The following is a 57,671-nucleotide window of genomic DNA, read 5'->3' as shown; positions in this document are numbered from 1 at the left end:
AGATAATATGGTAAAAAGATTACTTAGTGCGAATAGTTCGGAAATTTTAGGAATGTCAGCTGCTGAATTGAAACAAAGTATAAGTGCCAGTGAGGGCAGAGTCATTTTGTCAGAAAATGTTTCATCAAGAGAAGCTTTTATAGGAGAAATCACGAATGCTGAAATTGCTCGAGCTTTTGGTGCAGATATGATTCTGTTAAATGGAATTGATGTAATGAATCCAGTCGTATCAGGATTACCAAAAAGTTCTGACTCTTTCGTAGATGTGCTGCATCGCTTAGTTGGACGTCCGATAGGTGTGAACCTAGAACCTGTAGACGAGAGTGCTTCAATGGCTGAAGACCGACTTGAAATTGAAGAAGGCAGAAAAGCTAGCTTGAAGACTATTCAAAAAATAGAAGAAATCGGGTTGGATTTTGTTTGTCTAACGGGGAATCCCGGAACTGGGGTAACCAATCAAGCCATTGAACGGACTATCCGCTTAACAAAAGAAAAGTTCTCCGGCTTGATTATTGCTGGGAAAATGCATGGTGCTGGAGTTGCAGAAAAGATTATTGATATGGAAACAGTTCAAGCTTTTATTAAAGCTGGAGCAGATATCATCTTAGTGCCAGCGGTTGGAACAGTTCCTGGTTTTGATGAAACAGAATTGAAAGAAATTGTCCAAGAAGCGCATAAAGGTGGAGCGTTAGTGTTATCCGCCATTGGTACTAGTCAAGAAAGTTCAGATGAAGATACGATCAAACAAATTTCTATCCGAAATAAAATTTGCGGAGTAGATATTCAGCATATTGGAGATGCTGGATATGGCGGATTGGCTCCAGTTGAAAATATTTTCGCAATGAGCAAGGCTCTTAGAGGTATGAGACATACAGCTTCTATGGTTGCTCGTTCAATAAATCGTTGATCAAATTTTTACTATAAGCATAACCATTTTAAAGGAGGAGAGATAGATGAATAAAGTCAACGATTTTTTAGAAAGCAAGTTGTTGCCTGTCGCCGCTAAGTTAGGAGCGAATAAATTTTTAGTTGCGATTCGAGATGGGATCACTTTGGCTATGCCGTTGATCATTATAGGGTCATTATTCATGGTTATAGCGAGTTTCCCTGTTCCAGGTTGGGAAACTTGGCTAGGAGATGTTGGAGTAGCTGGGTATTTATGGAAAGGGACAGACAGCAGTTTTGGTTTGATCGGGTTAGTGGCCAGTTTTGGTATTGCCTATAGTCTAACAAAGCAGTATGAAGTAGATGGCATTGGTTCGGGATTGGTTTCATTAGCCGCTTTTATTACAGTGACACCGTTTTTAGCTTCTGATGCGGGTGCAGGTATGCCGACAGCTTACATGGGAGCTAAAGGGTTATTCATCGCTATCATTCTAGGTTTGGTTAATGGTTATATTTATCAATGGTTTATCAACCACAATATACAAATCAAATTACCAGAAACAGTTCCGCCGGCAGTAGCAAAAAGTTTTAGTGCGATCATCCCTGGAGCTGTGATCATTACGTTCTGGTTGATTGTTTATGGTGTGTTGGACACACTAGATTTACCTAACTTGCATGATATTGCTCAAGTTGTTTTAGGCGGACCGCTGGGGTTATTAGGGAATAATGTATTTGGTACAGTACTGGTTGTTGGGCTGAACAGTTTATTCTGGTTCGTTGGTATCCATGGTGGGAACGTAGTCAATTCTGTTATGCAGCCTTTGTGGATCGCCAACTTAGATGAAAACCGTGCAGCTTATCAAGTTGGAGAAGCGTTGGAACACATCTTTACAGTTTCATTTATGGACAATATGGTCTATCTTGGTGGAGGCGGAGCGACTCTGGGTCTGGTTTTAGTCCTTGGGTACCTTGCTCGTAAGAAAAAAACCAGTCAACAAACAAAGGTGTTGGCGCCAATCACAGTAGTACCTGGTATTTTTAACATTAATGAACCAACAATGTTCGGAGTTCCGATCGTTTTAAATGTCATGCTGTTTGTTCCATTTGTTATTGCACCTATGATCAACGTTGTTGTGGCGTACTTGGCTATGTCTTCGGGATTAGTTCCGTTGACTCGAACAGCTGCTTCATGGACGATGCCGCCGATTATCAGCGGATTCTTAGTAACCGGCAGTATCAGCGGGTCTATTCTGCAAATCGTGCTGATTGTATTGGATGTCCTTCTTTACTTGCCGTTTATTCTGGCAGTCGAGAAGCGATTCAAAGCTCAAGAATTAGGAAAACTACCTTTAGAGGAAGTTTAATCAAACAGCAATCGTAAACTAAGGTGTCGCGCCTTTTAAGGTGTGGTACTTTAGTTTTTTTGTTATATTTTAAGAAGAGAAACAACCATCAATCAAGAGCGTTGTAAAAAAGGAGTGATGATATGGTGGATGGAATAGACGGATTTATTGAAAGATTGGCTGCTGCCAATGTACCATCAAATGTTTACAATCAATATTCCGATGATCATCCAGAAAGTTTTATCCGACGAAGAAATCTAAAAATTTACTTACAGCAAATGGAAAAATTGCGGCCTAAAATAATTTTGGTGGGCGAAGCACCTGGATATAGAGGGAGTCGCCTGACAGGAGTGCCTTTTACCAGCGAACATTTGCTGATGAACAATAAAGAAAGGCTGACGTTGTTTGGTAGAGAGAACGGGTATCAGTTGCCGATCGAAAAAGAAGCATTATTGAAAGAGGCTACAGCTACGATTATTTGGGAGACGATGCTCAAAGAGGAGCTGATTTTTTTATCTTGGAATGCCTTCCCGTTTCATCCACATAAGCCAGAGAAAGAACAAAGTAATCGTATGCCTGCAAAAAATGAATTATTTATTGGGGGCTCTTTTCTTCTTGATTTGATTGAACTGTATGAAATCGAAGAAGTAGTAGCTATGGGGAATAAAGCTTACGAAAGCTTGTCTAAATTAGAGATAACGTGTCACAAGGTAAGACACCCTGCGCAAGGCGGGAAGAAACAATTTGTAGAGGGAATCAGTCAAATAAAGGAAAAGTTAAAGTAAAAAAACACTGCATAGTTAATTGTTCTATTATGACAAAATAAATAATACACTACAAATATCTTGTTTTAAAACACTCTAACAATGAAAAAGACACACTAATAGTGTGTCTTTTTGTGAGCTTAATCGGCATTTTTTGTTGATATATAAAGGTTTTTAAAAATACACTAAAGTTGGCACGATACTTGCTTATATATTAATGACGGATGAAACAAATGATACAGTAGAGTCAAAACTAGCGAAATGATTCCGTTAATCGAATGGACAATGAAAAACTGCTACGCCGTTAAAGTCACTTGTCAGTTACGGGTAAAGGGTAAAAAGATAAGATGTGTTTAGCGGATAGATGAATCAAGTGAAGTGCCTTAACTTGAACATCATGCAAGATTCAATTGAAAGGGGGCGCTTGTCTCAACTATAAAGAGATGAGTCATATCAGTTAAGCTAGTGTTTCATTCAGCAAAAGCATTAAGGAAATGAATAATTTATTTAGGAGGTAAAAATATGGTAGGAATTATACTAGCAAGCCACGGCGAATTTGCTGAAGGCATCTTGCAATCCGGAGCAATGATTTTCGGAGAACAAGAAAATGTTCAAGCTATTACATTAATGCCTAGTGAAGGTCCAGAAGATGTAAGAGCTAAGATGGAAGCTGCGATTGCTTCTTTCGACAATCAAGACGAAGTATTGTTCTTAGTTGATTTGTGGGGAGGTACACCATTTAATCAAGCGAACACATTATTTGAACAACATAAAGATAAATGGGCGATCGTTGCAGGATTGAATTTACCAATGCTGATCGAAGCTTATGGTTCTCGTTTATCTATGACTTCTGCTCATGAAATCGCATCACACATCGTTGAAGCGGGAAGAGACGGAGTGAAGGTGAATCCTGAAAACTTAGCTCCTATAACAGCTACAGTCCCAGTCGCTGAAGATGGACAACCTCAAGCACCGCTTGCACCAAACACAGTGGTTGGAGATGGCAAGATCAAATTTGTTTTAACTCGTGTAGACTCTCGTTTATTACATGGACAAGTTGCAACTGCATGGTCTAAATCAGTAAAACCAAATCGTATCATCGTTGTTTCTGATTCAGTAGCGCATGACGATATGCGTAAAAAATTAATTGAACAAGCTGCTCCTCCTGGAGTTAAAGCTAATGTTATCCCAATTGAAAAATTAGTGGAAATTTCAAAGGATACTCGTTTTGGAAATACAAAAGCATTGCTATTGTTTGAAAACCCTAGCGACGTTATTCGTGCTCTTGATGGAGGCGTTGAAATCAAAGAAGTAAACGTTGGTTCAATGGCCCACTCTGTAGGAAAAGTTGTTGTAAACAAAGTTCTTTCTATGGGACAAGAAGACGTGAAAGCTTTTGAAGAAATGAAATCAAGAGGCATTAAATTTGATGTACGTAAAGTACCTAACGATTCTCGTGCTAATATCGATGACTTGCTGAAAAAAGCAAAAACTGATTTAGCTAAAGCTTAATCAAATAAATAGAAATAAATTAATTAGGAGGGCTATTATGTCTGTTATATCAATTATTTTAGTAATACTTGTTGCTTTTCTAGCCGGTATTGAAGGAATCTTAGATGAATTCCAATTTCATCAACCTCTAGTAGCATGTACTTTGATCGGATTAGTAACAGGAAATTTAACAGCTGGTATCGTTCTTGGCGGTACTCTTCAAATGATCGCACTTGGTTGGGCTAACATTGGAGCAGCTGTAGCACCAGATGCGGCATTAGCATCGGTTGCATCAGCAATTATTTTGGTTTTAGGTGGACAAGGAGTTGCCGGAGTTCCAGCAGCTATCGCTATCGCAGTTCCTCTTGCAGTAGCAGGACTTTTCTTAACAATGGTTGTTCGTACGCTGGCTGTTCCTATTGTACATGCAATGGATAAAGCAGCTGAAGATGGAAACTTTAGACAAATTGAGATTTTACAAGTTGCAGCTATCTGTATGCAAGGTATTCGTATCGCTATTCCTGCAGCAGCACTATTATTCATCCCAGCAGCTACAGTTCAAGGTTTCTTGGAATCAATGCCTGCATGGTTAACTGATGGTATGGCTATCGGTGGTGGAATGGTTGTTGCCGTTGGTTATGCATTAGTTATCAACATGATGGCAAACAAAGAAGTATGGCCATTCTTCGTTCTTGGATTTGTAGTTGCAGCTATATCTGAAATCACTCTTATTGGTCTTGGAGCGATTGGTGTAGCTATTGCTCTTGTGTACTTGAACCTTTCTAAAATGGGAGGATCTTCAAGTAACGGCGGTAACAATACAGGTGACCCGCTTGGTGATATCTTAAACGATTATTAATCCTGAAGGAGGAGAAAACGACATGGAAGAAAAAATTACTTTAACTAAAAAAGATCGCTTAGCTGTGGCATGGCGTTCAACATTTATCCAAGGTTCTTGGAACTATGAACGTATGCAAAACGGCGGTTGGGCATTTTCAATGATTCCAGCCATTAAAAAATTGTACAAATCAAAAGAGGACCGTTCAGCAGCATTGAAACGTCACTTAGAATTCTTTAACACACATCCGTATATCGCTTCACCTATTCTTGGTGTTACTTTAGCTCTTGAAGAAGAACGTGCAAATGGCGTTCCAGTTGATGATGTAGCTATCCAAGGGGTTAAAGTTGGTATGATGGGCCCTCTAGCCGGTGTTGGTGACCCAGTGTTCTGGTTTACTGTGCGTCCGATGTTAGGTGCTTTAGGAGCTTCATTAGCAATTGGCGGAAACATCTTAGGACCAATCTTGTTCTTCGTAGCTTGGAACTTAATTCGTTGGGGATTCATGTGGTATACACAAGAATTCGGTTATAAAGCCGGTTCTAAAATCACAGAAGACCTTTCAGGTGGTTTATTGCAAGACATTACTAAAGGTGCATCTATATTAGGGATGTTTGTTCTGGCAGCATTAGTACAACGGTGGGTATCCATCAACTTCAAACCTGTCGTCTCTGAGGTTCAATTAGACGAGGGAGCTTACATCAAATGGGATGAACTTCCAGCTGGTGGAGAAGGAATGCGTCAAGCCTTTGAACAAGTAAATTCAGGTATGTCGCTATCTCCAACTAAAGTAACTACTTTGCAAAACAACTTGGATCAATTGATTCCAGGACTAGCACCATTATTACTAACATTGTTCTGTATGTGGTTATTGAAGAAAAATGTCAGCCCAATCGTAATTATCCTTGGATTATTCGTAGTGGGTATTGGTGGACATTTAATCGGTCTTTTATAATAAAAAGCAATGACATCAGTCGGTTGAATTCTATAAATGAATAATATATCGCATGAAAAACGGCTGGGATTCTTTATCTCAGCCGTTTTTTTGATAGCCTATTTTAATAAAGAAACGTATAATAGAAGTAATAAAACAATGAAATGGAGCGGTCAGAATGGTTGAATCAATTAATACGAAGGTAGATTTGGTAATCGATGCTACCGCTTTTACAGGACTAACGGATTATGGAAAGATCATGATCGGCGATAATGGATTTGAGTTTTATAACACACGTGATCCCCGCAAGTTTATTCAAATTCCTTGGGAAGAAGTAAATTTAGTGATTGCTTCAGTGATGTTCAAGGGAAGATGGATTCCTCGATATGCAATTGAAACAAAAAAATCAGGAACGTATACATTTTCCTCAAAGAGTCCTAAAAAAGTTCTTCGTGCAATAAAAGAATATGTCGATCCAGAACGTATGGTGCATTCGTTAAGCTTTTTCGAGGTTGTAAAAAATGGTGTGAAAAATTTAGTAAGAAAGAAGTCTTAATTACATTGATAAACTAGCTGAAAGCCATTAAAATGAGGTTTATTTTAATGGCTTTTTTGTTAAGATTTGCTTACAAAAACCATTACCATTAAACTATACATGAGAGAAAAAGAATTAAATAGTCTGCAGCGATGGAGGGACGGTTATGGAAAAAGTTTATAAAAATGGGCAAATGAAAGAAATTACTGAAAATGGAGTGCGGACTTATTATTTTGAAAACGGGATGGTAAAAGCTCATGGTCCTTTTGATGGAAAGATGTATGGTGAATGGTCTTTTTACCGTAAAACCGGCGAGTTGTGGCAAGTGGGCCAATTTGAAGAAGATAGTAAAAATGGTAGTTGGATACGTTATGATAGGAATGGCGAAATCGAAAAAGCTTTAGAGTTCAAAAATGGAAAAGAAATACGCCGGTAATCGGTAAATAGTGAATAAAAAAGGGCGTTTTGTACAGAAAAATGTTTTTTTTAAACCTTTATGTTGGTTTTTTCACAATGAGAGTGTATAATATGAAATGAAGTTATGGAAGTGGACGGATTTTAAAAGAATATTATTTTCATAGCTTTGAAAACGGATAATAAAACTGGAGGTAAGAAATTATTATGGCTACATTTAACAAAAAAAGAGGTTTATTCTTAGGGGTTTGTGCATCATTTATTATTTTTGCAGCAGGTTGTGGAAATAACGAAGAAACAACTGAAAGCGAATCTAGTGCAGCAGAAGAAAGTACAGAAGTTGTTACTACTGCTTCAATCAGCAACAACCCAGCAGATGTGGTAGCTGGTTTGAGCCAAAATGGTACTTGGATTTATGCAATCACTGATGATGTTACAGTTGAAGAAGAAATCGTTGTAGCTGGAACTTTCCATGATGGCGGAGAAGATAGTGGAGATGTTTACCGTAAATTAGCTTTGTATGCACAAGATGATGATCGCAATGTTACTGATGAGTTCACATTGACTGCACCTAAAATGATTGTAGAATCACCAAACTTCAGAATCCAAAATGGTACTTTTGTTGGAGACGTAGAAGTTAAAGCTGAAGGTTTTGAATTAGCTGAAGCTACCATTGAAGGAAACGTAACTTTTGAATCTCAAGAATTATTGGATTCTGCAAAAATGGATGAAGGTACAGTAACTGGAGAAGTAACTGTGGCTGAATAATCTGAAATTTAGAATGAGTATCCTGCCTTTAGCAAGAAAGGCAGGATACTTTTTTATCGAAAATATTTTGAGCCAATTATGAATCATAGTCAAGGAGCGTGGATTGAATGAAATCAAAAGATGTTTTATTACTGTTAACGGATGATTGGGCAGATTGGGAAGCTGCTCAAGCTATAGCAGAAATCAATTCTGTGCCTCAATACACAGTAAAAACCATTGCAGTGGATAAAGAACCAAAAGTTTCTATTGGAGGATTGAGAGCTGAAATTGATTTTTTAATAGCAGAGTACATAGATTTTGGTAATTTGGCCATGGTGATTTTACCTGGAGGATTTTCTTGGCATAAAAATCGTCATAAAGAAATAGCAGCTTTTATACAGCAGGCCACGAAGTCTGATATTCCTATAGCCGCTATTTGTGGAGCAACCGTTTTCCTTGGCAGCCATGGCTTTTTGGATAAAGTAAACCATACGGGCGACAGTAAAGATTTTTTCAAAGAATATACTGAATACCAAGGGGAAGATCGGTTTTTGGAAGCTCAAGCGGTACGTGACGGAAATATAATAACAGCCAATGAAACAGCTGCTCTTGAATTTGCTTATGAAATCTATAAGCTCTTGGAGATCGACACGGCGGAAGCTATCGAAGACTGGTACGATAATTTTAAACATGGTTTCGTTCGGTAGACAAAAGGAAAATATTCAATGTCTTATGCAGTTAAATAGATTATTGTTATAATAATGTTCAATACCAGTTTGAAGGAGATGAAGTGAATGGAAAAGGTTGCTTTAGCAGATGGATTTGAAATACCTATAGTAGGAACAGGAACAAATACTTATGGGAAAGAAAATAATCAATACAATGGGGAATTGAATGGAGATTTCAGTGCACTGGAATCAGCTATTGAAGCTGGATATCGATTGATTGATACAGCTATCTCTTATCGAAATGAATCAGGTGTTGGGAAAACAGTCGTAGAAAGCGGAATACCTCGCGAAAATTTTTACTTAACGACAAAGATCCCTTCTGACGATAGTTATATTGGATCAAAAGAATTAGTTGAACACACGATTTTAAACAGCCTAGAAAACTTACGAACAGATTACATTGATTTGTATTTGATTCACCATCCTATCGAATCTATTGAGAAATTGAAACATACTTGGGAAGTTTTGGAATCATTTGTGGATAAAGGGCAGATCAAATCCATTGGAGTATCGAATTTTACGATAGAAATGCTGGAAATGGTAAAAAGTTTTGCTCGTATCCAGCCTGCTGTCAATCAGATTCAATCCAATCCTCACATATGGAACGATGAAGTGATCGATTACATGAAAAATAATGATATCATTGCGGAAGCATGGGGGCCGTTAAGCAGGGTAACAGGCGAACAAAAAGCTCGTTTGGAACAAATCGGTGAGAACTATGGGAAAAATTGGGGACAAGTTCTACTCCGTTACCAAATCCAACGTGGAGTGGTTGTCATTCCAAAATCGCATAATAAAGAAAGACAACTGTCCAATCTAGATATCTTTGATTTTGACTTAACAGTCGAGGATACGGTGATCATTAAGTCGTTATAACCAAAAACCCTACACTCTTATGAAATGTAGGGTTTTACATATCTTCTTCAGCGATCCAATTCAGTACAGGTTCGTACCGATAAAGAGACAGCTCGATTTTTCCAGACTTAGTAAAAAGAATGCCTTCAGAAGATAACCGGTCTTTTTGAGAAAACAGTTTGTCTGCTAACGGAATTTCTCCTTTAGCATTAATGACTCTATGCCAAGGTAGTTGATGTTTACGGCTCATGGAATGCAAAACCCGCACCACTTGTCTGGCGCCGTGTGGATTGCCGGCAAGTGCAGCAATTTGGCCATATGTCATCACTTTTCCTGAGGGTATAGATTGGATAATAAAAATCACGCGTTCTGTAAATAGTGTCATAAAGAACCTCTTTTCTTGTAAGGTAAAACATTAAACTTATCCCTCAGCTGATAAAAGTGTAAAAAAAGCAGCTTAAAACGTTTATACTACTAGACGCTTCAAGCTGCTGAATAAAATTGATGATCAGAAAAAAGTATTCCTGAGTGTCCCTATTGATTGAATAGAAACTTCAATAGTGTCCCCAGAAGAAATCCAACTTGAGCCAGGAACATGCTCTCTAAAGTCGCTCATCATACCAAAACCACTTGTAACACCTTCAGGAGTACCGGTGAAAATCATATCTCCTGGAACCAAAGTCATATATTGTGAAAGCATACTGACGATATCCGCAGTGCAAAAAAGCATATTTTTTGTATTATTTCTTTGTCGAATATCACCATTTAGAGATAATTGGATATCTAAATGGTCGGGATCGACTTCATCTTTAGTGACCAGATAAGGCCCTACAGGTGCAAAATAATCGAGTGTTTTACCAACCATCTTATTCTGTGCAGCTTCTTGAATGTCACGCGAAGATAAATCATTTCCTATACTATAGCCTAAGATATGTTCAAAAGCTGTTTCTTTAGGAACGTTTTTTGCTTTTTTACCTATAACAATCACCAATTCTGCGCCATAATCATACTTTTCAGCAAATGTAGGTAATGGGATGGTTTGATTATGAGCAGCTAGACTATTTTTGAATTTCCCGCCAAATGAAAGAGCAGTAGGGATATCTCCGTTTTGCTCAGAAGCGTGCATAAGGTAATTATAGTCTATCGTAATGATTTTGTCTGGATCCGTGTTGATTGGCAAAAAATAGATGTTTTCTTCATTGATATAAAAGTCAAATAATGCCTTATCTTGTACTGATTGAAGTAAAGCATTTAATTGATTCAATGCTTTGGGTACATCACTGAGCAATTTCTTCATAGAGTCGGCAGCTGGGAGACCAAGTTCTTTCGAAGCATTTTTTACATCCAGTATGCCTTGTTCTGTTTTGATTCCAATTCTTGAAATACTTTGTTTTTTGAAATGGACGATTCTCATAAAATCACCTTCTTGATATAAGTATAAAGCACTTGTTGACAGATTTCAAAATTGCTTATTTTTTCACAAAATAAAGATGCGCTTTTATTTTTCTACTGATGTAACGATTCTCTATGTAATAAAGTACTGCTCCCAAAGTACATGAAACGATCAAATCCAATAAAAAGTAATACTCCGGCCATTCAAAGTAATGTGCACTGATAAGATAACAAACACTGAAAAATACAGCAACTAAGGTCATTCTCTTAGTGTAAGAGCGTTTTTTGTCAAAAAATACCATACTCCTAAAGATGAAGCAAAAAACAACGAGAAACCAGCAGATAAAGGTAGCTGGGAAACTCCCAGTAATAGAATGAAGATTCATAAAAGAGATTAACAATAAAGTTGCCACCCAACATATTCAAAGGGGTGGTCTTGCGGCTGAACCAGTAGTGTAGAGGTAGTATAAAATTTCTTGAATCATAATAGAGATATAGTACCCTCCAAAACCTCCGCATCCAATCAAATAGAAGAATAAAGATCGTTCGTCAGGTATTACTATAGCTTGCAAAGCATAAACCATTAATACAATAGGTAAAAGACGATAAAATTTTTTCAACAGCATATTTTTAAAGAAGTAAATTTACTTTGAAACTCTCTTAAACAGCGACTAAGCTGCAACTTTTGGATTTTTCGTAAAGTAACGTTATAATAGAATAGAGTTAAGAAATTTTCGTTCATTTAATACATTGAGAGAGATAAAGGCTAAGCTGTATCAAATAATTTTGCAGTGAAAAAAATTAGGAGGATATATATGAATATTGGTATACCAACAGAGATCAAAAATAATGAAAAACGAGTATCATTTTCTCCATCTGGAGTTAAAGCACTCGTGTCAGCAGGGCATAAAGTTTTAGTTGAACAAGGTGCAGGAGAAACAGCTGGTTTCTTAGACGAACAATACATTGAATCAGGTGCAACCATTGTTCCTACTGCTTCGGAAGTATGGTCGGCTGATATGGTCATTAAAGTCAAAGAACCTCTAAAAGAAGAGTTCGATTATTTGCGTGATGGGTTGATTCTGTTCACTTACTTGCACTTGGCAGCAAATAAAGAATTAACAGAAGTATTGGCAGAAAAAGGGGTAACAGCTATCGGGTATGAAACAATGGTAGGTCAAGACGGATCTTTGCCTTTGTTAACACCAATGAGCCAAATTGCCGGTAGAATGTCTATCCAAATTGGAGCACATTATCTGGAAAACAGTAACGGTGGCAAAGGAATCTTACTAGGTGGTACTCCGGGAGTCCGTTCTGGAAAAGTTGTGATCATTGGCGGAGGTGTATCTGGTACTAATGCGGCTAAAATTGCTGTAGGTATGGGAGCAACTGTGGTCGTTTTAGACAATAACCCTACTAGACTGAGCGAGCTAGGTGAATTGTTCGGCAACTCAATCCAAACAGTCATGTCTAATGAGTACAATATTGAAGAAGAGTTGAAAACAGCTGATTTAGTAATTGGTGCTGTATTGATTCCAGGAGCCAAAGCTCCTCAATTGGTCAGTGAAAAAATGGTGAAACAAATGACTCCGGGATCCGTTATTGTAGATATCAGCGTGGACCAAGGTGGTATTATTGAAACTGCAGATAGAGTAACTACTTTGGCAGATCCTGTTTATGAAAAATACGGAGTACTTCACTATGCAGTAGCCAATATTCCGGGAAGTGTAGCTAAAACTGCTACTCAAGCTCTGACAAATGTCACGACTCCTTATGCAGTAGCAATAGCCAACAAAGGTATCGTTGAAGCAGCTAAAGAAAATTCTACGATTTATACTGGAATCAACGTGATGAATAACAGAGTAACGCACAAAGAAGTGGCTGAATCATTAGAAGTTGATTTTGTATCAGCAAGCAGACTATTTTAATTAATCTCCTATATAGAAATCGAAAAGAGGATCAAGATCATTATGTCAAAAAGAAATAAAAAAAGCGAAGTCGTGATTAAAGAAACAAACAGAAATACTGAAGACTTTACAGAATTAGAATTGCTTGTAGGTAATGAAAAAATAGGAACTATCCAACAAGAGAAAGAACAAGCAATTACAACGATCAATAAAAACGGCAACAAAGCAAAAGCTAAAAACATTGATGAAGCTATCAATAATCTAATAATGGATTACAACTTACACTATATGTAAAAAGAGATTTGATAATGTAATGTGTGTGGAGTAATCCTAATACAAGGATGTGGATTTCTATGGATGCAGATACGGTAGAATACCTTCCGTTCAAACAACGGATGATTAAATTGTTCAGTGTTATAAAAGATAACTGGAGCAGAGCTAATGTTTCTTCTCAAGCAGGAGAGCTGGCCTATTTCTCGTTGTTGTCTTTATTCCCCATCTTATTGGTTATTGCTAATGTGATACCGTTGTTTCCAATTGACGTGAATGCAATATTATCGTATTTAGAAACGGCCGTTCCACCAGATATCTTTAATGTCATTGAACCTATACTAAGAGGGTATTTAAGCAGTTCCAGTGGGGGAGTTATTTCCATCGGGTTGGTGACTGCATTATGGTCAGCAAGCAAAGCCTTCAATTCTTTGCAAAATATTTTAAACGAGGTTTATGCGGTAGAACCAAGAAAGAATTTTATTTTGGTTCGTTTAGTTTCGATATTAATTCAATTAGCAATCGTATTTATCGTAGGAGTCATCATATTTGCTTTTGTATTTGGTGGAATCCTCATGGAATTTGTAGAGGGATTGGTGAACATCGATCTAGGGTTTATTAAGCAGATTCTCCAATTGCGTTGGTTGATTCTGTTGATCGTTCTTTTGGCTTTGTTTACTGCAGTATACTTCCTAGTACCAAACCATCATTTAGGAATCAAATACGCTGTTCCAGGCGCTATATTTGCTACTATTGGCTGGCTGATCCTATCGCAAGGGTTCTCAATCTACTTGCAATTTGCTGGAGGAGACGCGGTTGCTAATGCAACATTTGGAATTTTCATTATTTTGATGCTTTGGCTCTACTTGGCCGCTATGATTCTTTTACTAGGTGGTTTAATAAACACGATTTACTTTGAATATAAAAATGGCAAGAGTGTACAAAAAGCTATTGAAAAAGAAGATGAAGAAAATTCCGAAGATGGTAAGAAGAAAAAATTGCCCAAACAACGTAAAAAATTGGTTAAAGTAAAAGAAGTACAAAATCAATAAGAGTAAAGGGAGCAAGGATGAAAATCATTGCTCTCTTTTAAGTTGTACGCTCATATTTCGAAAGAGGTAAATTTAGTAAAAGTGAGTTTTCCATGACTATGTGTCAAACTTTATGTCATTTTTACTAAGAAATAGGAACAATCCTTTTTTTTAGCCGCTTTTTCTTATATAATAGTTGAAGCTTAAAGAATGTGGAAAAGCTATATTTCATTTGAGTGCAAGGAGATAAGTGAAAAAAATATGAGTGAAAAAAAAGAATCTAGAATAGATTATGGGATAGTGCTGTCTATACTTCTGTTGGCTATTATTAGTATAGCAACCATGTTTTCAACTATTTCATTGATTGGTAATGGTGGTCTTCGTGCAACAATCATGCATGTCGCTTGGTATGTAGTAGGTGCTGTAGCTATCATCGTAATTATGCAGTTTGATTCAGAGCAACTTTGGAAAATCACTCCCTATGCTTATGGGCTGGGGTTACTCTTGCTGATTTTAGTCCTCTTTTTCTATGATGAACCCACTTTCTTAAGGACTGGGGCGCGTAGTTGGTTTAAATTAGGACCGTTGACCTTTCAACCGTCAGAGGTTATGAAAATAGCCTTTATTTTAATGTTGGCAAGAACTGTTACACAGCACAATGCGGCTTTTTTAAATCATAATGTAAGATCCGACTTTATCTTATTAGGGAAAATCGCCTTAGTATCAGCTCCACCAATGCTGATGGTATTGCTGCAAAATGACTTGGGAACAACCTTGGTTTTTATTGCTATCGTAATCGGGCTAGTGTTAATGTCAGGAGTCACTTGGAAAATATTGATTCCGTTGTTTAGTTCTGTTGCAACGATAGGAACTACTTTACTGCTGTTGGTTGTTTATAATCGCAAGTTTTTGTATAACTTAGGATTCCAAGATTACCAATTTTCTCGTATCGATTCTTGGCTGGATCCTTACCACGATACTCAAGGAGCAGCTTATCAATTGCTGCAAAGTATCAAAGCAATCGGTTCAGGGAAAGTGTTTGGTAAAGGATTCGGGGTTTCAGAAGTATATGTCCCCGTAAGAGAGTCAGATATGATTTTCTCAACGATCGGTGAAAACTTTGGATTTATCGGTGGTGCAGTGTTGATTTTGATTTACTTTATGTTAGTGTATCAAATGATTCGCGTATGCTTGGACACGAAAAATATTTTCTATACGTATATTTCAACGGGTGTTATCATGATGATCGTATTCCACGTATTTGAAAATGTTGGTATGAGTATTGGGCTGTTGCCTTTGACAGGTATTCCATTGCCATTTATATCTCAAGGTGGATCGGCACTATTGGGTAATATGATGGGAGTAGGTTTGATCATGTCCATGAGATACCACTATAAGAGTTACATGTTCTCAGAAGAGGACGAAGAATTTAGATAAGTCCTTTCACTTTGAAAATATCAGCGTTATACTAGTAAAGAAGAAAAGAGCTGGAGGAGATTTTTTGTTAAAGTTTTATTGCATTCCTACTTGTTCAACATGCAAAGCAGCCAAAAAGTGGCTAATGCAGCACCAGATTGGATTTGAGGAAATCAATTTAAAAACAGATCCTCCTGCTAAAGCAGAAGTGATGGAAATATTTGAGCAGACTGAATTACCAATGAAACGTTTTTTCAATACGAGCGGTATGGTATATAAAGAAAAAGGTTTAAAAGATAGTTTTTCATATTTATCTCAAGAAGAAGCTGCAGAGTTGTTGTCTACAGAAGGTATGCTGGTAAAGCGTCCTTTAATTATCGCTGATTCAGGCGTAATCATAGGATTTAAAGAAGAAAATTATCAAGCATTGTTGTAACAGAGAAGGAGACTTGTGCATATGGCAATCGAAATAAGATATAGTTCAAATGGTTTATGGGTAGCGAAAAATGGCGAACATTACCGTATCGGCTTGTCAGAAAAAGGTCAAGATGATCTTGGAGAAGTTATGTTTGCAGATGTACCTAAAGACATCAAAACATTAAAAGCCGGCGAATCTTTGTTAGGTGTCGAAGGAGCAAAAGCTGTTACTGAATTAGAATCTCCATTAAGCGGAGAAGTGGTTCAATTCAACGAAGTATTGATGAACAGTCCTGAAAGCTTGAACAGTGAAGACCAACAAAAAAATTGGATCGTTGAGCTGGCAAATGTTGACAGCAGTGAATTTGAAAAGTTAGAAACTGAAGTACAATTTTAAAAATAAAAAAATGATTTGACAGACTTCACCCAGACTGATAAACTAAGTTTCAAGATTAATAAGAATATTTTGCTATGAGAAGAAGAGTAAATTTTGGCTGACAATTCTAGAGAGCTCCGGTTGCTGAAAAGGAGTATTGAAAGCAAAGTTGAAGATGGTCTTTGAGCAGAATGAGTGAATGCTTCGGCACAAGCTTGTTCCGGGAACTCCCGATACAGAGTCACAGTATAAGAGTCAGCAATGGGCTCCGTACTGGCTAAGGTTCATTCAGTGATGGATGAATAAATTAAGGTGGTAACACGAAACGACAACTTTCGTCCTTTATTTGAGTAATTAACTTGAATAGTGGGCGGAAGTTTTTTTATTGTATTTAAAAAGAAGTGAGGAAGAATGGAGAGCAGATAAAATGATTAAATTATCTAATGTGATCAAAAGTTTCGATACGAAACAAGGGACCTTAACTGCTGTAGACAATGTAAATCTCTCCATTGAGAGTGGAGAAATTTACGGAATCATTGGATACTCCGGTGCTGGTAAAAGTACATTGGTCCGTATGTTCAATGGGCTGGAAAAACCTACTGAAGGTGAAGTATCTTTAGGAGACAGCGTCATTTCAAAGTTAACTGGTAAAGCTTTAAGAGAAAAAAGACAAAAAATAGGAATGATTTTTCAACATTTCAACTTACTATGGTCTAGAACCGTATTAGAAAATATCTTACTTCCTTTGGAGATAGCAAAAGTCCCTAAAAAAGAGCAGCTTGAAAAAGCGAATGAATTGATTCGATTAGTAGGATTAGAAGGAAGAGAAGATGCTTATCCGGCTGAACTATCTGGAGGTCAAAAGCAACGTGTAGGTATCGCCCGGGCTTTAGCGAATGAGCCGACGTTGCTGTTGTGTGATGAGGCAACAAGTGCGTTAGATCCACAAACAACTGACGAAGTATTGGATTTGCTGTTAGAAATCAATAAGCGATTGAACTTGACGATCGTCATGATCACTCACGAGATGCATGTTGTGCGAAAAATTTGCCATAAAGTAGCGGTAATGGAAAAAGGGAAAATCGTTGAAGAAGGAAACGTTTTGGATGTTTTCAAACGACCACAACAAGAAATCACTAAGCGATTTATCCGCCAAGATACTGATCCAGAAAGCGAAGAGACTAATATCGTATTGGCTCAAGTATTTAAAGATTATCCAGATGGCAAATTACTTCATTTAACGTTCAATGCTGAGAACTCGAAACAACCTGTCTTAAGCCAATTGATTCGTCATCATGATATCGAGTTGAATGTCATTCAAGGAAGCATCCAACAAACGCAATCTGGTTCCCTTGGCTCTTTATATGTCCAAGTGACTGGGAACTCAACGGAAATCAGTGCAGTGTTAGAGGATCTAACTAAAATGAATGTAGAAGCTGAGGTGATCGAACATGTTTAAATCCCTGATAATAGGAGAAGGCATTCTTTCTCAGTACGTTGATTTCGAGGAAGTTAATTGGGAAAGAATACAAGAAGCAACTCAAGAAACCATACTGATGACGGCTATATCTGTAGCAGCAGTTTTTATTTTAGGTCTGGCAATAGGGCTATTATTGTATGAAACAGCTAGAAAAAAAGGAACGTTCACAAGAGTTCTGCACCTCATTGTCAGTATACTGGTAAATGTGTTCAGATCGGTTCCGTTCATTATTTTGATTGTACTATTGATTCCCTTCACTAAACAATTGGTTGGTTCAATTATTGGACCAGTAGCGGCTTTACCGGCCTTGATTGTTTCTTCCGCGCCATTTTACGGACGTTTAGTAGAAACAGGGTTTAGAGAGATCGACAAAGGGGTCATCGAAGCTGCTGAAGCAATGGGAGCCAGCAAATGGCAAATTATTTATAAGATTTTGATACCTGAAAGCTTGCCTTCCATTATTGCCGGAATCACAACTACAGCTATCTCACTAGTGGGATATACAGCTATGGCAGGGGTTATTGGAGCAGGTGGGTTAGGAAATCTAGCCTATTTGGAAGGATTCCAAAGAAGTCAGCCGACAGTAACATTAGTTGCGACAGTCATCGTCTTGATCATAGTATTTCTGATTCAAGGCATCGGAGAACGAGTAGTCGACCGAGTAGACAAACGATAAGATAAAAGGTTTATATTAAAATAGGGTTTAACTATTAAAAAAATCATTAGGGGGATTTTAATTATGAAGAAATCAATTTTTATCAAATCATTGGCAACAGTAGGAGCAGCTCTTTTATTAGCTGCATGTGGAAACAGCGAGAATGCTGAGAACGAGTCTAACGGCAACACGGAAGAAACAACAATCAAAATTGGAGCCAGCAACACACCGCATGCGGAGATATTAGAATTTGCAGCTCCTATCTTAGAAGAAGAGGGCGTTAAGCTGGATATCAGCACTTATAATGATTATGTTGTGCCTAACGTAGCGTTAGATGAAGGCGATTTGGATGCAAACTACTTCCAACATGTTCCTTTCTTTGAAGCTGCTGTAGCTGAAAATGATTATGATTTTGTCAATGCTGGTGGGATTCATTTGGAACCAATCGGTCTATTCTCTCAAGAATATACTGACTTATCCGAATTGCCAGATGGAGCTACAGTTCTTGTCAGCAGCAACCAATCTGACTGGGGTCGTATCATTGCTATTTTCCAAGAAGCTGGATTAGTCAGTGTAGATGAAGGAACAGATTTAACAACTGCAACTTTTGATGATATAACAGAAAATCCAAAGAACTTAGTCTTTGAATATGAGAATGATCCTGCTCTAATGCCAACTCTTTATACACAAGGTGAAGGAGATGTTGTAGCTATCAACTCCAACTTTGCAGTAGATCAAGGATTAAACCCATTAGAAGATTCAATTGCTTTAGAAAGTGAAAGTTCGCCTTATGCAAATATCATTGCAGTAAGAAGTGAAGATAAAGACAATGAAGCTATCACGAAATTGGTAGAAGTCTTAAGATCTCAAGAAGTTCAAGACTACATTCTTGAAACTTGGGATGGAGCAGTAGTTCCTGTAACGGAATAAAAAGAGATATACCGATAGAAAAGAAGAAATAGGGTCATCAACCGTGCTTAAAGGCCGGTGATGACCCTATCTTTATTGTTAAAAAGAGGAATAGAGGATTTCACTCACAAGAATGTCTCTGTTTGGTTAAGTCCTGTGAGACAGAGGCACCCTCACTCACAAGAACGATCCAATCCAGTTAAGACTTGTTAGTTAAAAAAACTTTTCTCTACGATTATAATAAACAAACATTGACACGCAAAAAAGCGTTGATTGCAAAAATAGCAATCAACGCTTTTTAGTATAATACATTCTTTTAACTCTTCATTATTCTGCAGCTGTTCCAGAAAACTGGCTGTTATACAAGTTAGCATAGAAACCGCCTTGTTCCAACAATGAATCATGTGTTCCTTGTTCAATAATAGAACCTTGATCCATGACCAAAATCAAATCTGCATTACGGATAGTAGACAAACGGTGAGCAATGACAAAACTTGTTCGGCCTTCCATCACTTTATCCATCGCTTCTTGAATCAGTTTCTCTAAACGAGTATCAACAGAACTTGTTGCTTCATCTAGAATCAAAATATCAGGATCAGACAAAACAGTTCGAGCGATCGTCATCAATTGTTTTTGTCCCAAGGAGATGTTGCTGGCCTCTTGATTGATTTCCATGCCGTAACCGTTTGGCAAAGTCTGGATGAAGTGGTTCACATTGGCAATTTCAGCTGCATGGATGACTTCCTCATCGGTAGCTTCTAGCTTCCCAAAGCGCAGATTTTCCATAACAGAGTCTTGATATAACCAAGCATCTTGTAAAACCATTCCAAAGTGTTTGCGTAGATCAGAGCGGGTAATTTTTTTGATATCAACGCCATCAACTTTGATACTTCCGCCATCAACATCGTAGAAACGCATCAACAGGTTGACCAGTGTAGTTTTACCTGCACCGGTTGGACCAACGATTGCAACCATTTCACCAGGATTAACGCGAACACTGATGTCTTTCATCAATGGATTTTTAGGATTGTAACTGAAAGAGATGTGATCAAATTCAACTGAACCCTTAACTTTTTCCGGCAGCTCAGTCGTTACCATACCTTGAACTTCTTCTGATTCATCTAAGAATTCAAAAATACGACCAGCAGCAGCTCCGGCACTTTGCATGATACCTGATAGCTGAGCAATGGTTGTAATAGGCTGGTTCACTTGCCATACATACTGAACGAAAGCTTGCAAGTTACCGATCGTCAAAGCGCCATTGAAAGCGAAGTAGCTTCCGACCATAGCTACAATGATGTAAGCAAAGTTTGAAATCAAACCTACAATAGGAGCTAAGAGAGAAGAAATGAAACTAGCTTTGAATCCTTGATCGCGCAAGTTTAAGTTGCGGCGTTTGAACTCTATGATAGAATCTTCTTCTTTTCCGTACAATTTGATTTCAGTAAATCCATTCAAGTTCTCTTGAGTGAATCCAAACAAATCTCCTAAAGCATCTGCTTGACCACGGAAAGAATTTTGAGAAGCCGAAATGATGATGCGTGCAACTATGATAGCCAAAGGAATAGTCAATATAACTACAAAGGCTAACGGAATGTTCAACGTCACCATCATTACAATAGCGAACGAGATCGATAAGAGACCATTCAGCACTTGTACTAGTGATTGTTGCAAAGCATTCGTAATAGCGTCCACGTCGCTTGTAACACGGCTTAGAATATCACCGATTTGGTGTTTGTCAAAATAAGAAACTGGCAGACGATTGATTTTAGAAGAAATGTCATTTCTTAAATCACGCATACCTTGCTGAACTACATTCGTTAAAGTATATTGGGCAAGGTATTGACCGCCGTGGAAAAACATTCCTCGAACGAAATAAAGGATCAATATTTGTGTTAAATAAGGATAATTCATCTCTGCGCCTTCAACACCACGTAATATATCTGCGAAGTTTTTAGTGATTTCAGTAATAGCCAAACCAATAATAAATGGTTCTAAAGCATTTGCTATAGAAGAAACTACGGTTCCAAATATAGATAAGAAAAATTGGCCTTTATAATTTTTAAGGTAGACCCATAAACGAGCTATTTGTTTTAAACCTTTCATTGGTTCAACTCCTCCTCACTCAACTGAGATGATGCAATTTCACGATAAAGAGGACTTGTTTGCAATAGTTCTTTATGAGTACCTTTTGCAGCGATTTCTCCTTCATCCAGTAAAATGATTTGATCTGCATTCATGATAGAGCTGACGCGTTGTCCAACAATAATCGTTGTTGCATGTTGTGTGACCAAACTTAATTGATTTCTCAAAATAGCATCTGTTTGGAAGTCTAAAGCTGAGAAGCTATCATCGAAAATATAAATACTTGGTTTACGTATGATCGAGCGGGCAATAGACAAACGTTGTTTTTGTCCACCAGATAAATTGCTTCCGCCTTCTGATAAAACTGTTTCGTAATGGTTTTTCAAACGTTCAATAAATTCTTTTGATTGAGAAACAGATGAAGCTTCCTCGATTTCGCTGCGTGTGGCATCCCAATTTCCATATTTAAGGTTTTCTGTGATCGTACCAGTAAACAATAAAGCTTTTTGAGGGGTGTAGCCGATCTTACGGCGAAGTGCTTTCAAGTTGTATTCACGAATATCTACGCCGTCTACCAAAATACGACCCTCAGTGACATCGTAAAAACGTGGAATCAATTGAACGATTGAAGATTTTCCGCTACCAGTTGATCCAATAAAAGCAATGGTTTCGCCAGGTTTAGACGCAAAGCTTATATTTTTCAATACAGGTTTATCTGCGTCAGGATACTGGAAGCTGACATTCTCAAAAGTGATGTAGCCTTCTGTGTCTGTTGATCTTACGCCTTGTTCATTTGGATCAATAGAGCTTTGTTTTTCCAATACTTCTTTTAACCGGTTCGCACTAACCGAAGCTCTAGGGTACATGATGAAAATATTCGCAAATAATAATAGAGAGAATAAGGCATGAAAAGCATACTCAATGAAAGCTACTAGAACTCCGACTTGAATAGTACCTTCAGCAATTTGACGAGCGCCTAGCCAGACAATTGATATGATTACTATATTGATGATCAAAGAGAATCCAGGTTGTGTCAAAGCGACTAATTTGAATAAGCGAGACGACACTTTTCTGTAGTCATTGTTTGTATCCCCAAAACGATTTTCTTGAAAGTCTTCACGGTTAAACGCACGAATAACGCGCAGACCCGTCAGGCTTTCTCTTAAAATGCGGTTGATGTTATCTAAAAGAGATTGTTGTGTTTTAGATAATGGCTGAGTTGCACGAGCAATAACAAAAATCAATAAGACGATGACAGGGATTGCTGGAAGAACAGCTACGGCTAAGTTAGGACTTGTTCGTATGATTAAAACTCCACTCATCACTAACATCAAAGGAGTGATGACTCCTAAACGTAGGATCATTTCTGTAAATTGGAGAATGACGAACGCATCGGTAGTGATTCGGGTACCTAAAGAAGAAACCCCGATTTCATTGTATTCAGCATGAGAGAATTTCATCATACTGGTATAAGTATCATTTCTGATGTCCATTGTCATCGTACTAACGACTTTACTGGATGCATAAGAATTGACGACTCTGCCTGCAAAACCGAAGATCGTTAGCAGGAGCATAAAAAACGCATAACGCCAAATCAAGCCGCTATCTCCTGGAATGATTGCATTGTCAATCATTTGTGCCAGCAAAGTAGGAAGACCTAAGTTGATCAAGATAAATCCAAAAGCTCCGATAGTATTAATAATCAATAACTTAGGATGCTTCCGCAGGTATTGCCAAATAAATTTCATATATACGCTCCTTACTATAGAATATTTTTATTATATGGCGCTTTGAAAGGAAAAACGCCAAAAGAAACGGCCTAATGCGGATGCACTAGGCTCAATAATACAATTTTAAATTTTAATGTATAAAAAAGCAATTGTTTTTCGCTTATTTACGAAGGTAAATAAGTGAAAAAAGGCTAAATGTTCACTTATAGATTGAAAAGACTAGAATAGAGAGGCTGTTAGACCGTCCACTTAGCGTAATCGTCATCTTCCATAGATTCCACCATACCTACTAAATAGCCGTTCCCAACTTGGGAGAAGAAATCATGGTTGGAAGTTCCTGTAGAAATCCCATTCATAATGACCGGATCTACATCATCTGCAGAATCCGGGAATAAAGGATCAAACCCTAAGTTTTGTAAAGCTTTATTAGCATTGTAACGCAAGAAGACTTTCACACGTTCTGTCCAGCCGATTTCATCATAAAGGTATTGAGTGTACTTTACTTCATTTTGGTAAAGGGTGAAGAGCAATTCATACGTCCAATTTTTCAGACTTTCTTGCTCGTCCTCCGGTAATTGGTTATATGCGATCTGGAATTTGTATCCAATGTAAGTACCGTGGACAGATTCATCACGCAAGATCAACTTGATGATCTCAGCTACGTTAGGCATTTTGTTGTTTCCCAAATAATGAAGAGGAGCAAAAAAACCTGAATAGAATAAGAAGGATTCTAACAAAACACTTGCAACTTTTCGCTGTAATTCCGTTCCGTTTTGATAAATATCGTTTAAGACAGTTGCTTTTTTCTGCAGCATGTCATTTGTATTCGTCCATTGAAAAATTTCTTCAATTTCTGATTTTGTATTTAAGGTACTGAAAATAGCACTGTAGCTTTTAGCGTGCATAGATTCCATGAATTGGATGTTATTGTATACAGCTTCTTCATGTTGAGTACGAATCGAGTCTTTTAAAGAAGCGACTCCATCTTGCGATTGAAGAGTATCCAGCAAAGTAAGCCCGCCAAAAACTTTTCCCATCATATCTTTTTCTTCTTTAGGAAGGTTGTACCAATCATTCAAATCATTTGATACAGGGATACGCGTATCTGTCCAAAACTGTTCAACCAGTTTTTCCCAAGTCAGCTTGTCGATCATATCCTCAATTTTATTCCAATTTATGGCATGATATTGTTCTGTCATCGAATCAAAAACTCCTTACTTTCAAATTTATATGGTCAAGGTGTGAATGGCTGTATTTTTAATATAAAGAGAATGAAGGTTTGACCTCTGCATCCTTTTAGTAGAGCTGAGAAAGCCAGAGATTTTGGAAAAAAGATGGAAAATTTTGTGGTTGAAAAGCACCACAATAATTTCCCTCTATTTTTCTTTCATCTCTTTCAGGCTTTCTCCGCATCCTTTAGTAGAGCTTCGTGAGCCGGCAATATTGCAAAAAAGATAAAATCATTTTCGTTTTTGAGGACAAAAAGCGTCCTCTAAAATGAAAATAGATTTTTCTGTCGGAGCTAAGCGAGGCACTTCACTTACTTTTTATATCGTACAGCTTTCACATTGGTTTGAGCCGATTTCTTCTGAGTTTTCTGTAAATGTTCTTACGTAGTAAATGGATTTGACGCCTTTTTTCCACGCGTAGTGTCTTAAGATGTTTAAATCGCGTGTGGTTTGTTTATTTGTACGGCCGTTTTTCCATTCGTATAAGCCTTCAGGTATTTCAGAACGTAAGAACAGGGTCAAGCTCATTCCTTGATCAATGTGTTTTTGTGCTGCTGCATAGACATCAATGACTTTACGCATATCGATATCGTACGCTGATTTGTAATAAGGCAACGTTTCATTTGATAGATATGGAGCAGGGTAGTAGGTTTTACCCGTTTTCTTCTCTTGACGTTCTTCAATCAGACGAGTGATTGGGTGCAAGCTGGAAGATGTTTCATTTACATAGCTGATCGAACCTGTCGGCGCTACAGCCAGACGGTTTTGGTGGTACAATCCGCCAGTCATGATTGAAGCTTTCAGAGCAGCCCAGTCATCTTTTGTTGGAACAGCAATGCCGTCGAATAAGCGACGAACTTTCTCGTTTTCAAATACAAAATCTGCTGCAGTGTATTTGTTGAAATATTCGCCAGTAGCGTATTTTGATTTCTCAAAGTTATGGAAAGAAGTGTTGCGCTCCATAGCGATACGGTTGCTTGATTTCAACGTGTAGAAGTTCAACAGCATGAAGTAAGCATCTGTGAATTCAACAGACTCTGGAGAACCGTACTCGATTTGGTTTAATGCCAAATAGGTATGCAAGCCCATAGCTCCTAAACCAATCGTGTGGTATTGATCGTTTCCATTTTTGATAGAAGGTACAGCATTAATACTTGATTGATCCGTAACAGTTGTCAACGCACGTACCATAGCATCAACTGATTTGCTGAAATCAGGAGACTTCATTAGGTTTACAATATTTGTTGAACCCAAGTTGCAGCTGATATCTGTTCCTAGTGTTTCATAAGTCTGGTCATTATTGATTAGCGAAGGTTCTTGTATTTGCAAGATTTCACTGCATAAGTTACTCATCGTAATTGTTCCATAGATTGGGTTTTCACGGTTAGCTGTATCAATGTTGATAATGTAAGGATATCCTGACTCTTGTTGTAATTTAGAAATTTCATTTTCTAAATCACGAGCACGAATTTTAGATTTGCGAACTTCTTCGTTATTGACAAGATTGTCGTATTCCGCCGTGATATCTACATAAGAGAAAGGTCTGCCATAAATACGTTCTACATCATACGGGCTGAACAAGTACATTTGTTCATCATGAGCACATAATTCATAAAACTTATCCGGTACAGTTAGACCAAGAGAAAGTGTCTTCACACGAACTTTTTCATCGGCGTTTTCTTTTTTAGTTGATAAGAATGAAACGATGTCTGGGTGGAATACATTCAAGTAAACTGCTCCAGCACCATTACGTTGACCTAATTGGTTAGAATAGCTGAAGCTGTCTTCCAATAATTTCATAACTGGGACTACACCGCTTGAAGCATTCTCGATTTTCTTGATGGGATCTCCAGCAGCACGCAAGTTGGATAGGTTTACTCCAACTCCACCACCGATACGAGACAATTGCAACGCACTGTTAACAACTCGTCCGATACTGTTCATATCATCTGTTGCTTGGATTAAGAAACAAGAGACTAATTCTCCGCGACGTTTACGTCCAGCATTCAAGAAAGTAGGCGTAGCCGGTTGATAACGTTGATTGATGATCTCATCTGCAATCGTCCAAGCTAAATCTTTATCGCCATCTGCCAAGTATAATGCGTTAAATACGATACGATCTTCATAACGTTCCAAGAATCTCTTGCCATCATTTGTTTTCAATGCGTATTGTGTGTAGAACTTATAAGCAGACATGAAAGAACGGAAGCGAAACTTACGATTGTAAATTTCATTGAATAAGTTCTTGATAAATTCTCTGTCGTATTGGTTTAAAAATTCTTTTTCGATATAATCATTTTCTACCAAGTAGTTTAACTTTTCATCTAATGTATAAAAGAAAACAGTATTGGGATTCACATATTCTAAAAAGTAAGCACGGACTGCTTCACGATCTTTGTGCAATGGAATAGATCCATCAACAGGTCGATTCAATTCATTGTTTAATTTAAAATAAGTGACCTCATTGGGTTTTGTTGCTAATTTAGGCTTTTCCAAGGTCGTTCACCGCTTTCTTTAATTTTTTTACATCTTCGTCATTCCCTTGAAATTCAAAGGTATGTAGTAAGGGTACCTCATATTCTTTTGCAAGATCTTTCGCTGTAAAAACAAACAATTGTCCAAAGTTTAAGTTCCCACCGCCAGCGACTCCTTTAAAGTACTGTTTGTTATCAGCTGTTTCAATAAAATCGTATAAGATTTCTGTAGCTTCTCTTTCATAGGTCGGCGCAACAATGATAAATGGCTCATTAATAGTGATAAATGGATTTGTCGAAGAAATCTCCAACAAATCCATGTCTAGTTTGTGCACAAATTTTCTCGTTTGGCCGGTCAAGGAAATATAAACTACTTTCATACTAACTGATCTAATAAATCAGGGCGGAATCCATTAAATGCTTCTTCTCCATCAGCAAGGATAACGGGAACGGAACTGAATCCTAGTTGTTGTACTTCAGCCAAAGCTTGCTCAGATTCAAAAATATCTTTTATTTCGTAAGTAACACCTTTATCATCCAAGTATTTTTTGGTAAAATTACATTGCATGCAATTCGGTTTTGAGTAAATGACGATTGTTTTATTAGCCATAGTACATTCTCCTTTTCGCTTCTAAATGATATCATTATTCTACACTTGTTTATAGCGAGTTGCAATTGGAAAACACTATATTTCGATTAGAAAAAACTTACAAACACAACATATAGTGTTTTAACAAGGTTTTGGCCGCTTTTTATTTTTTAAAAAAAAGATCTCCGACCGGACGTCCAGTCGGAGTTTTTTTGCGTTTTTTTTAAAAACATTTTTAGGGTTAGCTTACAAAGCTGGTGCCATGCTTTTTTTGACGCGACTCACAAAATCAGTAAATAATTGCTGCATTTTTTCATCTGTGTGAATCATTAATTCGGGATGCCATTGAACGGCTACAATTTTTGTAGAAGGATCTTTAGCTTCAAATCCTTCAATTAATTTATCCTTACTCCAAGCAACAGCTTCAAAAGGCTCAGCCAATTCTTTGATAGCTTGATGATGATAAGAATTAACGACATAAGCAGATCCAAAAACTTTCGCTAAACGACTGTCTGGATCCAAAGTTATCGTATGAGCTCCATTATGATATTGTGTGTGTTGGATGTGTTGAACCGTTAAATCAGCATATGAAGTTGAAAGATCTTGATATAATGTACCACCGTAAGCCACATTTAACAACTGCAATCCTCGACAAACACCTAAAATAGGTTTTTGTTGTTTGACGGCTTCTTTAATCAATGCTATCTCAAAAGTATCTCGTAACGGACTCGTCATCCCTAAAGCAGGAATCGGTTCTTCACCATATAGAAGAGGGGACACATCTTGTCCTCCTGCCAGCAACAATCCATCAATATGAGAAATATAAGTTATAGCATCTTTTGGGTCTCCTAGAGGAATCACGTGAGGTAATCCATATGCTGCGATAGTAGCCTCAACAAAACCTTGAGGGGTATAGGTGATCGGAAGACCTTCAAAATTTGGAGAATGTTGAGTCAGAATATTTCCAGGTATGCCAATAATCGGTTTCATAAAAACACTTCCTTTCCAAAAAAACATCTATCCCTTTAGCTTAGAACTTATTTTACAGGAAAGTAGACATAAAAGGTAGTTCTTATTGTAGAATAAATAGTTGTAAAACTTATTCATATCTTCATTAATCAGAAAAGGAGCTTCTTTATGACAGAATACATGTACATTGCCTCCACTGTTCCTTTGAATCTAGAAACAACAACTAAGAAAAGAAATGACTATCTATCAAACGAATTTTTGTTGGCTTTTAAAGAAATGTTTCATTTTGAAGAAAATGTGAGTGAAGACACTGGAGTCCGTTTCAATTATAGTGTACATTTTCCATTTAAAACGCTGCCGTATCAAGCAGCTGCATTGGCCATAGATATGCCTTCATTTGATAAATGTGATAATCAAGCATATAAATACAAAAGTCGCTTAAAAGGGTTAGAAGTTTATATCCATGAATGGATTAAAGAAGGGTGCCATCAGTTAGCCGTTCTCTATAGTCTAAACAATTACGAAAATGAACCACTAAAATCAAAAGAAATCATTTTCCTGAGTGATGTGAAATACCAAGACTTATATTATGCTGACAATAGATTGATTCTCATAACAAACTAATCTGGCCTGAGCTTTATTCATTTGAAAAAAGTGTTGTTCTATTATACTGGAGTAGAGAAGGAACAGGAGGGACAGCGCATGAAAAAGATGATTAAAGGAAAGAAGAATAATGCTATCTCAGTAGAGGATATAGGGGAAGGGAAACCGCTAGTATTCTTGCATGGCTGGCCGTTTGATCATCGAATGTTTGAATACCAATACAACTACTTTTTACCCAGAGGTTACCGCATCATAGGAGTCGATTTGCGCGGATTTGGGGATTCAGACCTTATTATTGATGATTACAGCTACAATGGTCTGGCAGATGATGTTAAATCCGTGATTGAAGAATTGCAACTTGAAGAAACTATCTTAGTAGGGTTTTCGATGGGCGCAGCAGTAGCAGTGCGATATATGGCTCGTCATCAAGGGTATGGTGTACAGAAATTGATTTTGATCAGTGCAGCAGCACCGAAGTTTGTTAAAAGACCCTACTACTTAACAGGGTGGAAAACAGCGGATATCACTCAAGTCATAGAGCAAATCCAAGTAAATCGACCTAAAATGATCCAAGACTTTGTTAAGCAGTTATTTCACGAAAAGCCTTATGCCGTCTATAGAGATTGGCTGATCAATATAGCATTAAAAGCATCTTCGTACGGGACTTTGCTTTCTGCGATCATGATACGAGAAGAAGACTTAAGCAAGGATTTGGAAAAGATTCCTGTGTCTACACTAATTTGCCATGGGGAAAAAGACCAAATCTGCTCCTATCAATTGACAGAGGAAATGTCGCAATTGATTCCGCAAAATCTCGTGGTGCCTTTTAAAAAAAGCGGGCACGCTATCTTTCATGACGAAACGGATAAACTAAACCGAACGATGGTGATGTTCGCACAAAAATAAGGATGCTATAAGACGATTTAAAAACGCTTGCATTGGAGTAGGCTCTAAGGAGTATACTAATGATATAGACATGAAAAGGGGAGATAAGATAATGGAATACGTTAAATTTGGAAACACCGGGATGGACGTTTCGCGGATTTGTTTGGGGTGTATGAGCTTTGGTGATCCAGAAAAATGGCTGCACAAATGGGCTTTGAAAGAGCAAGATAGTCGCCCAATCATCAAAAAAGCCTTAGACCTAGGTATCAATTTTTTTGATACAGCAAATGTCTATTCATTAGGAACAAGTGAAGAAATTTTAGGACGAGCTTTAAAAGATTATGCTAAACGTGAAGAAGTGGTAGTAGCTACTAAAGTGCATGGAAAGATGCATGACGGTCCCAACGGATCAGGCTTGTCTCGCAAATCTATCATGGCTGAAATCGATAATAGTTTGAAACGTTTAGATATGGATTATGTAGATTTATATATTATCCACCGTTGGGATTACAATACACCTATAGAAGAAACGATAGAAGCTTTGCATGATGTAGTGAAATCAGGGAAAGCTCGATATATAGGAGCTTCGGCAATGCACGCTTTCCAATTTCAAAAAGCATTGCATGTAGCAGAAAAGAATAATTGGACTCGTTTTGTTTCTATGCAAAATCATTACAATATGATTTACCGTGAAGAAGAAAGAGAAATGATGCCCTTATGCCGAGAAGAAAAAATTGCTGTCACGCCCTACAGTCCGCTAGCTTCGGGTCGTTTGACGAGAGCTTGGTCTGAATCGACCAAGCGTCTAGAGACAGATAAAATAGCCATGAGCAAGTATGATTCAACAGCTGATCAAGATCGCAGAATCGTAGAACGTTTAACAGAAGTAGCTGAAAACAGAGGTGTACCTCGAGTAGAGATTGCTATGGCTTGGTTGCTGCAAAAAGATCCAGTCGTCTCACCAATTGTAGGAGCAACAAAAATGAGTCAATTAGAAGGACCTATGAATGCGTTGAATCTCCAATTGACAGCCAACGAAGTAACGTATCTTGAAGAGCCTTATGTGCCTCACTCTATAGTAGGGTTTAACTAATTTGGGTTTAATCTTGACTATGAGCAGGTTCTTCAACGAAGAAATACCTGTTGTATATCTGTATCGAGTTAAAGTCCTCTTCTACAAGTTGTTCTCTTTCACTATATTTGCTGAATAAAGTATACTTATTAATGAATAAAGTGTACGGTTTTCAGGATACTGTAGTTAAAACCGATTCCATTTTAAAGTGCAATAGAAGATTTAATAGAAGAGGTGAAAGGTATGTTTACCGATCGAAGGTTAACAGAGGCTTATGAAAACGCCAAAGTAAAGTATTTTGATGATGATTCAAAATATGTTTTTATGAGTGATGTTCACAGAGGAGACGGGAGCTTATCAGATGAATTTACTAGGAATCGAGATATTTACCTGTATGCTCTGCAGCATTATTATAGAAATGATTATACTTATGTAGAAGCTGGTGATGGGGATGAAATGTTGGAGTACTCCAATTTTGAACACACTAAAAATGCTCATCCAGCAGTGTATGATACGATCAAAAAATTCTTTGATGAAGACCGTTTAGTAAAAATATATGGGAACCATGACATTTTTTTGAAATATCCATCTTATGTCAAGAAAAACTATTACACCAATTATGATGAGTATAATGAAGTGTTTTTTGATTTCTTAAAAGGTCTTGAGCCTGTAGAGGCTCTTGTTTTAAAGCATCGAGATACTGGTCAAGAGATTTTGACCGTGCATGGACATCAAGGAGATGCGCCTAATGATCAGTTTTGGAGATTGACTATGCTGTCTTTAAAATATTTTTGGCGGTTCCTTCATGCATTTGGTATCCGTAATCCTTCCAGCCCGGTAAAAAATGTGAATAAACGACACAAGGTCGAGAAGAATTACAATAAATGGATCGAAAAACATAAAATGATGCTGATTTGTGGACATACTCATCGATTTAAATACCCTAAGAAGAAAGATCATCCTTATTTTAATACTGGCTGTTGTATCTATCCTACGATCATTACTGCAATTGAGATCAAGCATGGTACCGTTCAATTAGTACGTTGGAAAGTCAAAGCGACCAGAAACGGCGTGTTGAATATTGAAAGAGAAGTCATGAGAGGTCCAGAACCTCTTACGGAATTTGATATTCGAGATGGTTATGCAGGGGCTGCAGATTAAACAAACTGAAACTTGGAACCATTATGTGTTCCAAGTTTCAGTTTGTTTTTTATTCTAGTTGAAAAATAAGGTATACTAAGTAAGATAGAAATATTAGAATGTTGGAGGAAATTATGAATAATAATGATCGCTTAATTAGATTGCGTTACGCATTGGATATCAAAGAAAATGATATGATCGAAATGTTTAAACTTGGAGGTATCCAAGTGACTAAAGAAGAAGTCAAGAAGATGCTGGTGAATCCAGATAAATTTGAAGAAGATGAAGAGGTTGATCCAGATTCATTTATTACAGTCGACAATACTGTATTGATTAGTTTTTTAAATGGATTAATCACGTTTAAACGCGGGAAAAAGGATTCTGGGAAAAACGAACCTCCAAAAACAGAAGAACCATTGAAAAATTCTTTGAGCATCAACAATGAAATGCTGAAAAAAGTGAAAATCGCTCTTTCACTAACTAGTGATGATCTATTGGATATTTTTTATGACGTGGATGTAGATATTAGTAAAAGCGAATTAAGCGCCTTATTAAGAAAAGAAGGGCATCGAAATTATAAAGTATGTCTAGATAGATATGCTCGTAATTTTTTAAAAGGTTTAGCCCTTCATTTTAGAGATTAAAAGTGCATCAAGTCTTTTTTAAGTAGTTTCCTAATATTGAAATAGAGAATGGATTCTAAATATGTAAAAGTTGTGTTAACATTGTAAATTCTATGTTAAGAAAAGTCTCATAATGGCTAGAAAAATGTTTTTTATTCTGATGCCAACCTCTATTATAGAAATGAAGGTTATTTTTATAATTGTTTATATAACATATGGAGGGGTATCATTGGATATACAAGAAATGTTATTTCAGTTTTTCGGAGGACTAGGTATTTTCCTTTTTGGATTAAAATACATGGGGGACGGATTACAACGATCAGCTGGAGATAACTTACGAAACATATTAAATAAATTTACATCTACACCATTAAGAGCTATTTTAGCAGGTATTTTAGTTACAGCTTTGATTCAAAGCAGTTCTGGTACAACCGTACTTACAGTAGGATTAGTTAGTGCTGGATTTATGACACTGAAACAAGCTATAGGAGTCATCATGGGAGCTAACGTCGGAACAACGGTAACGGCGTTTATTATAGGAATAGATATAGGAGCTTATTCTTTACCTATTTTAGCTATAGGCGCATTACTTTTATTTTTCTTTAAAAATCCTGCTATCAATAGCATAGGTCAAATCATTTTTGGCTTTGGTGGTTTATTTTATGGACTAGAATTGATGGGTGCAGGTATGGCTCCGCTTGAATATTTGCCAGAGTTTAGGGACCTTATGCTTCAATTGTCTGAAAGTCCACTTTTAGGTGTTTTTGCTGGTACAGGACTTACACTTGTATTACAAAGTTCAAGTGCAACTATTGGAATTTTACAAGAACTATACGCACATGGAAGTATTGCCCTTGAAGGCGCATTGCCTGTGTTATTTGGAAATAATATCGGAACAACCATCACTGCTATATTGGCAGCAATCGGTGCCAGTGTCGCAGCCAAAAGAACAGCGGCAGCTCATGTTATTTTTAATTTTATCGGAACTATTTTAATTATGGCGGTCTTATATCCGTTTACAGACCTGATTATTTACCTTGGGTCTTTACTGAATCTAAACCCCGAAATGCAGATTGCATTTGCTCATGGACTATTCAATATCACGAATGTGCTGATTCAAATGTGGTTCATTAATCAAATTGCAGCTTTAGTATCTAAGATAGTGCCAAGCCAAGAAGTAGAAGCAAAATACGAAGGTACTTCACTCGATCAAACATTGATTCAAAGTTCTCCTGCAATGGCGTTGAATCAAGCTAAAGTGGAAATTAATCAAATGGGGCAAATAGTCTTGGAAGAATTCCAAGAAATGTTCTCTTATTATAAAAAGCAAGATGAAAACAGCAAGAAAAAGACTTTGGAATTAGAAGAAATCGTCAATAAAACGGATATTGAAATCACAGAATACTTGATGCTGTTGTCAAATGTTGAATTACCGCTTCACAATACAGGCGAACATGTTGTGATGATGGATGTAACGAAATATCTTGAACGAATCGGAGATCATTGTGAAAGTATCTTAAAAAATATCCGTGAAGCTTCAACAGCTGCAAAAAATAATAAAAAAAATTTAGACAGTACTGAAATTGAAAAAGTGTTTTATGATGATGATTTGATGTCTTTATTCAAGTTGGTTCAACAAAATATTGAAGATACGGTTTTAGCTTATAATGAAGACAGTTATTCTTTAGCTGGAAGAGTTATCAAGCGTGAAAAAGAAGTAAATCAATTAGAGCATGCGATAAGAGATAAATACATTCAACGCTTAAATGAAGGTGTCGGAATCCCGTCGGATGGAATCTTGTTCGTTGATATTGTTTCAAACTTAGAACGTATTAGTGATCATACAGTGAAGATTGCTAAGCATACACTTGGCATACGTTACCCGCATCAGTCACAAAAAATCTTACGGAATACAGCAGAAGAAGTTGCTGTAGAAGGAGCTGCAATCAAATAAGTTCAAAAGCACACTACTTCAAAGTAGTGTGCTTTTTTATTAATATAGTTCGTTTTTAAGATGCTTATTTATATTGAATAATTTATTTTATTAGTTTATAGTATAAAAAGACAAACAATTATTTTGTTTTTATTTTAAAAATTCGTTTTTTACAAGGAGAGAGTATGTTGGGAGAAACCAAACCCTTAATAGCTATCCAAGGTGCTATGGATGGTGAAGTCATTGCACTTTTAGAAACTATGGAGACTTATAAAGAAGAAAAATTTGGTACCTATTCATTTTACATAGGAAAAATTGAAGCTATGCCTCTAATTATTTCCAGAACAGAAATTGGGATGGCTAACGCCGCGGCAGCTACGACGCTTCTGATCGACAAATACCATCCTGATTTGATCATCAATCAAGGCACAGCAGGCGGTCATGATCCTCATTTACGAGTGTTTGATACGATTATTGGAGAAGAGATCATACATATCAATTCGTTCATGTCACCGCATCGTAATAAAGAAGAAGGGATGTCTCCAGAGAATTGGATTCCGATGCACTCATTTATCCGTGAAGAGGATGGGCGCTTAGAAGAAAAATTTGCCTTTAGAAGTGATTCAGAACTCGTGAAAATTGCAAAAGATACAACAGAAGAATACTTACAAGGGAAAGTTGTAGTTGGTAAGATAGGAACAGCAGATTTTTGGAATAGAGAAATCGATCGCATTTATTGGTTCCATCAAAATTTCCAAACAAGCGGAGAAGAAATGGAGGCCTATGCAGTAGCACAAATTGCGGATGCTTTCAAAGTGCCTTTTTTATCTATACGTACGATATCAAATTCTGAAGTAGCAGATGAGGGAATCGAAGATTTAGATACTGCGGGAAGGTATTGTGCTGAATTCAGCTTACAAGTTGCCAAAAAAATCTATCAGCAAAAACTAGTTTCATTGCTAAAATAAAACCAAAAGCGTTCGTTCTACAAGTACTGTAGAACAAACGCTTTTTCGGCAAGATTACTGCACTAAGGTATGACGTTTGGATTGATAAAAATTAAATAGATTCACCATTTCTACTAGTACAGTTTGTTGAGCAGGTGACTCGATTGGTAGATTCTGTTCAGGAGAATATACAGCTTCCTCCATCATTTGAACAAATGACTCGATCGTCTCTTTTTTCTCGGGTACCAGCAGTGACCATTCTTTAAAATAATGACGGATGGTCTGGTGCGGCAACGACTTTTTCTTTAATTGAAATAGCCAGTACACTAAGTTTGTTTTTTGCTGCAAGGTAAGAAAAGAGAAGTGCAGCATTTTTGTGATTAACTGAGACACCAATGTCCAACGTTTAATAAAGCATAAAATGGACGAAATAAGAATAAAAAGTACACTGATAAGACTGAAATACTTTTCAAACCAACTTTCCCCAGCAGGTATCACTGATGTAGAAGCTGCTTCTTCAGATTCTACAACTTCGCTAGTTTCTTCTATTGGAGTATCTGCGGGTTCACTAGATTCATTGTTTCTTGACTCTTCAGCAATCACGGTATCATCAACAACTTCAGCAGAAGGAGTCTCATCAGTAACAGGTTGCGTAAAAGGAGGAGTAGGCTCAAATGGTATCCAGCCCATTTCTTCAAAATAAATTTCTGGCCAAGAGTGTGCATTGGCATTGGTGACTTCATAAAAAATTTCTCCCTCTTCATTGACTCTGTTACCACTATTGAAACCTTTTGCCCAACGAGCTGGAATATCTAAAGCTCGGCACAAAACCACCATAGCTGTAGAGTAATTGTCGCAATAGCCGACTTTTGTATCAAATAAAAAATGATCGACATAATCTCTTCCTTCAGGAACATAAGCTGTTTCTGAAAGACTGTATTCAAAACCTCCGTCTTCTTTTAAATACTGTTCGATTGCACGAACCTTTTCGTAAGTAGACTCGGCATTTTTTGTAATATCTTGGGCCAATTCTATTACACGTTCCGGCAAATCAACAGGAAGTTGAGTATAGCGGGTATGGAATGCTTTACTAACTACTTCATCATCAGATTCCGGATAAGAGTTGTTGTCTGTAAGATCTACATCAGGTGCAGCTATAGTCAAGGTGTAAGAGTCGACTAGATTTTCTGTATCCTCAAGAATATATTGACCAGTAGGAATCTCCAATAATAAATCGATATTTTCAGTTTTATCATAAAAATCAAAACCAATCGTTTGATAAGAATAAGGGATTTGATCAAAAGAGTCAGTCAGTTCAATAGGAATATCCATTAATTCAATAGTCGTTTTATCTCTATCCAATAACTGAAATAGAGATAAATCAATTTCTACTTGTTGTTCAATGCTCGTTTCCCAGCCTTTTCCTGTGTAGATCTCCTTTGATTCAATCAGCCAGTAATGAGGCTGATCAGTATGAGCAGTAAAAACGGTGTTTTGTCTTTGAGTAAGAGGTCCTCCAAGATTAGAGTCGTTTTCACTATACCCGCTTCTAGAAGAAACTCCCCCTGGACTATATTTATCTATCCATTTGAACAAACCTTGTTCTTCCAAATTCATATGAAAGTTGTCTGTTTTTGAAATAGCCCACTCTTGCGGAACAGCAAGAGCGCCTATTCCCCAAGAGGAAGCTTTGACAAATAAAAAGCTCATTGTTGAAAACAACAATAAAGTGAAAAAAGCATTTCTCCAAGAAGTATCTGAAGGTATTTTTGCCAGGCCAATCAGTAAAAATCCGAAAAACAATGTAGAAAGAACAAGACTCATCAGCTCAGTTGCTGTAAAGACTTGTAAAATCAGCAAATAACCTAATGCTGATGCGAAAGATATAAAAGGGTTGAATCGTTTTAACAGCGCATAACTGCTTACTAGGAGAACGGCGCTGATAGCAAATAAACTCAATGTATTAGGCAAGAGAGTAATGCCGCCAGATCGCAATTGGTCGATAAAAGACAGGTTATGCCGTGAAAAAGCGACCAGCCAATCCAAATTGAAAGAATGCTGCAAAGGAAAATAGGTATACATTAAATAACTTAAAGCTCCTAACTGAGCTGGAAGCCAAAGGTACCATCTTGGTAAGATGATCCACACACAGTGAATCACGATAGAGTAAATCAATAGAGGAGTCCAAGCAGCAAAATCGTTTAATTGAATAAAAAAACGCAAAATAGGGAAAAACAAACCACAATTAACAAAGACTAACACCCATTTCTTGAGGATTCTTATGATATCTTCTCTTGTCGGTACCATGTCAGATCCCCCCTATCTTAAAGTCAGTCAGTGTATCTTCGTTTATAAAGTAGAAAGGGGTTTGGTGACTCTCTTTGACCAAGGGAGTTTGATTTTTAGAACTGATCAAAATTGTTTTAGCCGGTAAAGTCGACTCCTTTTTCCAAATCGAATCTATATCCTTTTGGTCTGCAGCAGGCTGAATTGAAAGAAAAGCATCTTTAGTCTGTTTCATCAAAACTTCTTGGCCATAACTTCCAATTAATTTCAATTGGACAGCTTGATAGTGAGTCAATTCTAAATAAAGACTATAAGCCAAGCTGAGCAGATCTTCAAACTGATCTGTTTGGTATCCTAAGAAAATAATCGTTACAGCAATATCTGATTCTTTATCGTATTCTTTTACCATCAAGTTTTGTTTTTTAAAACTAGCTTTCCAATCAATATCTTTTAAAGTATCTTTTGATTGATGTTCCCGTAGTTGACGAAACTGGGCCGACTGATGCCCTGAAAGAAGGCTCAAATTCAAATGAGCATTTAGTTGATGTAGAAGCGGATAAAGGTTGTCGAACGGCAACGGCTTAGGGTAAATAGTGAAATCAACCGGAATAAGCTGTTTTGATCGATGTGTGAATGCCCCTAAATGATCTTTACCAGATGCACGAATTAAAAGGGTATTGTATTTTCCTCGAATAAAAGAAAGCTGCTCAAAAGGAATAACTAAACGACGCTTGAATAAGCTGGAAATACTTGTTGAAAAAGATTGTCTTTCATTTCCTATGCTTACTTCCAAATTCGACATCAGTATAGGAAGATAAAAGCGAGTCTTCATTTTCAAGAAGCCTTTCAATAGGTGATTGTTATCTGCTAAGAGCTCAAATTGAATATCTTTCCATGGAATCAGAGTAGTAACCCATAAGAAAATCAAGATAAGAGTAAAGAAATAAAACACCAACCAGGAAATGGGTGTAGGGAAAACAAATGTGTATAACAGAATAACGATATAAGAAGAGATAAACAACAATTTTTTTAGAATGAAGAATATAGTTTTAATCATGATCACCTTTTATTTCTATTTAAAGGTACAGGAACTTCTTTGATGAGAGACTGGATAGCAGCGCTTTTTTGTTCAGGTGTGAGATATTCTTTGAACAGTAAACGATGCTGATACACTGCAGCAATAACCGCTAAAATATCATCGGGGATAAGGTAGTCGCGCAAATTCAAAACAGCATAGGCCTTAGCTGCTGCTAAACAGTATTGATTCCCTCTAGGGCTGATGCCGAGACGGATACTGGGATTTGTACGAGTTGAATCTCCTAATTTGACGATATAAGTCAGTAATTCAGGTTGGACATAGACTGTCGGAACTAATTGTTTTAACTCTTGAAATTCTTCTAGACTTAATAAAGGCCGAATGGCATTTAACGTTTCAATTTGAGTTGGATTGGCCAACATCTGGACTTCTTGTTCATGAGTAGGATAGCCTAAAGATAGTTGAAGCAAGAAACGATCCAATTGAGCTTCTGGAAGGGGGTAAGTCCCTTCGTGTTCAATCGGATTTTGGGTAGCCAATACAAAAAAAGGATTCGGTAACGGATACGTTTTTCCATCCATAGTTACTTGATGCTCAGACATAGCTTCCAACATAGCTGCTTGTGTTCGAGGAGAAGTCCGGTTGATTTCATCCGCCAAGACTAAGGAAGCAAACAAGGGACCTTTTCGAAAAGTAAACTCAGCTTCTCCAGATACAGGTATAGAGTATCCGATAATATCACTGGGAACTAAATCAGGCGTAAATTGAATCCTAGAGAAATCAGCACCAAGCGTTTTAGCAATCGATTTGACCAGCAAGGTTTTTCCTACTCCAGGAATATCTTCAAATAATACATGCCCTCCAGCGAGCATCGCGGTCAGCGTTAATTTAGTAATCTCTTTTTTTCCGATCACTACATGATTCACTGTATCAATCAATTTATGCAATTGACGTACAGATTGCTGGTGCTTTTCAGATAAAACCAACTTGATCCCTCCAAGTCATTTATTTTCCTTATTTTAACGGTAATCTTATTCAAATACAATTCTCTTATATAAATAAAGAATAGGAAAACGAACAGGTTGTTCAGTCGTAAAAAAATAACCTGTCGTATAAAATTTTAATAAGCCATCTTGTCTTTATTTGAGAGAAGGTTATAATAGAAAAGAAGATATGGAAATTGTTTTAATAGCATAAAAATGTAAGCGTGTTCTATCAACTGAAATTTAAAATGAATGGAGGATTGAATTATGTCAGAAACCCAATTGAAGACAGAAGAGAGGAAAGAAAGTTCTTCTTTTTATAAAAGTTATATGAAGCGAAAAAATAACTTTTTGAGGGGAAAAATTTGGTCGATGAATGGGAAAATTGGTGTGAAAGATGCGCCAGATATCATTCCGGTAATACATATAGATGAAAATAGAGAAAATATTGTGGTGATAAAGAATGGTCAGATAGTGAAAGATTCCTCTTTTGAATTGACGGAAAGCGATCATTTGGAGATTAAACTAAAAAAAACTGTCACCCCGCCTAAATGCATTATCACAATAGATACACGCCAACTCACCGCTTTTGTAGAAGTGGAACCTGGTTATCAAATATTATCAGAAATAAAAAACTTTTCTCCAGCACATGAAGCCTTTCTTAAAATAAAAGAATATAAGATCGTTGACCAGAAAATCAGTATGGAAGAATTGAAGGAACAACTCCATAAAGAAGGTGTTATTTACGGAATAAATGAAAAAGCTTTGCTTGAGGTGACTCATTCTGCTATCCACCAAATCATTGAAGTAGCAAATGGACTACCAGCAACACAAGGTAAAGAAGGCTATTTAGAAACTAAAGTCGACTCTGAAATTAAAAAAATTTTGCAAAAAGATGAAAAAGGAAATATTGATTTTAGAGAAAACCAGCAGATCCCTACTGTAGAAGTTGGAGAAGTCTTAGCAATCATACATCCCCCAGTAGAAGGTGAAGTTGGCAGAAGTGTTACAGGCGAGCTGATCTATCCTGAAACCGTTACAACGATCATTTTTCAACCAGAAAAAGGTACCAGTCTTGAAGAAAATCGAATTATTGCCACAAAAATAGGCCGTCCATTTATCTATCAAAAAAATCAAGTAGTGAAGGCTTCTATCATTCCTAAATACATTCAAAAAAATAACGTAAATATCTCCACCGGGAATATCCACTTTTATGGAGATGTAGAAGTCTTCGGAGGAGTAGAAGAAAATATGATCATAGATGTTGGAAATGATTTATTTCTTCATAGTTCGGTAAACAGCTCCATTATTACAGCGACCCATTCTATTGCTTGTAAAGGAGGTATTTCAAACTCTGTATTTTCAGCCGGAGAAAGAAATAAAGTTCTGACTCGTTTAAATCAGTTGAACTACGAACTTCTGAACCAGTTAGAACAAGTTCACACAGCCCTCGAACAAATTACTCAATCATCTAGTTACAAACAAAGTACGATAAAGCAGAGCAAAAGGTCTTTACTTGATCGGTTGCTGGAGAAAAGATTTCATTCCTTCTTAGCACAAATCAAAGAATATACGTTTATAGTCGTTCAAAATAAAACATTTCTATCTCAAGAGTGGTTAGACAGCGCCAAAATATTTCAAGAGATATTTGTTTATGATACTCATGTAGAAATCTCTGCCTCACAATTGAAAGTACTGATGCAGTTGTTGTTGGACTCTCAAGAAACGTCTTTTTTTAATTCTACAGAGCCTGCAAGTATCAGTATTGATAGTGCTGTTAACAGCACCTTAAGTTGCAGTGGGAATATTCAGGTCACTGGAAATGGCTGTTTAAATACCAACATAGTTTCAAAAGGATATGTGAAAGTTACAGGATGTGTTCGAGGAGGCGAAGTTTTTGCTCAAGAAGGCATGGATATTAGAGAAACTGGATCTGTAGGGGCTGTCAAAACACTTTTGACTGTTCCAGAAGAGAAGACAATTCGAATAGAAAAGGCACATGAAGGTACCGAGTTGAAAATAGGATCTGCTCGATTAGTGTTGAACCAGTCTCAGCAAACCATTCATGCTTATCTCCAGACAGATGGGACGATTAAACTAAATTAAAAGAAAAATACAAAAAAACGCCAGAAGATTTTCTCTTCTGGCGTTTTTTTATTATAGTTAAGCATTGCTTGTTTCTAAGCGTTTAGACAGTCTCGAAAGGGTATAACACACTACCCAATAAAGGAATCCCATAGCAATAAACATTGGAATAACGTAGTTTGTATCTTGTCCGTAGACAATTCGCGCATTATGTGTCAGCTCAGGTAAAGTAATGATAGTAGCTAAAGAAGTATCTTTCACTAATGCTACGAATTGGCTGACAATTGGTGGGACCATAGCCCGCAAAGCTTGCGGAATAATGATATACCAAATCGTCTGACCATAGCTCAAACCAGTTGATCGACCAGCTTCCATTTGCCCAACAGGAATGGAATTCAAACCACCGCGAATGATCTCAGAAAGCATAGCGGATTCGAAAATCGTCATGGCAGCAACTGCAGACCAGAAAATACTTAATCGAATACCAATTTGCGGTAAAGCAAAGTAAGTAAAGAAAATAATCAACAGCAAGGGCAAGTTACGAATAATGTCCACGATTGCTCCTGCTAAAATAGACAGTACAGGAATTTTCATGTAACGCACTAAGCCTAAAACAGACCCTATAATAAAACTTAAAATAATTGAAATAGCAGCTATTTCAAGTGTAACTAGGAGTCCATCCAATAAAAAGCGGATGTTCACCCAGGAATAAGCTCCAGTAAAATCCAAATGAATCTCCTCCTAATCGTTTGCAGCTAAGCGTCGTTCCACATACTGCATCAAGTAAGTTAATGGTAAAGTAATAATCAGGTAAAATAATGCAACGATAATGTAAGTTTCAAATGTATTGAAGGTTTCACTAGCGATCAAGTCACCATAATACATCAAATCTAAACCAGCGACCATTGCTAAAACAGATGAGTTCTTCACTAAGTTGATGAATTGATTACCTAGTGGAGGAATCACGATTTTGATAGCTTGAGGCAAGATAATGTATCTCATGGTGTCACCATAAGTCAAACCAGTAGATAAACCAGCTTCCATTTGTCCGCTAGGTACTCCAAGGATACCCGCTCTTACGGTTTCAGCAATGAAAGCAGAGGTATAGATCGTTAATCCGATAACCCCAGCTGTAAAGCCGTTTACCCCAACAAAGAACATTGGAAAGACTACATAGAAAAATAACACAATAATCAATAATGGAATATTCAAAAATAATTGGACATAAAAATTAGCGATGCCAGCTAAAAGTTTGTTGGTCGATACTTGGAAAATACCCAACAGCGTACCGATAATCAAACTGATGACTAAGGCAATTACACTAGCAATCAAAGTATTGATAAAACCTTCTATCAATATATCGTTATAGTTGGTTAATATTTCAATCATTTCAGGCACCTCATTTCTAACGTTTCATAAGATTTCTTAAAAGAAGCCTGTATGAACTAATTTAGTTCAGGAACTTCTTCTTCAGGGAACCATTTGGTAAAGATTTCAGCATATGTTCCATTTTCAATAATGGTATCCAAAGCTTTGTTGACTTCATTTAAAAAGTTTTCTTGTCCGTGATTGATAGCGATCCCGTAAGGTTCATCAGTAAAAGGGTTACCAGCTAAGCGATAACCAGGGTTTTCATCAATGATTCCCAAAAGAATTGCATTATCAGTAGTCATAGCATCGCCTTGTCCTGATTGTAAGGCTGTGAAGGCTTCCGAATAATTTTCAAGCTCTAAAATATTTGCTTCTGGTGCATGTTCACGGATGTTTTGAGCGGAAGTAGAACCTTTAACAGCTAACACAGTTGTATCGGCATTTAAATCTTCGATACTTTGAATAGCGCTGTCGTTAGGGACAAGTAAAGATTGACCAGCCGCGAAATACACATCGGAAAAATCAACTTGTTTTTTTCGTTCTTCAGAAATGGTCATTGTAGCGATGATGGCATCAATGTTCCCGTTTTTGATCAAAGGGATACGCGTTTTTGATGTTACTTCTACAAATTCAGCGTTATCAGCGCTGCCAGTTATTTCTTCTGTCAAAGCTTTAGCGATATCGATATCGAATCCTTCAATCTCGCCTTTTGCGATATTGTAAAGTCCGAACAAATTAGTGTCTGCTTTTACTCCCCAGATAATTTCAGGAGTCGAAGCTACTGCTATTCGCTCTGTGATGTCTTGGTCGGCTACTTGTCCAGAAGTACAAGCAGAAAGCCAAATAATCGGTAACAGCAGCAAGAAAAGCAGAGGACGTTTTTTCATTAATTTCATACGAATACCTCCAAATTATACATGGTGGATAATTTTGCCTAAGAATTGTTTTGCTCTTGGATCTTCTGGGTTTTCATAGAACTCTTGAGCATTTTTATCTTCAATAACTTCTCCATCAGCCATAAAAATGACACGATCCCCAACTTCACGTGCAAAGCCCATCTCGTGAGTTACAACGATCATTGTCATACCTTCCTTAGCTAACTTTTTCATAACATCCAATACATCATCGATCGTTTCCGGATCAAGCGCACTAGTCGGCTCATCAAATAATAAAACCTCTGGGTTCATCGCTAAACCACGTGCAATAGCAATACGCTGTTTTTGACCACCAGATAATTGAGTTGGATAAGAATCTTTTTTGTCTAACATGTTTACTTTATCCAATAATTTTTCAGCCGTTTTTTGAGCTTCTTTAGGGTCTTGTTTTAACACTTTGATAGGTGCTAAAGTAACATTTTCTAAAACTGTCATGTGCGGATAAAGATTAAAATGTTGGAAAACCATCCCCACATGTTTGCGAATATTATTGATGTTGGTATCTTTAGCGTGCAGATCTACACCGCTTACCAATAATTGACCCTCATTTATTTCTTCTAACCCATTAATACAACGAAGCATCGTGCTTTTCCCTGACCCAGATGGCCCGATGACAACGGTAACTTCTCCTTTATTAAAAGTTAGATTGATGTTTTTTAAAGCATGAAAATCACCATAGTATTTATTGACGTCTTTAAACTCAATCATGATAATTCCTCCTTAGTTGGTTGAGTAGTTTTTATACATAAGAATTAGGAAGTACACAATGCTGGTCGATAAGCTGATTGTGTGCTTCCTACTAGAGTATTCTTGCTATGCAATTATTAAAAACTGTTCAGTTACTTTACCATTTTATAATTCTACTATAATCACTTACTCTTTTCAAGCTAAGCACATTCAGTTTATTAGAAGATAAAAGTGCTTTATTTGTTTTATTTAAAGGAGTATAACGGTTGCAAATTTTTTTTGCATTAGGCATAGTTAGAGTACAAAAAGGTTTAATTTAGTAAAAGAAGAGTAGAATAGCAAAAGAAAATATCGCTATTTTAGTAGAAAGGAGCAGACTGAATGTACATAGCATTAACTTTTTTCTGTGCACTGATTTTTTCTCTGCTGCACTTTTTCTCCAAACAAATGACATTTGCCGGCAAAGTACCAAGAAGCAAGTTTTTATCTTTGGCAGCGGGAGTTTCGGTATCTTACATTTTTGTTCATTTGTTACCTGAATTGAATAAGTATCAAAAAGTCGTATCTGAAGAGTTGAGAAATACGATTTTTGGGTATTTTGAGCACCATATTTATCTAGTGGCTATGGCAGGTCTGATTTTGTTTTACGCTTTAGAAAAAAAAGCAAAGACGGGAAGAAATCAAAAGAAACCAACTAATGCTCCAGCAAAAGTATCAAGCGTCTTTTGGGTTCACATCGCCTTGTTCTTTATTTACAATACTATTATAGGCTACTTACTATTAAATCAGCATTTCGAACAAGTGAGCAGCTTATTATTTTATTTTTTAGCATTAGCTGTTCATTTTATAGCTAACGATTGGAGTCTGCGCAGGAATCATGAGAAAATCTATGATCAATATGGGCGTTTATTGTTGTCTTTTGCTTCGTTGTTCGGATGGATCTTGGCTCTGTTTATTGAGGTCGGAGATTTTGGTGTCTCAGTAATGTTTGCTTTTGTAGCAGGCGGGATGATCTTGAACAGCATGAAAGAAGAACTGCCGGAGGAACAACAAAGCAGTATCAGCAGTTTTGTTGCTGGAGCAGGAGTATATACTATTTTATTATTGCTTGTTTAAAATAATAGATTGAAATTTTATAGACAACGTACTAGGAAATATCCCCTAGTACGTTATTCTTTTTGCCAACCACTCAAAGTTGCTTTTTAAAATTCTTTTTTTCTGAAAGAGAAGAAAAGCAGTCCAATGATTGGTATAATAAAGTAGAGTAAGTTTACTCAGAGAAAAAAGGTAAACAAGTACCAGTGAAAAAATCAATAAATAATAGGTTTAAACTTGATCTAGAGGTTTGTTGAATCAGTTTATAGAGGTAAAGGGGAATGTTATGGAACGTATTCATTTGTACCATACAAACGATATTCACTCGCATTTAAGTAAATGGCCGCGTATAGCTGACTTTTTGCGGGAAGAGCGCAACCGAATTGAAGATAGCGGAGATTCCTTTTTTGCATTTGATATTGGGGATGCTTGTGACCGAGTGCATCCTTTAATCGAAGCAACTAATGGAACTGCAATGATCGACTTGATGAATGAAGCTCAATACGATGCGGTGACCATTGGGAATAATGAAGGTATTGGAAGTTCGAAGGAACAACTAAATCGGTTATACGATTCTGCAAATTTCAAAACCATTATTTCAAATATGAGAGATGCAGAAAGCGGAGAATTGCCTAATGGAACCGTACCTTTTGAAATTTTCAAAACTAAAAAAGGGCACCGACTAGGAATATTTGCTTTGACGGCGTCTTTCCCAACAAGTTATATTCCAATAGGATGGAATATCCAAGATTCTTTTGAAGTTATCACTCAAATGCTGGAAATTCTAGAGCCGTTAACAGATACGATCATTTTATTGTCGCATTTAGGAATTGGAGACGATCGGAAAATCGCTGAAATGTTCCCGATGATTGACATCATTCTAGGTTCGCATACACATCACGTGTTGCCAAAGGGAGAACGGGTCAGAGATTCTCTTTTAGGAGCAGCTGGAAGATACGGAGAATATGTAGGGCATATAGTCATCGATTTAGATGAAAATTCTATAGTGGACTCTTCTGCGTCTGTGACTCCTATTGATGAGATTCCTGCTCCATTCAATGAAGAAGAATTGATTACGACTTATTCCCAAGAAGGACACCACTTATTGAAACAGCAACAAATCGCATACCTGCCAAAAGCTTTACCCATTAGCTGGTATGCAGATTCAGAATTAATGCAGATCAGTTTGGAAGCTTTAAAATACTATGCTAAAACAGAAGCTGCCGTATTGAATGCGGGACTATTTATGACTTCTTTAGATGAAGGAATCGTTACTAATGATGAATTGCATCAATTTTTGCCTCATCCTATGCGTATATTGAGAGTGACACTTTCTGGTTCTGAATTGATTCGAGTAATAGAAGAAATGGAAAAAAACCGCAACTATTTAAGAAAGTTTCCTATTCGTGGAATGGGATTCAGAGGAAAATACTTTGGAGAAATAGTGTATAATGGGTTAAGTTTTGATCCAAAAACGGGAGAAGTATATTGGCAAGGAGAAAGTGTTGCAGTAGATCGCGAATATACATTTGCTACAGTTGACCATTTCATGTATATTCCATTTTTCCCGACAATCGAGTTAAAAGGAGAAAATGAATTGATTTTTCCTTTATTTATTCGTAATGTAGTAGGGCAATATCTCAAGAAACAATACCCGATAAATCAAACCAATCTTTATGAAAAGATAAGAAATGAAGGTGAACAAAATGACCCAAATTAACGAGGAAAATGAAAAAAATGCATCTAAAAAACAAATCGTTCATGAAGCTAAAGACTCAAAACCTAAGCATACTCGCAAACGTCCACAAGAAAAGAGAGTAAACCGAAAAAATGAAAAGACTAAAGAAAAAGAAATAAAAAATGACGCGACAAAAATAGATAAAACGATAGAAGAAACGATTATTCCAGAAAAGGATCTAATCGTTCAGAAAGTCGATCCTACTACGATCACGATCAATGGTGAAAAGTATGAGATCACAAAAGATCATCGAGAAGCATTTGATGCTCGCCGATTAAGTGAACGATATAGTCCTATATTAGATAAATACGACTATATTGTAGGTGACTGGGGCTTTGAACAGTTGAGACTCAAAGGTTTTTACAGCAATCAAAATCGTAAAGTTCCTCAAGATAAAAAAATCAGCCAGTTAGAAGATTACTTATATGAGTATTGTAATTTTGGAGCACCTTATTTTGTGATTCAACGATTAGAACCGGCGAAAAACCAGAGCAGTTCTTCCAAAAGTCCGCGTCCAAAAAAACAAAAAAAGAAAAATGTCAGCAATGTGAAAAACACACATACGAAAGAGTTTCATAGCCATTCTGCTAAGAATGCCGGCGGAGTTAAAAGACCCAATAAAAATTCAAGAAAAAGAAATTTTGTTAAAAAAGAAGTGCCTGTGGAAACCAAACCAATTAGTTCTGAAACAGACTCTGTTTTGGTAAAAACTGTTAAAGATGAAACGGGTTCAAGAAGGTTCAACATACGCCGCGGCGATGTGGACAGAGCGAAAAATAAATCATAAAGGTTGGATAATGTGACGTATAAAGGATATTTGATCGATCTTGACGGGACGATGTACAAAGGAAAAGAAAGCATACCGGATGCACCGTTGTTCATTCAAAGATTGCGAGATAAAAACATACCATTTTTATTCTTGACCAATAACTCTACAAAAACACCTGAAACAGCCGCTAAAAACCTGCAAGATAATTTTGGCATTCCTGCTTTGCCAAAAGAAGTCTATACCAGCTCTTTAGCTACAGCTGATTATTTGGAATCTTTGAATAATGGAAACAAAGTATTGATTATAGGCGAACAGGGATTAAAACAAGCTTTAGCAAATAGAGGATTTGTCGAAGATGATAAAAATCCCGACTATGTGGTTCTTGGTTTAGACCAAGAAGTGAACTATGAAAAATTTAAGGCAGCCACTTTAGCTATTCACAATGGAGCTCAATATATCGCAACGAATAAAGATACTAACTTACCAACTGAACATGGGCTGGTTCCTGGAGCAGGCTCATTGGCTGCATTACTAACTGCGGCTACTCGAATTGAGCCGACATTTGTCGGAAAGCCCGAGACAATTATTATGGAAGAAGCTTTAAAATTAATCGATTTGCCTGCTGAGGATGTTTTGATGGTTGGAGACAACTATGAAACGGATATTATGGCAGGTATCAACAGTGGTGTTGATACTTTGCTTGTTTTCACCGGATTCACAAAACCAGAGGATTTAGAAAAAGTGGAGGTACAGCCTACCCATATCGTGGATTCTTTAGGAGAGTGGGTCATCTAATGAAAACAAAAGCAATAGATTTTGCTGGGATAGCCATAATTTTTTTATGGATCGTTTCTTTTTCCATTATGATCACAATCAATTTTACGCCCTTGTATGCATTTGATGTTGATTTTTTTGATATACCAGTACGTGTAGAATTGTCAAAACCAGTAATAATGGAGAACTACCACATTTTGTTGGATTATTTGAATAAACCTTGGATCAGCGAGCTAAACATGCCGGACTTTTCGAGTTCTGAAAGTGGACTTTTTCATTTTTTTGAAGTAAAACGATTATTTCTATTAGATTATGGGATCTTACTGTTAACAACCATTGCATCGTTCTTCTATCTTAAATATTTAAAAAAAACGAGGAGGAATTGGGTTTTACTAAGACCATTTATGTGGGGAATCTTTGTTCCTTTAGTGATTTTATTTCTGATCGCAGCCAATTTTGATCAATTGTTTGTTTTATTTCACCAAGTCTTTTTCAATAATGACGCATGGATCTTCAACCCTGCTACGGATCCAATCATCATGGCCTTACCGGAAGAATTCTTTATGCATTGTTTTATTCTAGCATTTGTGTTGATCGAACTGTTGATTACTGGAGTTTACTTCTATGCAAAAAAGACAGCCTTTAAATAGAGAGCTGCCTTCGAACCAACCTTTGAAAAACCAACCTTTGATTTTTTCAAAGGTTGGTTTTTTTGAAAAGATATTCTTATTTAGTGATTTCTGCTTTAGAAGGATTGTCATGAGCCAAACGGCTTGCTGCGGAAGCTGCTATTGCTCCGACAATGTCATCTAAAAATGTATGCACTTCATTATCATCGTGACTGTTTAGTTTCTCTAGAATACCAGGTTTTACTTTATCAATATACCCATAATTTGTAAAACCGATTGACCCGTAAACATTTACGATAGATAAAGCCAGTATTTCATCGATCCCGAACAAGCCTTCATCTTCAGTAATGATTTCTTGTAAGGGAGACATCAACTGATTTTTTTCTGCTAAGATATCTAGTTGAATCCCCGTTAAAATAGCGTTTTGGACTTCTCGTTTTTTTAATACCGACTTAACATTTTCAATACATTCTTCTAGGCTTAAGTCTACGATGTACTTTTTTTGCAAAAATAAAACCAATTCTGCAATATCTTCTTCTTTGACTCCGCGTTCATGTAATAGGTTTACTGCTGTTTGATGCATGACATTTTCATTTTCTACCACATTGATCCCCTCCATTTTGTAGAACTCTACTCTTATTATACCTATAAAGGTTCAAAAGAATGAAATGATAAGCAAAAAACCACCGATTATACAAAAGTTATCTTGTACAATCAGTGGTTTTATAAGAGATTAAAATAAGCTGGTGCTGTGCATAGGTTGTACGCGTTCGTCCGGATTGATGTAACTCATAGCATTATTAATGGCTGTAGGGCCTTCTCCAAAGCCGGTGGCGATCAATTTGATTTTCCCTTCATAAGTACAGATATCACCTATAGCATAAATTCCAGGAATCGTTGTTTCCATTTTAGTATTGACCGGGATTTCATTTCGAGACAATTCAAACCCCCATTTTTTCATTGGTCCAATAGAGGAAGTGAATCCGTAATTTACCAAAAAGTCGTCTACTTCGATTTCTATTTGTTTGTCTTTGCGGACTTCTTGCAGCGTGACACTTTGAATTTTATGATTATTCCCACTGATAGAATGGGGGATAAAAGGTGTGATCATTTCAACACTGGAGTCCTCAAGTAAACTGATACTATGTTCATGAGCTCTGAATTTATTTCGGCGATGGGTCAAATAAACTTTTTTTGCAATCGGCTCTAATGCAAGTGCCCAATCAACTGCCGAGTCTCCTCCACCGCAGATCATGACTTTTCGGTCTTTGAACTGTTCAATATTGTTTACATAGTAATGGAGCGTTTTGTTTTCATATTGTTCGGCATCTTCAATATCTAGTTTCCTTGGTTGAAAAGCTCCATTTCCTGCAGCAATGATCACTGCTTTAGAGAAATGTTTTCCTTTTGTAGTAGTCAATTCAAAAATCTCTTGTTCATTTTTTTGAACATCCAATACTTCTTCGTCCAAACAAATCGTTTGGTCAAAACGAGATTTTTGGACAACTAGATTAGTGATTAATTCTTCTCCCGTTACTACAGGTAGAGCAGGAATATCATAAATGTCTTTTTCAGGATAAAGCATCGAAACTTGCCCGCCAAGTTGAGGTAAGCTGTCAATGATCTTGACTTTAGCATTTCTCATACCGCCATAAAAAGCCGCAAATAAACCAACAGGACCGCCGCCAATAATTGTGATATCATAAATTTCATTTCTTGATTCCAAAATTAACCCTCCGTAACATATTTTCAATAAAATCACTTCATTCAAAATTTTAATTACCTAAAATCATTTTGGTGATGTAAGCTACAGCGATACCTGTCAGAATACCAAAAAATACTTCAATAGGCTTATGACCTAAATATTCTTTCAAATGACGCTCTTTTTGTTCTCGTTGAAAGTTCTTTGTAGTAGGATCTTGAGACAGATTCCATACTTTTTCACGCAAACGAGTAAATTCGATAATCAATTCATTTAATAGGATACCTTGTTCACCACTTTGTCTGCGAACTCCCATTGAATCGAACATAACGATCACTCCAAAAGTACTGGCAATAGCTACCAAAGGAGATTCGATTCCATATTCCAGTGCTAAAGCAGTAATCAATGAAGAAACTGCCGCTGAGTGTGAGCTGGGCATTCCTCCCGTGGAGGTTACTAAAGCAATAGTAGTCTTCCGGTTTAATAAATAAGCTACAGGGACTTTGATAAATTGAGCAAATACAATTGCAGAAAAAGCTGCCATTAAGGGATAATTTGAGAACATGTTCTTTGTTCCTTCCTGTGAATTAAAATGTAAAGCTATTTTATCATACCACGAACTAAAAGAGGGAGAAGTAAAAAACGTTTTTTTCTGATCAAAAAAGAAAAAATAAGTATGCTGTCTTCATCAAAATCGGTTCTTTGGAAAATAATAGTAGCATTCAATAAAAAGATTCGTTATCATAAACACTGTATGAACAAAGAAGAAAAAAGGTATGTCTACTTAATATACCTTATTTAGGAGGAAACTTATGTATACTCAATTATCAAAAGATGTGGCAGAAAATGAAATCAAAGCCATTATCCGCACAAATATGGGAGACATTACAATCAAACTTTTCCCGGAAATCGCACCAAAAACTGTTGAAAACTTCGTAGGATTAGCTGAAAAAGGTTATTACAACGGAATTGTTTTCCACCGTGTTATTCCTGACTTTATGATTCAAGGTGGAGATCCGACTGGAAGCGGTATGGGCGGAGAAAGTCTATGGGGAGATTCATTCGAAGACGAATTCTCTACAGAAGCTTTCAATATTAATGGAGCTCTATCAATGGCAAATGCTGGACCAAACACAAACGGCAGCCAATTCTTTATTGTAACAGCGTCAAACACTCCAGCTAACATGGTTGCACAATTAGAAGCAGCCGGCTACCCAGCAGAAATCGTTGAAGAATACAAAAATAACGGTGGAACACCATGGTTAGACCAACGTCATACTGTTTTCGGGCAAGTGATCGACGGCATGGCTGTAGCTAACAGTATCCAAAATGTTAAACGTGGTTTCCAAGACAAACCTGTTAATGATGTAGTAATCGAAACTATTGAATTAGTATAAAAAAAGAACTTCTGCTGACTCAGTGCAGAAGTTCTTTTTTTGAATAAAAGTAATGAAAACGAATTCTTTTTTTTAGAGATATTTGGTATAATGAAAAAGCAAGTTTATGTTGAAAGGAATGAAGAATATGTTTGGAGCAATCGAAGCCGGCGGTACTAAATTCGTCTGTGCAGTTAGTGATAAAAATTTCATCATTAAAGATAGAGTTAGTATACCTACAACTACACCTGAAGAAACAATGACAGAAGTGTTTTCATTTTTTGATCAATATGAGTTAAAAGCTATCGGTATTGGATCATTCGGTCCAATCGATGTCAATAAAGAATCAGATACATACGGCTATATAACTTCAACACCTAAGACAGCATGGAAATTTTACGATTTTCTTGGATCAGTAAAAAATCGCTATTCTGTTCCTATAGGATGGACTACGGATGTGAATGCTGCAGCACTGGGAGAAATCAAATTAGGAGCGGCTAAGGGATTAAAAAGTTGTGTGTATTTAACTGTCGGTACAGGGATTGGCGGCGGTGCAGTAATTAATGGTGAACTATTAGAAGGATACGGACATCCTGAAATGGGACACATCCCAGTTCGATTACATCCGAATGAAACATACAAAGGCACATGTCCTTACCACGGGGATTGTTTAGAAGGAATTGCTGCAGGACCAGCTATTGAAGGAAGGTTTGGGAAAAAAGGTCATTTGTTGGCTGATCGAGAAGAAGTATGGGAGATGGAAGCCTACTATCTTGCTCAAGCTTTGATGAATTACACTTTGATTCTTTCACCCGAACGGATTGTGTTAGGCGGGGGAGTAATGAAACAGAAACAGTTGTATGCATTAGTTCGTCAAAAATTTGCAGAATTGATCAACGACTATGTACAAGTGCCTAATCTTGAACAGTACATTGTTGCTCCTGGTTTGGAAGACAATGCTGGAATTTTAGGAAGTTTATTGTTGGCTGCAGAAGCTGAATAATATCTTGATTTCATTAAAATTAAAGAACGCATATAGATAAAAGAGTCGACTAGAGGTGCTCTAGTCGACTCTTTTGCGTGTACGGATTTAAAAAAGAGAACAAAAAATTACATAAACAGATGTAAAAAATAGCGTAAAATAAGCTTTTACATAAATATTATAAAATAACGAAAGATTTTGAAAACGAACTCATTTTCAAAACGGTATAAAAACTTCAATGTTGATGTTATAATACAGTTGTAAAGTTGATATTCGAGAAATTTCAGAAAAGAGGTGTTAGGATGGAATATAAAATCGGGATGGTTACTATAGGAGAAGTTACCGGTATACAGCCGTATGGAGCTTTTGTTTCGTTAGATGAAGAAACTCAAGGTTTGATTCACATATCGGAGTGCAGACATGGTTATGTCAAAGAAGTAGGAGATCTGCTGAAAGTAGGAGATCGAATAACCGTTATGATCATTGACATAGATGAATATACTAGAAAAATCAGCTTGTCCCTCAGAGCCTTAGAAGATCCTCAAACATTTGTTTACTATCCTAAGAAAAAACGCCACTATACAAAAAAAGGTAAAATCGGATTTCAGAGTATTAGAGAAACTTTGCCTAAATGGATTAAGCAAGCCAAAGAGGATGAAAAGAATCAAATCAATTCTAGGTGATAGTTAGTCCATTGTCATATTGTTGAGACTAATGTAATTGTGGATCATTCTTGAGAGGGGTTTATACATGACTGAAGGACACTTTGTAGCCGGTACTGTGATGGCTCAAGCCTTTAATGGGAAATACGTTTTTTTGGTAAAAAATAATGAGGACTCTTATGAGTTGCCCATGACACCTATTTACAAAGAGAAGACAGGTTTAGCCTGTATGATTGAAGAACTAAAAAATATTTTGGATATTCAAGGTTCTGCATTAGATTTATATGAGTTGACCAACTCAGTAGTAAAAGGCTCACGTGTACCGCTATTTGTATTTTCGTTAAATAAAAATAATACGTCAGAATTAAATGACTTGTTGAAAGAAAACTTAGCTCAATATGCTTGGATGTCTTCTGATACGCTAATTGAGACTTTGGAAAATATCGATATTTCTGGAGTGCCATTATTTAATCAATAAAAAACCATCAACAGCGTTTTCATTTCAAAAATGAAAGTGCTGTTTTTTCTTGCATTTTCTAGGGAAAACAACTAAAGTAATAGAGTATTAATGAAAGTCATAAAACCATAATATATACTAATGGAGGTTATTTAAAATGGGTCATATCCAATTCGATTATTCAAACATTGGAAAATTTGTGCAAGAACACGAAATATCCAATTTACAACAACAAGTAACTACAGCTGATTCTATGTTGCGTAATGGAACAGGAGCAGGAAGCGACTATTTGGGCTGGATCAACTTACCAAAAGATTATGATAAAAAAGAATTTGCCCGTATCAAAGAAGCGGCTAAAAAAATTCAAAATGAATCTGATGTATTAGTTGTTTTAGGAATCGGCGGATCCTACTTAGGAGCAAAAGCTGCTCTGGATTTCTTAAACCATACTTTCTATAATTTATTGGGAAGCGACAAACGCAAAACTCCACAAATCTTCTTTGCTGGAAACAGTATCAGCTCAACTTATTTAGCTGAATTAGTTGAAATCATTGGAGACCGAGATTTTTCTGTAAATATGATTTCTAAATCAGGAACAACTACAGAACCTGCTATCGCATTCCGCGTCTTTAAAGAATTATTGATTAAAAAGTACGGTGTAGAAGGAGCAAACGACAGAATCTACGCGACAACAGATAAAGCAAAAGGAGCATTAAAAGGCGAAGCAGATGCTCAAGGATATGAGACATTCGTGATTCCTGATGATGTTGGAGGACGTTTCTCTGTATTGACAGCTGTAGGTCTTCTTCCGATTGCAGTAAGCGGAGCTGACATTGATGCATTGATGCAAGGTGCTGCTGATGCAAGTGATGCTTATTCAAGCGACAAATTAGAAGAAAACGAAGCTTATCAATATGCTGCAATCCGTAACGTATTGTACCGTAAAGGAAAAGTAACTGAGTTGTTGATCAATTATGAGCCAAGCTTGCAATACTTCTCTGAATGGTGGAAACAATTATTCGGTGAATCAGAAGGAAAAGACCAAAAAGGAATTTACCCTTCAAGTGCAAACTTCTCAACTGATTTGCATTCACTAGGACAATTCATTCAAGAAGGGTCAAGAAATATATTTGAAACAGTCATCAAAGTAGATACACCTAAAAAAGCTTTGGCTATTCCTGAGAGCGAAGAAGATTTAGACGGTTTAGGATACCTTGAAGGGAAAGATATCGACTTTGTAAATACAAAAGCTTTCCAAGGTACACTATTGGCTCATACTGATGGAGATGTTCCTAACTTATTAGTGACTATTCCACAAACTGATGCTTATACTTTAGGTTATCTAATGTACTTCTTTGAAATTGCTGTAGGTATTTCTGGTTATTTAAACGGCGTAAATCCATTTGATCAACCAGGGGTAGAAGCTTACAAGAAAAACATGTTTGCTCTATTAGGTAAGCCAGGTTTTGAAGATTTAGCAAAAGAATTGAATGACAGACTATAATCGTTAATGTAAAATAATCGTTGTCCATATGATCGATCAAAAAGTTTGTTCCTTAGATCAATCACGGACAACGATTTTTTGATTAGAAAGGGTCATGTCAAATGGAACAAGAACTGCAGATTCATCAGGCAACTGTAGAAGATAGCAAAATAATAAATGAACTATTGACGCAAACAGCACAATGGCTGAAATCGATTGGCTCAACTCAGTGGAGCGAAGTTCTAGAAGGAAGAGATAACCATAATACACCACGAGCGATTGAACGGGGAGAGGTTTATTATGCTACTTTAAATGGGAAAGTTGCAGGTATGTTCATATTATGGAACAATCAGAGCGATTGGGATCGTGAAATGTGGGGACCAGATAATAAGGAATGGATGTATTTACATCGTGTAAATATTGTGCGCGAGTTCGCAGGTACTTCAGTTGCGCATGATATTGTTGAAGAAGCGAAGAAAATAGCGTTAGAAAAACAATTAAAAGGCATTCGATTAGATTGCATGGCAGAAAAAGAGTATTTAAACGCTTTTTATAAAGATGCTGGTTTTTCCTTTGAGAAAGTAATTAAGGAATATGATACAGGTGTAGAAAAAGCAGATTTCAATTTGTATCATTACTTACTACATTAAAAAGATTTACGATGTCTATATAGAAATACTTTTTATATAGAGGTAAGAGGGTTTATTTATGCAAAAACTGTTAATGAATTGATTGAATATTTTTTAAAAAAAGTTATTGACCAAAGAATGAAAACTTGATATAGTAGTTGATGTCGCTGAAATACATAAGCTGACTAAAAGACATTAATATTTTTTTTAAAAAAGATTGACTTAATGTTAAGCAACGTGATAATATGTAACAAGTTGATGGAGCGCTTGCATGAAACTTTTTGAATAAAAATACATTTTTTCAAAAAGTTGTTGACAAGTAATTA

Annotated in this window: 58 protein-coding genes and 1 other annotated feature; of the genes, 39 read left to right on the top strand and 19 right to left on the bottom strand. The window is 36.8% G+C overall.

Annotated elements, in window-relative coordinates:
- The first annotated feature begins 7 nt into the window (after window positions 1-7).
- The 11 genes from ACE025_RS06605 to ACE025_RS06555 all read left to right on the top strand — a co-directional run bounded on the left by ACE025_RS06605 (window position 8) and on the right by ACE025_RS06555 (window position 9,555).
- Window positions 8-907, top strand: a complete 900-nt coding sequence (locus ACE025_RS06605) for a DUF7916 family protein (RefSeq protein ID WP_485938695.1) — start codon at window positions 8-10, stop codon at window positions 905-907.
- Window positions 908-953: 46 nt separating this feature from the next.
- A complete protein-coding gene (locus ACE025_RS06600) occupies window positions 954-2,249 on the top strand; it encodes a PTS sugar transporter subunit IIC (RefSeq protein ID WP_485938693.1) in 1,296 nt (431 codons plus the stop codon).
- A 122-nt stretch (window positions 2,250-2,371) separates the two neighbouring features.
- A complete protein-coding gene (locus tag ACE025_RS06595; protein ID WP_485938691.1) occupies window positions 2,372-3,013 on the top strand; it encodes a uracil-DNA glycosylase in 642 nt (213 codons plus the stop codon).
- A gap of 501 nt (window positions 3,014-3,514) precedes the next feature.
- A complete protein-coding gene (locus tag ACE025_RS06590; RefSeq protein ID WP_485938689.1) occupies window positions 3,515-4,504 on the top strand; it encodes a mannose/fructose/sorbose PTS transporter subunit IIA in 990 nt (329 codons plus the stop codon).
- A 37-nt stretch (window positions 4,505-4,541) separates the two neighbouring features.
- Window positions 4,542-5,342 (top strand): PTS mannose/fructose/sorbose transporter subunit IIC, encoded by an 801-nt coding sequence (locus ACE025_RS06585; RefSeq protein ID WP_485938687.1) that lies wholly within the window; start codon window positions 4,542-4,544, stop codon window positions 5,340-5,342.
- Window positions 5,343-5,364: 22 nt separating this feature from the next.
- Window positions 5,365-6,276: a PTS system mannose/fructose/sorbose family transporter subunit IID gene (locus tag ACE025_RS06580; RefSeq protein WP_485938685.1), complete on the top strand. Its 912-nt coding sequence runs from the start codon at window positions 5,365-5,367 to the stop codon at window positions 6,274-6,276.
- A gap of 157 nt (window positions 6,277-6,433) precedes the next feature.
- Complete coding sequence (locus ACE025_RS06575; protein WP_485938683.1) at window positions 6,434-6,811, top strand: DUF956 family protein; 378 nt, start codon at window positions 6,434-6,436, stop codon at window positions 6,809-6,811.
- Between the two features lie 145 nt (window positions 6,812-6,956).
- The gene (locus ACE025_RS06570; protein ID WP_485938681.1) at window positions 6,957-7,226 is read left to right on the top strand and encodes a toxin-antitoxin system YwqK family antitoxin; all 270 of its coding nucleotides are present in this window, start codon (window positions 6,957-6,959) and stop codon (window positions 7,224-7,226) included.
- A gap of 185 nt (window positions 7,227-7,411) precedes the next feature.
- Window positions 7,412-7,972, top strand: coding sequence for a polymer-forming cytoskeletal protein (locus tag ACE025_RS06565; protein WP_485938679.1), 561 nt, complete (start codon window positions 7,412-7,414; stop codon window positions 7,970-7,972).
- A 107-nt stretch (window positions 7,973-8,079) separates the two neighbouring features.
- Window positions 8,080-8,658 (top strand): type 1 glutamine amidotransferase family protein, encoded by a 579-nt coding sequence (locus ACE025_RS06560; protein WP_485938677.1) that lies wholly within the window; start codon window positions 8,080-8,082, stop codon window positions 8,656-8,658.
- A gap of 87 nt (window positions 8,659-8,745) precedes the next feature.
- Window positions 8,746-9,555, top strand: a complete 810-nt coding sequence (locus ACE025_RS06555; protein WP_485938675.1) for an aldo/keto reductase family protein — start codon at window positions 8,746-8,748, stop codon at window positions 9,553-9,555.
- Between the two features lie 34 nt (window positions 9,556-9,589).
- Here the strand turns inward: ACE025_RS06555 and ACE025_RS06550 are convergent, their stop codons facing one another.
- A complete protein-coding gene (locus ACE025_RS06550; protein ID WP_485938673.1) occupies window positions 9,590-9,919 on the bottom strand; it encodes an MGMT family protein in 330 nt (109 codons plus the stop codon).
- Between the two features lie 123 nt (window positions 9,920-10,042).
- Entirely contained in the window at window positions 10,043-10,948 is a 906-nt protein-coding gene (locus ACE025_RS06545; RefSeq protein WP_485938671.1) for a fumarylacetoacetate hydrolase family protein, read from the bottom strand.
- Between the two features lie 793 nt (window positions 10,949-11,741).
- Between ACE025_RS06545 and ald the strand changes: the two genes are divergently transcribed.
- From ald to ACE025_RS06500, 9 genes are all read left to right on the top strand, one after another.
- Window positions 11,742-12,854: an alanine dehydrogenase gene (gene ald / locus ACE025_RS06540; RefSeq protein WP_485938669.1), complete on the top strand. Its 1,113-nt coding sequence runs from the start codon at window positions 11,742-11,744 to the stop codon at window positions 12,852-12,854.
- Between the two features lie 42 nt (window positions 12,855-12,896).
- Window positions 12,897-13,127, top strand: a complete 231-nt coding sequence (locus ACE025_RS06535) for a DUF2969 family protein (RefSeq protein ID WP_485938667.1) — start codon at window positions 12,897-12,899, stop codon at window positions 13,125-13,127.
- 59 nt (window positions 13,128-13,186) lie between these two features.
- Window positions 13,187-14,155 (top strand): YihY/virulence factor BrkB family protein, encoded by a 969-nt coding sequence (locus ACE025_RS06530; protein ID WP_485938665.1) that lies wholly within the window; start codon window positions 13,187-13,189, stop codon window positions 14,153-14,155.
- 240 nt (window positions 14,156-14,395) lie between these two features.
- The gene (locus ACE025_RS06525) at window positions 14,396-15,571 is read left to right on the top strand and encodes an FtsW/RodA/SpoVE family cell cycle protein (RefSeq protein ID WP_485938663.1); all 1,176 of its coding nucleotides are present in this window, start codon (window positions 14,396-14,398) and stop codon (window positions 15,569-15,571) included.
- Between the two features lie 64 nt (window positions 15,572-15,635).
- A complete protein-coding gene (locus ACE025_RS06520) occupies window positions 15,636-15,986 on the top strand; it encodes a Spx/MgsR family RNA polymerase-binding regulatory protein (protein ID WP_485938661.1) in 351 nt (116 codons plus the stop codon).
- Between the two features lie 21 nt (window positions 15,987-16,007).
- On the top strand, window positions 16,008-16,364 hold the full coding sequence (locus tag ACE025_RS06515; protein WP_485938659.1) for a glycine cleavage system H family protein: 357 nt from the start codon (window positions 16,008-16,010) through the stop codon (window positions 16,362-16,364).
- Between the two features lie 65 nt (window positions 16,365-16,429).
- Window positions 16,430-16,689, top strand: a binding site (T-box leader).
- A gap of 81 nt (window positions 16,690-16,770) precedes the next feature.
- Window positions 16,771-17,802, top strand: a complete 1,032-nt coding sequence (locus ACE025_RS06510; protein WP_485938657.1) for a methionine ABC transporter ATP-binding protein — start codon at window positions 16,771-16,773, stop codon at window positions 17,800-17,802.
- Window positions 17,795-18,499, top strand: coding sequence for a methionine ABC transporter permease (locus ACE025_RS06505; protein ID WP_485938655.1), 705 nt, complete (start codon window positions 17,795-17,797; stop codon window positions 18,497-18,499). Before ACE025_RS06510 ends, ACE025_RS06505 begins: the two co-directional genes overlap by 8 nt.
- A 63-nt stretch (window positions 18,500-18,562) precedes the next feature.
- Entirely contained in the window at window positions 18,563-19,408 is an 846-nt protein-coding gene (locus ACE025_RS06500; protein ID WP_485938653.1) for a MetQ/NlpA family ABC transporter substrate-binding protein, read from the top strand.
- Between the two features lie 306 nt (window positions 19,409-19,714).
- Here the strand turns inward: ACE025_RS06500 and ACE025_RS06495 are convergent, their stop codons facing one another.
- The 7 genes from ACE025_RS06495 to ACE025_RS06465 form a co-directional block, all read right to left on the bottom strand.
- Window positions 19,715-21,493 carry an ABC transporter ATP-binding protein gene (locus ACE025_RS06495; RefSeq protein WP_485938651.1) on the bottom strand — a complete coding sequence of 593 codons (1,779 nt, stop codon included), beginning with the start codon at window positions 21,491-21,493 and terminating at the stop codon, window positions 19,715-19,717.
- Window positions 21,490-23,220 carry an ABC transporter ATP-binding protein gene (locus tag ACE025_RS06490; protein WP_485938649.1) on the bottom strand — a complete coding sequence of 577 codons (1,731 nt, stop codon included), beginning with the start codon at window positions 23,218-23,220 and terminating at the stop codon, window positions 21,490-21,492. The genes ACE025_RS06495 and ACE025_RS06490 overlap by 4 nt, the downstream gene beginning before the upstream one ends.
- A gap of 218 nt (window positions 23,221-23,438) precedes the next feature.
- Window positions 23,439-24,401, bottom strand: a complete 963-nt coding sequence (gene nrdF, locus ACE025_RS06485; protein WP_485938647.1) for a class 1b ribonucleoside-diphosphate reductase subunit beta — start codon at window positions 24,399-24,401, stop codon at window positions 23,439-23,441.
- Between the two features lie 348 nt (window positions 24,402-24,749).
- Complete coding sequence (nrdE, locus tag ACE025_RS06480; RefSeq protein ID WP_485938645.1) at window positions 24,750-26,927, bottom strand: class 1b ribonucleoside-diphosphate reductase subunit alpha; 2,178 nt, start codon at window positions 26,925-26,927, stop codon at window positions 24,750-24,752.
- Window positions 26,914-27,285, bottom strand: a complete 372-nt coding sequence (nrdI, locus tag ACE025_RS06475) for a class Ib ribonucleoside-diphosphate reductase assembly flavoprotein NrdI (RefSeq protein WP_485938643.1) — start codon at window positions 27,283-27,285, stop codon at window positions 26,914-26,916. Before nrdI ends, nrdE begins: the two co-directional genes overlap by 14 nt.
- A complete protein-coding gene (gene nrdH / locus ACE025_RS06470; protein ID WP_230524512.1) occupies window positions 27,282-27,515 on the bottom strand; it encodes a glutaredoxin-like protein NrdH in 234 nt (77 codons plus the stop codon). Before nrdH ends, nrdI begins: the two co-directional genes overlap by 4 nt.
- 225 nt (window positions 27,516-27,740) lie before the next feature.
- A complete protein-coding gene (locus ACE025_RS06465; protein WP_485938640.1) occupies window positions 27,741-28,484 on the bottom strand; it encodes a gamma-glutamyl-gamma-aminobutyrate hydrolase family protein in 744 nt (247 codons plus the stop codon).
- A gap of 147 nt (window positions 28,485-28,631) precedes the next feature.
- Here ACE025_RS06465 and ACE025_RS06460 point away from each other — a divergent pair, with 147 nt between their 5' ends.
- From ACE025_RS06460 to ACE025_RS06430, 7 genes are all read left to right on the top strand, one after another.
- Complete coding sequence (locus ACE025_RS06460; RefSeq protein ID WP_485938638.1) at window positions 28,632-29,087, top strand: hypothetical protein; 456 nt, start codon at window positions 28,632-28,634, stop codon at window positions 29,085-29,087.
- Window positions 29,088-29,165: 78 nt separating this feature from the next.
- Window positions 29,166-29,972, top strand: a complete 807-nt coding sequence (locus ACE025_RS06455) for an alpha/beta fold hydrolase (RefSeq protein WP_485938636.1) — start codon at window positions 29,166-29,168, stop codon at window positions 29,970-29,972.
- Between the two features lie 91 nt (window positions 29,973-30,063).
- Window positions 30,064-31,044, top strand: coding sequence for an aldo/keto reductase (locus ACE025_RS06450; protein ID WP_485938634.1), 981 nt, complete (start codon window positions 30,064-30,066; stop codon window positions 31,042-31,044).
- Window positions 31,045-31,266: 222 nt separating this feature from the next.
- Entirely contained in the window at window positions 31,267-32,184 is a 918-nt protein-coding gene (locus ACE025_RS06445) for a metallophosphoesterase family protein (protein ID WP_485938632.1), read from the top strand.
- A gap of 113 nt (window positions 32,185-32,297) precedes the next feature.
- The gene (locus tag ACE025_RS06440) at window positions 32,298-32,807 is read left to right on the top strand and encodes a YehS family protein (RefSeq protein WP_485938630.1); all 510 of its coding nucleotides are present in this window, start codon (window positions 32,298-32,300) and stop codon (window positions 32,805-32,807) included.
- Between the two features lie 208 nt (window positions 32,808-33,015).
- A complete protein-coding gene (locus tag ACE025_RS06435) occupies window positions 33,016-34,740 on the top strand; it encodes a Na/Pi cotransporter family protein (RefSeq protein WP_485938628.1) in 1,725 nt (574 codons plus the stop codon).
- Window positions 34,741-34,907: 167 nt separating this feature from the next.
- Window positions 34,908-35,687 carry a 5'-methylthioadenosine/S-adenosylhomocysteine nucleosidase gene (locus tag ACE025_RS06430; RefSeq protein ID WP_485938626.1) on the top strand — a complete coding sequence of 260 codons (780 nt, stop codon included), beginning with the start codon at window positions 34,908-34,910 and terminating at the stop codon, window positions 35,685-35,687.
- A 54-nt stretch (window positions 35,688-35,741) separates the two neighbouring features.
- On the opposite strand, the gene ACE025_RS06425 is transcribed toward ACE025_RS06430, so the two are convergent.
- The 3 genes from ACE025_RS06425 to ACE025_RS06415 are packed head-to-tail and all read right to left on the bottom strand — an operon-like array spanning window position 35,742 to window position 39,974.
- Window positions 35,742-37,973, bottom strand: a complete 2,232-nt coding sequence (locus ACE025_RS06425; RefSeq protein WP_485938624.1) for a transglutaminase-like domain-containing protein — start codon at window positions 37,971-37,973, stop codon at window positions 35,742-35,744.
- A 1-nt stretch (window position 37,974) separates the two neighbouring features.
- A complete protein-coding gene (locus ACE025_RS06420) occupies window positions 37,975-39,009 on the bottom strand; it encodes a DUF58 domain-containing protein (protein ID WP_485938622.1) in 1,035 nt (344 codons plus the stop codon).
- Between the two features lie 2 nt (window positions 39,010-39,011).
- A complete protein-coding gene (locus ACE025_RS06415; RefSeq protein WP_485938620.1) occupies window positions 39,012-39,974 on the bottom strand; it encodes an AAA family ATPase in 963 nt (320 codons plus the stop codon).
- A gap of 264 nt (window positions 39,975-40,238) precedes the next feature.
- On the opposite strand from ACE025_RS06415, the gene ACE025_RS06410 reads away from it, so the two are divergent.
- A complete protein-coding gene (locus tag ACE025_RS06410; protein ID WP_485938618.1) occupies window positions 40,239-42,077 on the top strand; it encodes a DUF342 domain-containing protein in 1,839 nt (612 codons plus the stop codon).
- Between the two features lie 57 nt (window positions 42,078-42,134).
- Here the strand turns inward: ACE025_RS06410 and ACE025_RS06405 are convergent, their stop codons facing one another.
- Genes ACE025_RS06405 through ACE025_RS06390 form a run of 4 tightly spaced genes read right to left on the bottom strand, consistent with a single transcriptional unit; the run spans window position 42,135 to window position 45,076 of the window.
- The gene (locus ACE025_RS06405; protein ID WP_485938616.1) at window positions 42,135-42,785 is read right to left on the bottom strand and encodes an amino acid ABC transporter permease; all 651 of its coding nucleotides are present in this window, start codon (window positions 42,783-42,785) and stop codon (window positions 42,135-42,137) included.
- 12 nt (window positions 42,786-42,797) lie between these two features.
- Window positions 42,798-43,445: an amino acid ABC transporter permease gene (locus ACE025_RS06400; RefSeq protein ID WP_485938614.1), complete on the bottom strand. Its 648-nt coding sequence runs from the start codon at window positions 43,443-43,445 to the stop codon at window positions 42,798-42,800.
- Window positions 43,446-43,501: 56 nt separating this feature from the next.
- Window positions 43,502-44,323, bottom strand: coding sequence for a transporter substrate-binding domain-containing protein (locus ACE025_RS06395; RefSeq protein ID WP_485938612.1), 822 nt, complete (start codon window positions 44,321-44,323; stop codon window positions 43,502-43,504).
- 15 nt (window positions 44,324-44,338) lie between these two features.
- Complete coding sequence (locus tag ACE025_RS06390) at window positions 44,339-45,076, bottom strand: amino acid ABC transporter ATP-binding protein (protein ID WP_485938755.1); 738 nt, start codon at window positions 45,074-45,076, stop codon at window positions 44,339-44,341.
- A 354-nt stretch (window positions 45,077-45,430) separates the two neighbouring features.
- Between ACE025_RS06390 and ACE025_RS06385 the strand changes: the two genes are divergently transcribed.
- From ACE025_RS06385 to ACE025_RS06365, 5 genes are all read left to right on the top strand, one after another.
- Entirely contained in the window at window positions 45,431-46,165 is a 735-nt protein-coding gene (locus ACE025_RS06385) for a hypothetical protein (RefSeq protein WP_485938610.1), read from the top strand.
- A gap of 265 nt (window positions 46,166-46,430) precedes the next feature.
- Entirely contained in the window at window positions 46,431-47,864 is a 1,434-nt protein-coding gene (locus ACE025_RS06380) for a bifunctional metallophosphatase/5'-nucleotidase (RefSeq protein ID WP_485938608.1), read from the top strand.
- Complete coding sequence (locus tag ACE025_RS06375) at window positions 47,851-48,669, top strand: YutD family protein (RefSeq protein ID WP_485938606.1); 819 nt, start codon at window positions 47,851-47,853, stop codon at window positions 48,667-48,669. Before ACE025_RS06380 ends, ACE025_RS06375 begins: the two co-directional genes overlap by 14 nt.
- Before the next feature lie 12 nt (window positions 48,670-48,681).
- The gene (locus ACE025_RS06370; RefSeq protein WP_485938604.1) at window positions 48,682-49,446 is read left to right on the top strand and encodes a TIGR01457 family HAD-type hydrolase; all 765 of its coding nucleotides are present in this window, start codon (window positions 48,682-48,684) and stop codon (window positions 49,444-49,446) included.
- A complete protein-coding gene (locus ACE025_RS06365) occupies window positions 49,446-50,075 on the top strand; it encodes a TIGR01906 family membrane protein (RefSeq protein ID WP_485938602.1) in 630 nt (209 codons plus the stop codon). Before ACE025_RS06370 ends, ACE025_RS06365 begins: the two co-directional genes overlap by 1 nt.
- Before the next feature lie 76 nt (window positions 50,076-50,151).
- On the opposite strand, the gene ACE025_RS06360 is transcribed toward ACE025_RS06365, so the two are convergent.
- From ACE025_RS06360 to ACE025_RS06350, 3 genes are all read right to left on the bottom strand, one after another.
- Window positions 50,152-50,673 (bottom strand): phosphatidylglycerophosphatase A family protein, encoded by a 522-nt coding sequence (locus ACE025_RS06360; RefSeq protein WP_485938600.1) that lies wholly within the window; start codon window positions 50,671-50,673, stop codon window positions 50,152-50,154.
- A 114-nt stretch (window positions 50,674-50,787) separates the two neighbouring features.
- Window positions 50,788-51,780, bottom strand: a complete 993-nt coding sequence (locus ACE025_RS06355; RefSeq protein WP_485938598.1) for an NAD(P)/FAD-dependent oxidoreductase — start codon at window positions 51,778-51,780, stop codon at window positions 50,788-50,790.
- Window positions 51,781-51,829: 49 nt separating this feature from the next.
- Complete coding sequence (locus tag ACE025_RS06350; protein WP_485938596.1) at window positions 51,830-52,300, bottom strand: divergent PAP2 family protein; 471 nt, start codon at window positions 52,298-52,300, stop codon at window positions 51,830-51,832.
- A 268-nt stretch (window positions 52,301-52,568) separates the two neighbouring features.
- On the opposite strand from ACE025_RS06350, the gene ACE025_RS06345 reads away from it, so the two are divergent.
- From ACE025_RS06345 to ACE025_RS06320, 6 genes are all read left to right on the top strand, one after another.
- On the top strand, window positions 52,569-53,153 hold the full coding sequence (locus ACE025_RS06345) for a peptidylprolyl isomerase (protein WP_485938594.1): 585 nt from the start codon (window positions 52,569-52,571) through the stop codon (window positions 53,151-53,153).
- A 118-nt stretch (window positions 53,154-53,271) separates the two neighbouring features.
- Entirely contained in the window at window positions 53,272-54,135 is an 864-nt protein-coding gene (locus ACE025_RS06340) for an ROK family protein (protein WP_485938592.1), read from the top strand.
- 281 nt (window positions 54,136-54,416) lie between these two features.
- Window positions 54,417-54,797, top strand: coding sequence for a CvfD/Ygs/GSP13 family RNA-binding post-transcriptional regulator (locus ACE025_RS06335; RefSeq protein WP_485938590.1), 381 nt, complete (start codon window positions 54,417-54,419; stop codon window positions 54,795-54,797).
- 67 nt (window positions 54,798-54,864) lie between these two features.
- A complete protein-coding gene (locus ACE025_RS06330) occupies window positions 54,865-55,254 on the top strand; it encodes a hypothetical protein (protein WP_485938588.1) in 390 nt (129 codons plus the stop codon).
- Window positions 55,255-55,390: 136 nt separating this feature from the next.
- Window positions 55,391-56,737 (top strand): glucose-6-phosphate isomerase, encoded by a 1,347-nt coding sequence (locus ACE025_RS06325; RefSeq protein ID WP_485938586.1) that lies wholly within the window; start codon window positions 55,391-55,393, stop codon window positions 56,735-56,737.
- Between the two features lie 101 nt (window positions 56,738-56,838).
- Window positions 56,839-57,366, top strand: a complete 528-nt coding sequence (locus ACE025_RS06320; protein WP_485938584.1) for a GNAT family N-acetyltransferase — start codon at window positions 56,839-56,841, stop codon at window positions 57,364-57,366.
- The last annotated feature ends 305 nt before the right edge of the window (window positions 57,367-57,671 follow it).

The organism is Desemzia sp. AGC72, from assembly GCF_057334175.1.
The sequence above is the reverse complement of the archived record's forward strand: the minus strand, read 5'-3'. Positions and strand labels throughout refer to the sequence as shown.

Coding starts and splice junctions, on each gene's coding strand:
- ACE025_RS06605 (WP_485938695.1), top strand. CDS start 8: ATGGTAAAAAGATTACTTAGTGCGAATAGTTCGGAAATTTTAGGAATG.
- ACE025_RS06600 (WP_485938693.1), top strand. CDS start 954: ATGAATAAAGTCAACGATTTTTTAGAAAGCAAGTTGTTGCCTGTCGCC.
- ACE025_RS06595 (WP_485938691.1), top strand. CDS start 2,372: ATGGTGGATGGAATAGACGGATTTATTGAAAGATTGGCTGCTGCCAAT.
- ACE025_RS06590 (WP_485938689.1), top strand. CDS start 3,515: ATGGTAGGAATTATACTAGCAAGCCACGGCGAATTTGCTGAAGGCATC.
- ACE025_RS06585 (WP_485938687.1), top strand. CDS start 4,542: ATGTCTGTTATATCAATTATTTTAGTAATACTTGTTGCTTTTCTAGCC.
- ACE025_RS06580 (WP_485938685.1), top strand. CDS start 5,365: ATGGAAGAAAAAATTACTTTAACTAAAAAAGATCGCTTAGCTGTGGCA.
- ACE025_RS06575 (WP_485938683.1), top strand. CDS start 6,434: ATGGTTGAATCAATTAATACGAAGGTAGATTTGGTAATCGATGCTACC.
- ACE025_RS06570 (WP_485938681.1), top strand. CDS start 6,957: ATGGAAAAAGTTTATAAAAATGGGCAAATGAAAGAAATTACTGAAAAT.
- ACE025_RS06565 (WP_485938679.1), top strand. CDS start 7,412: ATGGCTACATTTAACAAAAAAAGAGGTTTATTCTTAGGGGTTTGTGCA.
- ACE025_RS06560 (WP_485938677.1), top strand. CDS start 8,080: ATGAAATCAAAAGATGTTTTATTACTGTTAACGGATGATTGGGCAGAT.
- ACE025_RS06555 (WP_485938675.1), top strand. CDS start 8,746: ATGGAAAAGGTTGCTTTAGCAGATGGATTTGAAATACCTATAGTAGGA.
- ACE025_RS06550 (WP_485938673.1), bottom strand. CDS start 9,919: ATGACACTATTTACAGAACGCGTGATTTTTATTATCCAATCTATACCC.
- ACE025_RS06545 (WP_485938671.1), bottom strand. CDS start 10,948: ATGAGAATCGTCCATTTCAAAAAACAAAGTATTTCAAGAATTGGAATC.
- ald (WP_485938669.1), top strand. CDS start 11,742: ATGAATATTGGTATACCAACAGAGATCAAAAATAATGAAAAACGAGTA.
- ACE025_RS06535 (WP_485938667.1), top strand. CDS start 12,897: ATGTCAAAAAGAAATAAAAAAAGCGAAGTCGTGATTAAAGAAACAAAC.
- ACE025_RS06530 (WP_485938665.1), top strand. CDS start 13,187: ATGGATGCAGATACGGTAGAATACCTTCCGTTCAAACAACGGATGATT.
- ACE025_RS06525 (WP_485938663.1), top strand. CDS start 14,396: ATGAGTGAAAAAAAAGAATCTAGAATAGATTATGGGATAGTGCTGTCT.
- ACE025_RS06515 (WP_485938659.1), top strand. CDS start 16,008: ATGGCAATCGAAATAAGATATAGTTCAAATGGTTTATGGGTAGCGAAA.
- ACE025_RS06510 (WP_485938657.1), top strand. CDS start 16,771: ATGATTAAATTATCTAATGTGATCAAAAGTTTCGATACGAAACAAGGG.
- ACE025_RS06505 (WP_485938655.1), top strand. CDS start 17,795: ATGTTTAAATCCCTGATAATAGGAGAAGGCATTCTTTCTCAGTACGTT.
- ACE025_RS06500 (WP_485938653.1), top strand. CDS start 18,563: ATGAAGAAATCAATTTTTATCAAATCATTGGCAACAGTAGGAGCAGCT.
- ACE025_RS06495 (WP_485938651.1), bottom strand. CDS start 21,493: ATGAAAGGTTTAAAACAAATAGCTCGTTTATGGGTCTACCTTAAAAAT.
- ACE025_RS06490 (WP_485938649.1), bottom strand. CDS start 23,220: ATGAAATTTATTTGGCAATACCTGCGGAAGCATCCTAAGTTATTGATT.
- nrdF (WP_485938647.1), bottom strand. CDS start 24,401: ATGACAGAACAATATCATGCCATAAATTGGAATAAAATTGAGGATATG.
- nrdI (WP_485938643.1), bottom strand. CDS start 27,285: ATGAAAGTAGTTTATATTTCCTTGACCGGCCAAACGAGAAAATTTGTG.
- nrdH (WP_230524512.1), bottom strand. CDS start 27,515: ATGGCTAATAAAACAATCGTCATTTACTCAAAACCGAATTGCATGCAA.
- ACE025_RS06465 (WP_485938640.1), bottom strand. CDS start 28,484: ATGAAACCGATTATTGGCATACCTGGAAATATTCTGACTCAACATTCT.
- ACE025_RS06460 (WP_485938638.1), top strand. CDS start 28,632: ATGACAGAATACATGTACATTGCCTCCACTGTTCCTTTGAATCTAGAA.
- ACE025_RS06455 (WP_485938636.1), top strand. CDS start 29,166: ATGAAAAAGATGATTAAAGGAAAGAAGAATAATGCTATCTCAGTAGAG.
- ACE025_RS06450 (WP_485938634.1), top strand. CDS start 30,064: ATGGAATACGTTAAATTTGGAAACACCGGGATGGACGTTTCGCGGATT.
- ACE025_RS06445 (WP_485938632.1), top strand. CDS start 31,267: ATGTTTACCGATCGAAGGTTAACAGAGGCTTATGAAAACGCCAAAGTA.
- ACE025_RS06440 (WP_485938630.1), top strand. CDS start 32,298: ATGAATAATAATGATCGCTTAATTAGATTGCGTTACGCATTGGATATC.
- ACE025_RS06425 (WP_485938624.1), bottom strand. CDS start 37,973: ATGGTACCGACAAGAGAAGATATCATAAGAATCCTCAAGAAATGGGTG.
- ACE025_RS06420 (WP_485938622.1), bottom strand. CDS start 39,009: ATGATTAAAACTATATTCTTCATTCTAAAAAAATTGTTGTTTATCTCT.
- ACE025_RS06410 (WP_485938618.1), top strand. CDS start 40,239: ATGTCAGAAACCCAATTGAAGACAGAAGAGAGGAAAGAAAGTTCTTCT.
- ACE025_RS06400 (WP_485938614.1), bottom strand. CDS start 43,445: ATGATTGAAATATTAACCAACTATAACGATATATTGATAGAAGGTTTT.
- ACE025_RS06395 (WP_485938612.1), bottom strand. CDS start 44,323: ATGAAATTAATGAAAAAACGTCCTCTGCTTTTCTTGCTGCTGTTACCG.
- ACE025_RS06385 (WP_485938610.1), top strand. CDS start 45,431: ATGTACATAGCATTAACTTTTTTCTGTGCACTGATTTTTTCTCTGCTG.
- ACE025_RS06380 (WP_485938608.1), top strand. CDS start 46,431: ATGGAACGTATTCATTTGTACCATACAAACGATATTCACTCGCATTTA.
- ACE025_RS06375 (WP_485938606.1), top strand. CDS start 47,851: ATGACCCAAATTAACGAGGAAAATGAAAAAAATGCATCTAAAAAACAA.
- ACE025_RS06365 (WP_485938602.1), top strand. CDS start 49,446: ATGAAAACAAAAGCAATAGATTTTGCTGGGATAGCCATAATTTTTTTA.
- ACE025_RS06360 (WP_485938600.1), bottom strand. CDS start 50,673: ATGGAGGGGATCAATGTGGTAGAAAATGAAAATGTCATGCATCAAACA.
- ACE025_RS06350 (WP_485938596.1), bottom strand. CDS start 52,300: ATGGCAGCTTTTTCTGCAATTGTATTTGCTCAATTTATCAAAGTCCCT.
- ACE025_RS06345 (WP_485938594.1), top strand. CDS start 52,569: ATGTATACTCAATTATCAAAAGATGTGGCAGAAAATGAAATCAAAGCC.
- ACE025_RS06340 (WP_485938592.1), top strand. CDS start 53,272: ATGAAGAATATGTTTGGAGCAATCGAAGCCGGCGGTACTAAATTCGTC.
- ACE025_RS06335 (WP_485938590.1), top strand. CDS start 54,417: ATGGAATATAAAATCGGGATGGTTACTATAGGAGAAGTTACCGGTATA.
- ACE025_RS06330 (WP_485938588.1), top strand. CDS start 54,865: ATGACTGAAGGACACTTTGTAGCCGGTACTGTGATGGCTCAAGCCTTT.
- ACE025_RS06325 (WP_485938586.1), top strand. CDS start 55,391: ATGGGTCATATCCAATTCGATTATTCAAACATTGGAAAATTTGTGCAA.
- ACE025_RS06320 (WP_485938584.1), top strand. CDS start 56,839: ATGGAACAAGAACTGCAGATTCATCAGGCAACTGTAGAAGATAGCAAA.